The sequence below is a fragment of the Rufibacter hautae genome (assembly GCF_008271695.1).
GTDB classification, from domain to species: domain Bacteria; phylum Bacteroidota; class Bacteroidia; order Cytophagales; family Hymenobacteraceae; genus Nibribacter; species Nibribacter hautae.
The window spans coordinates 2,118,378-2,176,048 of record NZ_VKKY01000001.1; the positions used below are offsets into that span (position 1 = coordinate 2,118,378).

Consider the following 57,671-nt stretch of genomic DNA (forward strand, 5'->3'; position numbering starts at 1 on the left):
GATGGGGTTGGTAGATTACCAACAGGCCTGGGATTATCAGGAGCAGCTCCTGAAAGCGACCGTGGACATCAAGACGCAGAACAGATCTCTGCCCGAGGATGGGAAACTGACGACGCCTAACTACCTGCTGCTTTGCCAGCATCCGCATGTGTATACGTTGGGCAAAAGCGGCCACGAGGAGCATCTGCTTTTAAATGAACAGGGCCTGGCCGAGAAGCAGGCTACTTTCTATAAGATAAACCGGGGCGGTGATATTACGTACCATGGTCCCGGGCAGTTGGTGGCTTATCCTATCCTGGACATGGAGAATTTCTTCACCGATATTCACCAGTACTTGCGGTTGCTGGAAGAGGCAGTGATCCAGACCTTGGCTGAGTATGGGTTGAAGACAGGCCGAATTGCTGGCCTGACTGGCGTGTGGCTGGACTTTGAAGAGCAGCACAACCCTAGGAAGATCTGCGCCATGGGCGTGAAGTGCAGCCGCTGGGTGACCATGCACGGGCTGGCCCTGAACGTGAATACAGATTTGGGCTACTTTGGCAACATTGTGCCGTGTGGCATCTCAGATAAGGCGGTGACGTCTCTGGAGAAAGAAATCGGGCGGGCGGTGCCCCTGGAAGAGGTGGAAGAGAAGCTGCTTCGCCATTTTGAAAAACTATTTGAAGCCAAGATGTTGGCGCATCAGTATGAAGAAAGACATTGATTTTCATCAGGTAGAAGGCGTGGCCGTGGCCATTGCGCGGGAGGTGAATGAATTGGGCCAGGACGAGTGGAATGTTTACTTCATCAACAACAATGACTTTTACCTGGAGAATGTGCTCATTTCCTCTAAAGGATACGGCGAGCACGAGGGGCAGGAAGTGAAGACGTCGGTGCTTCGGCACATGTTTGACCAAATGGGGCCTAAAACGGCTTTGCAGGTAGAGCCCATTGATCCGGCTTTGTTCCATATCACCAATGAGTTCTGGGTAAGCTATTACATTGGCCGCAACATCCATGACAAACGGTTCCTGTTTGTGCCGGGCAGTATTTCAGAAGATCACCTTATCCATATCTCCATTCTGGAAAAAGAGGGCATCCTCCATTCCTGATAAAATACCCTTGAATCTCTGCCGGACGAGAGAATAGCCTGGCCCCCACGTATATTTTTACCTTTGACATGGCATGAAATTTTTTACATACCTACTTTCCTTTAGCTGGTCTTTCTTTATTACCCTGTTTGCTATCCCATCCATTGTGTATGTGGCGCATTTGAAAAATATTCTGGACCAGCCTAACAAGCGGACGGTGCACGTGTCTCTTACGCCCAGGTTGGGTGGCTTGGGGGTGTTTGCCGGTTTCATGTCGGCGCTGACCATCTTCGGGGATCTGTCTAACGGGGTGCAGCAGGTGCTGGCCGGTTGTATTATTCTCTTCTTCGGAGGACTGAAAGACGACCTGGTCTCCATCTCGGCCTTTAAAAAGTTCTTTATGCAGGTATTGGCCACTGGAGTGGTCATGTTCATTGCTAATATCCGGATTACCAGTTTCCAGGGCATTTTCAACATCCATGAACTGCCCGAGGGGCTGAGCTACGGGTTCACCTTCTTCACCATTGTGGGGATTACCAACGCCATTAACCTGATTGATGGCTTGGACGGTCTGGCCGGAACCATTGTGACCATTGTGGTTTCCACTTTTGGGTTCTTTTTCTGGTACGCGCACATAGACACATATTCCAACTATGCTGGGGTGGCAGTTTGCCTGATTGGGGGTTTGTTGGGCTTCTTGCGGTATAACTTCTACAAGGCCCGTATTTTCATGGGTGACACGGGTTCGCTGCTCTGTGGATTTGTGGTGTCCATCATGGCTATTCAGTTCATTGAGATGCGGGCGGTGCCTTCTGCCCCTACGGTGGCTTTGGGCGTACTCTTTGTGCCTTTGTTTGATACCGTTAGGGTTTCCCTTATCAGGATTCTGAAAGGCGTATCTCCTTTTGCGCCTGACAAAAACCACATTCACCACCGTATTCTAGCCATGGGATTCAGCCAGGTTTCTACCGTGCTGATTCTGGCGCTCCTGAACGTGCTGGTGATTCTATTTGACTTCAACTTCTCTCATTGGGGTAACCTGATCCTGTTGCTTTGCCTGCTGGGTTTCTCCTTGGTGTTGAGTCTTGTTTTAGGGCAGTATTCTACAAAAAGAACGTCAAGCGTCTGACACATGCGATTTTGGGGGGCGGTTCTTGGGCTTTGTTTATGGTGTGGGGTTGCCTGGGGGCAATCTGAGACCTTAAAGCCCCTGTTGTCCTCGGATTGGCTTATTTTCAAAGCCAAGCAGAATAAATTGGTGCCCTATCTGCCTGAGTTCCATGAGGAGCGACAGGCGCTGTACCAATGGGTCACGCTGGATAAGTTCACCAACCCCAAGATTGAATTTGCCGCCCGGCAGGAACTATGCCTTTTTTTGGACAACCGGCTGGTTTTTGTGGCAGACTCCACTGCCCGCTATACCATAGACCTATCGCCGTTTATGAAGCCCGGCAAGAAATACCTGTTGTCTGTTTGGCACCCAGACCAACAGCCCAATTACCCTTCATTTAAGGTGCCCCAGCAGTCCGTAACGTCTATCAACTCCAAGGCAGTGGCAGCGTTTAGGCCCATTCCCAAACAGCCAGATTCTCACCGCAGTGCCCTGATTTTCTTTATGGTGGTGGTGGGGCTTATATACGGGGCCTTGCGGATGACCTTCTATTCAGACTTCGCCAGTATTTTCAGGTGGAGCAGTTTTACCAAACTTTCCACCCTGGAAGAAGGACTCTTAGCCAAGCCCATCGGGAACTGGTCCAGTATCTTGTTTGTGCTGGCCTTTGCGCTGTCCTTTGCGTTGCTGATCGTGGCCATTCATACCAACTTGGAAGATTTAGCCCTGTTGAACCAACTATTCACCGCCACGCAGGCAGATCTTATCTCCAAGATTCTGCTGTATTCGCTCATGATTTTTCTGTTTGTGCTGTTCAAATACCTGTTTCTGCGGCTCATGGGTTTTATCTTCGGGGTGGGCGAGATGGTGTTATCACAGTACCGCGAATTCTTGAGAACTTTGTTAGGAATGGGGCTGTTCTTGCCCTTTGTCTTGCTCCTTTATCTGGGGCTTTGGTCCTCCACACCGCAGGTGGTTTACTGGATTGCGAATGTGAGCATTACAGCGCTTCTGGTATTTACCGTAGTAAGGACTTTTCAAACGGTGAGTAAAAAATATTCCCTTAAAAATCTACATTTATTTTCCTACCTTTGCGCCACTGAGGTGATTCCACTGATGATTTTGCTAAAACTCATTGTTTTCGTGTAAATTTCTGACAAACTGGGATTATTGTAGATTTTAGATAAAAAGTTGTTAAACTACCTTCTAAACATGGCTGACGGTAAAGAAGAGCTGGGTGCTGATAGACATTCAAAGAAAATTTCTAGTATTCTGGTCACACAGCCAAAGCCGGCAAATGATAATTCTCCGTATTTGAGCATTGCCGAAAAATACGGGATCAAGGTTGATTTTAGGGCCTTTATTGAAATTGAGCCTGTTTCCTACAAGGACTTCAGGAAAGATAAAGTCTCTATACTAGATCATACTGCGGTTATTTTCACCAGCCGGAATGCAGTGGACCACTTCTTCAGAATCTGTGCTGAAGGGAAGATAGAGGTGCCAGCAGAGATGAAGTATTTCTGCATCTCTGACCAGACTGCGTATTATCTGCAGAAATACATCGTTTTACGTAAGCGTAAGTTGTTTATCGGGGGCAAGACTGCTTCTGACCTGTTTGATGTCCTGAAAAAGCATAAGGGCGAGAAGTTCTTGTATCCTTGTTCCAATATCAGGAAGGAAGACATTCCGGAGTTCATGCGTGCCAACGGGTTCATCTTTACCGAAGCAACCATGTACAAGACCGTGGCCTCAGACTTGTCTGACCTGGCCGAAGTGAAATACGACTGCATCGCTTTCTTCAGCCCCTCAGGCGTACACTCCTTGTTTACCAACTTCCCAGACTTTGTGCAGGATGGTACACGTATTGCCGCCTTTGGTCCTACAACTGCCCAGGCGGTAAGAGATGCCGGTCTTGAGTTGGATATTGAAGCCCCAATGCCAAATGCACCTTCTATGACGGGTGCCATTGAGGTTTATATCCAACAACATTCTAAGAAAAAGTAAATCCCCTGTTACTTTTCTTTGATTTGTGCGTAGCATGGCTAGAGCTTCAAAATTAAGATTAACTTTGGTAGTTAATATATAATTTGGTAGCTTTTGCCAACCGACTCTTGGTGCCCGAGGGTATTTCAATGCTTTACATGATGCGCAAATCTGGTTTTCTGATTTTTCTGGTAGGACTCCTGTCTTCTTTTCTGGTGCAGGCTCAACAGTTGCCGCAGTTTAGCCATTATGGCTTTAACGGGCAGTTCATAAGCCCAGGGTACGCAGGGGTGAAAGGCCAGACAGAATTGAATGTGCTGTACAGGTATCAGTGGTTAGGTTACAACGGCTCCTTTGATGCCGGCGGCTCTCCAAAAACCGCTTTGTTCACCGTCTCTGCGCCGCTTACTTCTTTGAAAAGCGGGGTTGGGTTGGTAGTAATGAAGGATGAAATTGGGGCGGTGGATATTTTCCATGCTCAGCTAGCTTATTCGTATCACCTGTCTCTAGGCGGAGGTGTGTTGGGTATAGGCGTGCAGGGAGGTCTTACCAATATGAGCAAAGGAGGTTACCGAGCCAACGATCTGGGCGATGTGCGGGTGCCTTATAATAGTTCTGACCGGAAATTTGATATGGGCGCTGGTTTGTGGTTTCAGCATGAGAACTGGTACGCCGGAGGCGGTATTACTAACCTTTTGGGAGCAGAATATCAGTTTGAGAATCAGGCGGGAGATGGAAATTTTGGTTCTGTAACGGGTGAGAAACACCTTATGGTTACCGGTGGCTACGAATTGGAACTTTCAAGCGCTATAGACGTTACACCTACAGTCTTGCTTAAGCGGGATATGAATGCCGGCATTAACTCTCTGGAGGCTGGTGCAAGAGCAACTTTCAATGATAAATTCTGGGGTGGCGCAGGCTACAGATTTGGTGAAGCCATCACCGGAATGTTAGGGGTTTATCTGTTAAAGGACAACGCGCTTAGCTTTGGATATGCTTTTGATTATACCGCCGTAGGTACAGACGCGAAGAGTGCCACCTCGCATGAGGTAATGCTGGGGTACAAACTTCCAAAGCCTAAGAATAATACAAAGCCCCCTATTAGAACCCCCCGCTACTTCTTTTAAATACCTACTTTTAGGTAATGGGTATATCGCTAACGATAAGGGAATTGTTAACGGAATAAAATATTATTTTCTTTGCCTCGTTAGCTTATTGATCTTCAAGAAAAAACACTAGTTTTGTTTTTTAAATCAGGACATATAGTTGCTATCTTAAAAATTATAACTGCTTAGCGGAAACGCTTCTTTTTTCAAGTCCAAGAATATGATTAAGTTTTTACAGTTTTCTGCCATTGCTCTGAGCGTAGTCTTGATGGCAGGTTGTGGTATGGGTAGAGATTCACAGGGAGATGTGATCGGGGCTGAAGATCGCCCTGAGTTTAATCCTCAGGAGATTCCTTACGGAATGATTGCCTGCCCGGGTGGTACTTTTCATATGGGACAGACCGACCAAGACATTGCTGCCAGTATGTCTAACATGAACAAGCAGGTAACTATTGGTGGTTTCTACATGGATGAGACCGAGATTACCAATAACGAGTACCGTCAGTTCGTGGATGCTATTCGCCAGGACTCATTGGACATTTTGGGCGAAGAGTTTGTGATGACCCAGCTTTATCCAGATACTACGGTTTGGGTGAAGGACTTTACTTACCACATGGGTGATCCATTGATGGAGTATTACTTCTCTCACCCAGCATTTGATGATTTCCCGGTAGTAGGGGTAGACTGGTTTGCCGCCAAGTACTTCAACAACTGGAGAACCAAGCACAAAAACAATTATAACGTAGAGAGCGGCATGGCGCCAATGCCTAGCTTCCGTTTGCCATCAGAGGCTGAGTGGGAGTACGCTGCCCGCGGTGGCCGTGATCTGGCAACTTATCCTTGGGGTGGACCTTACCTGCGTAACGCCAAAGGCTGTATGCTGGCTAACTTCAAACCAGGCCGTGGTGACTACTACAGCGATGGCTTTACATATACTGCGCCAGTAGGACAATATTATCCTAACGATTTTGGTTTATATGATATGTCAGGTAACGTGGCTGAGTGGTGCGAAGATGCTTACTCTGAGGCTACTGTGCCAGTGGTTTGGGACTTGAACCCAACGTACTATGATGACAATGAGCCACGCAAAATTGTACGTGGTGGTTCTTGGAAAGACATCGCGCACTTCCTGGAGACAGGCGTTCGTAACTTTGAATACCAAGATTCAGCCCGTTCTTTCATCGGGTTCCGCAGTGCGATGATCTACATCGGCCGTTCCTCAGATTTCGATCTGGGAAGGTAGTCTTCAGGAACTATCTATTAAGTGCTATATTTTATAATTTTTGAACCCAAATACGTTACAATCTAAATCCTTCAAAAAATGAGTAAAGCTAGAGGCAACTTCTTCTTCGATAAGGTGATGCCAAAAATCTATGGTATTGGTGCAGCAGTAGTAATTGTTGGAGCATTATTCAAAATCCTCCACTTAGATGGAGCGAATGAAATGCTTATAGTTGGTTTGGGTACCGAAGCCATCATTTTCTTTCTGAGTGCCTTTCAACCAAACCCACCGCATGAGCCAGAGTGGGAGCGTGTATATCCTCAGTTGCGCGATGACTATGATGGTCCGCTTCCAACTGTGCCAACTGCTGCTGCTGGTCCGTCAATCACCGGTGATTTAGATAAAATGCTGCGTGATGCCAATGTAACACCAGCTACTATCAGTTCTTTAGGCCAAGGCCTGAACCGTTTAAGCGAAACCACTGCTCAAATTTCTGACATGACAGACGCTACGGTGGCTACGAAAGAGTATGCTGCCCGCGTGAGAACAGCTACCGGTTCATTAGACAAAATCAACGAAGCTTACGGTACTACCTTGCAAGTGGTGTCTCAAATGGCAACTGCTACCGCTGATACCCAAGCTTACCATGCGCAGGTTCAGCAGGTGACTAAAAACTTGGGTGCCTTGAACGCTGTGTATGAAATGGAGCTTCAGGATGCCAACAACCACCTGAAATCTATCAACAAGTTCTACGGCAGCATTACTAATGCTATGGAGAACCTGACTCAGGCTAGCCGTGAGACAGAGCAATTTAAAGATGAGGTAACCAACTTGACCAAAAACCTGCATTCTTTGAACAACGTGTATGGCAACATGCTAAATGCCATGAGAGGATAATCTCTGCCATTCCTCTATAAATTATAAGATTATATAAAAGGTAAACACTACAGGATACTATGGCTGGAGGAAAAGAGACGCCACGGCAAAAGATGATCGGGATGATGTATCTCGTTTTGACGGCGCTGTTGGCATTGAACGTTAGCTCTGCAATACTTTTAAAGTTCCAATTCATTGATGCCAGTTTGATGGAAGTGAACCGTAAGACGGTGAGCGACAACAAAGGTGCCGTAAAGGGTATCCAGGCAGCAGTGGCTGAAGGAGCTAGTACAGCAAAAGACAAGCAGGTAGTGGAGCAAGCCCAAGAAGTAAGCACGAAGAGCGCTGAAATGGTAGCTTATATCCGCAGTCTGCGTGACCAATTAGAAAAAGAAACCGGGGGGAAAGATGCAGAAGGAAACTACATCAATCCAGAAGCCAATGAGGTGGTGAATGAAGTGATGATTGGCGGTTTGAAAAAAGGAAGAGGATATGAACTGGAGCAGCAGCTGAACAATTATGCAGCTTTCCTGCGCAAGTACAATCCAGGCGTTCCAGCCAAGCTTGCCATGAACGGTTCAGAAGATCCACGGGTAGCCCAAAACAAAGACCAGCGTAAGAAGAACTTTGCGCAGTTGAATTTTGAAGAAACCCCAATGGTAGCTGCGTTGGCTACCCTCGCTCAGAAAGAATCTGAGGTTCTGAAATACGAAGCAGAAACCTTGTCTAAACTTGCCCAACAGGTAGGTGCAGACATCATCAAGTTTGAGAACATCTTTGCAATGGCCAGTGCTGAGTCTAAGACAGTAGCGGCTGGTACCAAATACAAAGCCGAAATGTTCTTGGCAGCTTCTTCAGATGCCGTAACTCCAACTATGTCTGTTGACGGAAGATCTATTCCGGTACAAGGCGGAAAAGGTAAAATTGAATTCACCGCTACCGCTGGTAACTACGATGCGGAAGGTAATGCCAAAAAGCAATGGAGAGGCCAAGTGCGTTTCCGTCAGGCCAGCGGACGTGATACCACGTTCACTGTAACCCAGGACTACGTAGTGGCTAAGCCGGTAATGCAAATCCAGTCAGCCTCTATCAACTCATTGTACTTCAACTGCGGAAACGAACTGAGTGTACAGGTACCTGCTTTGGGTGCTACGTATGATCCTTCTTTCTCTGCTTCTGGAGCTACGGTGGTAAGAGGTGCTAAGAAAGGATTCTTGACCATTATCCCAACCTCAAGACAAGTGAAACTGAACGTGAGCAGCGGTGGAAACGCCATCGGTTCACAGGACTTCACCGTGAAACTGGTACCAAGACCTAGAGTTGTTGCTTCAGCCAACGGCCGTCCGGTTGACCCAGTAAGAGGTATGCCAGCTCCGGGACCACGTACTTTATCAGTACAGGCTATTCCAGATGAAAGCTTCAAGAACCAGTTACCTAAAGACGCTCGTTACAGAGTAACCCAATACACCGTTTATCTGGTGCGTGGTAGCCGTCCGGTTGGTCAGGTACAAGGAAATGGCCCAACTGTAAGCTTGGGTAACCTGGCTGCGCAGGCCCGTCCGGGTGACCGTATCGCCATCGACGTAAAAGAAATCCGTCGAATGAACTATCGTGATCAGCAGGAAGTTGTTCCTTCTGATAACTCAAGTATCACCTTTCAGCTTAACTAGTAGTTAATTTAAGTACCATGAAGAAGTTAATTGTGTTGGGTTTAGCGGGTTTGCTTAGCATGCCGGTTGTTAGTATGGCGCAAAAGCGTACTACTAAGAAGTCAACTACTTCTGCGCAGAGAGCCCAGCAAAATGCAGCCGCTGCGGCTGCGGCTGAGAAGGCGCGTCAGGAAGACTTAGCTCGCCAGCAGGAGATGCAAAAGCAAGCGGAGATGATGCAGGCCAGAATGGACAGCTCTTTGGCTGCTCCTGCCTCGGCCAGGCCAATTCCTCCGTCTGATGTAATGTTCAAGAAAACGGTTTGGAGAGCGGTTGACTTACGCGAGAAGCAAAACAACCCAATGTTCTCCAACGGCAAACAGATCACCAAACTGATCATGGAAGCCGTTAAAAGAGGTGAGTTACAGGCTTACCGCTCAGACACCTTGAACACCCCCATCGCGGCTCAGGAAATGTTTACCAACATGACTCCTACAGAAACCTCCGGAGGTTTGACCGAAGCTGAAAAAGCGGCTGGTTTTGATGCTCCGACTGCTGCAGAGGATGATGGTTGGGGAACGCCTGCTCCTGCTAAAAAGAAAACTACTACTCCTGCCAAGGGGAAAGCCGGTGCTACGCCAGCGCCAGCGGTTGCCGTAACTACTGGTAATGAGCTACTTCCGAATGAGCTTTACAAACTGGAGATCAAGGAAGACGTGATATTTGATAAAAAGCGTTCAAGACTTTATCATGATATCCAGGCCATCACTTTGGTGATGCCAGCCAAATACAACAGCCTTGGCTTTGAGAAACCAATTGCTTCTTTCAAGTACAGTGACCTGGCAAGAGTGTTCAGAGCGCACCCAGACGAAGCCCTCTGGTTCAACGCCCAGAACGATGCCCAGCATAAGAACCTGGCCGATGCCTTTGACTTATGGCTGTTCAGCTCTTACATCACCAAGGTATCTAACGTAAACGATGCCCGTTTGGAAGAGCAATACGGAGCTGGTAAGAAAGGTTTATTAGCCGCCCAACAAGCCATGGAAGAACTCATTGAGTTTGAATACAGTTTGTGGAGCTACTAATCGCTTTAAGCATAAAATAAAAAAGGAGGCCCTAAATGGTCTCCTTTTTTATGCCCTTTAATTGATAAGCTGTGTTGAAATACAAACAGAGGCTATTACAATCAATTCAAAATAGAGCCTTGAGTTCCAACCATACAGATCCATTACATAGGACAACTCTAGATAATTAACTTCTCCAAAGTCTTCGTTTTATTGCACCATGAAGAGGCGCATTCCCTTGATTCTTGCCTATTAGTTTTGGTTACCATAGAGAAGTTCCTGCAATTCTTATGAAAGGTGGACGAAGTACTTCGGTAAGATTTACAGCTTTGGGAGGCATTTAGTAAAAGTAGCCTCAAAACATAATGGAGTTAGGGAGGCTTCGGTTAACTCAGAAGCAACAGGTGCATAAGTTGTCTGTTTAGAAGCCATTTTCAGGAAAACACCTCCTAAACGACTTACTTGTTCTGGGTCTGTGCGAAGTAATCGAGTAAGAGGCGGGCTTTGCTTTTGCCCACTTCACTTTCCAATTCCTGTTGCGAGAGCTCGGCAATCTTCTTTACAGATTTGAACTTAGTCAGCAATTTTTCAGCAGTAGCAGGGCCTAAGCCTTTGATCTTGGTAAGCTCGGTCTGTAAGGTGCCGGCATCGCGTAGCGAGCGGTGAAAAGTGATCCCGAAGCGGTGGGCCTCGTTCCGGAGGCGCTGGATAAGCTTGAGTGTCTCAGATTTCTTATCAATGTACAACGGCAATGTGTCTCCCGGATAGAAAATCTCCTCCAGCCGCTTCGCAATACTCACAATGGCCACCTGGCCGTAGATACCAAGATCTTTCAAGGCTTTCACGGCCATGCCAAGTTGCCCCTTGCCTCCGTCAATGATGATGAGTTGCGGCAGGGAGGTACCTTCATCTATCAAGCGGCGGTAACGACGGGTCACTACCTCGTACATAGAGGCGAAATCGTCTGGGCCTACTACAGTCTTGATGTGGAAGTGGCGGTAGTCTTTCTTAGATGGCTTCGCGTTCCGGAAGCAGACCATGGAAGCCACCGGGTTATCGCCCTGGAAGTTGGAGTTATCGAAACACTCAATGTGCTTGGGCAACTCGGTTAGGCGCAGGTCACGTTTCATAGTTTCCATGATGCGGACCTCGTTGCTGTCTTTGGACTTGTCCTGCATGCTTTCTTTTTCCTTGCGCAGGTACAAAGCATTTTTCAAGGATAGGTTCAGCAATTTCCGCTTATCGCCAATCTGGGGAACGTTCACGGAGATACCTTCCAAAGGCAAGACCAAATCTTCAATGTTGACCAGAATCTCCTTGGAGGTACTTTCAAAATCAGAACGCAACTGCATGATCATGGAAGCCAGGATATCCTGATCGGTTTCCTCCAGTTTCTTCTGCAATTCCAAGGATTGGGTACCAATGATAGAGCCGTTCATCACCCTCAGGTAATTGATGAACGCGCATTTCTCATTGGAGGTAATGGTAAAGACATCTATGTTGGAGAGGGTGTGGCTTACCACCGTGGATTTGGCTTGGAAATCATCCAGCATGTCCAGCTTCTGTTTGTACTGATGAGCCAGCTCGTACTGGTAGTCGGCGGCGGCGGCAGACATGGCTTCCTTGAAGTAGTTCTTGGCTACCGTAAGGTTCCCCGAGAGAATGTTCCTGATCTGCTGAATGTGCTGGTTGTACTCCTCTTCTCCGTACAGGCCTTCACAGGGACCTTTGCAGTTGCCGATGTGGTACTCCAGACACACCTTGAACTTGCCGGCTTCAATGTTAGCAGGGCTTAGGTTATAGCTGCAGGTGCGCAGGGGGTACAAGGTCCTGATGAGCTCCAGTACCACGTACATGCTCGTTACGCTAGGGTACGGGCCAAAGTAGCGTGAACCATCGTTCAGCTTGTTACGGGTGCTCAGAACCCTGGGAAATCGCTCATTGGTGATGCAGAGATACGGGTAAGACTTGCCGTCTTTGAGCAGGATGTTGTATTTAGGCTGATGCTGCTTGATGAGGTTGTTCTCCAGCAAAAAAGCATCGGCCTCACTGTCTACAATGGTGAACTCAATCCGCTTGATCTGCGAAATGAGCTTAAGGGTTTTCTTGTTGTGCTGGGTAGACCGATTAAAATAAGAACTTACCCGCTTGCGGATATCTATCGCCTTGCCCACATAAATTATGCCCTTGTCATCATAATACTTGTAGATGCCCGGGCGATGCGGCAAGTGTTTTAGTTGCTCTTTTAATGATTCCTCCACAGTCCTTCTGGTCTAAAACTTAAAACCTATCCTCCTCTACCTTCTGCGGCAAAGTGAGGGTTTGCTCTTGTTTTACGGAATCTTGCACAACAGGTACAAAAGTGCTGCCACCACAGTTGATATTGGTGGAAAGTGGCTGCGCTGGCTTAGGGAAAGCACCTTTAGAGACATTCAAGGATTTATCGGCGTACACTTTCTGCATGAAGAGGGCATAGATTGGCATGGCCAATTTATTTCCCTGCCCGTAAGCGGCACTCCGGAAGTGAATACTGCGGTCTTCGCCGCCTACCCAAACTCCGGCAGCCAGGTCTGGGGTAATTCCCATAAACCAGGCATCTGAGTAGTTGGAGGTTGTTCCGGTTTTAGCCCCGATTTCATTTTTAAGCCCATAACGGTGACGTAAGCCATAGTAAGCCGTACCGCCACGGGTCTCAGTGGAGCCTTTCAGCATATGCACCATGAGATAGGCCGTTTCCTCGCTAAGCGCTTCCAGGGTCTTTGGCGCAAATTCGTGCAAAACCGTTCCGTTCTTGTCTTCAATGCGCACCAAGTACTGAGGCTGGGTCCAAGTGCCTTTGTTCACAAAGGTACCGTATGCGCCTACCATGTCATACAAGGTGACATCACTTGAGCCGAGGGCCAGGGAAGGTACCGGGTCAAGCGACGTGGTGATGCCCAGACGCTTCGCAGTAGACACAACTTCCTCCGGACCTATTTTCTTCATGAGGTACGTAGTGATACTGTTCACAGAAAGAGCCAGCGCCGTACGCAAGGTCATACTGCGACCAGAGTACGTGCCCTCACTATTTTTAGGCGTCCAGGGCTTGCCATCGGGGTTAATGATGGTCACAGGGGCATCTACTACGGTATAGCACGGCGAGTAGCCTCTCTCTAAAGCGGTGGTGTACACAAAAGGCTTGAAGGTGGAGCCTGGCTGGCGGGCGCCTTGTTTTACGTGGTCGTATTTGAAGTACTTGAAGTTGGTTCCTCCAACCCAGGCTTTCACTTTACCAGTAAGTGGGTCCATGGCCATAAATCCGGCCTGCAGGTAGTGCTTGTAGTAACGCAGCGAGTCCATTGGGCTCATGATGGTGTCCCGTTCCCCTTTCCAGGAAAAGATGCGCATCGGGATCTTGTGGTTCAGGTGGTATTTGATGGAGTCCTCATTACTGCCATACTGTTCCACCAGGCTCTTGTATCGAGCGGTACCCTTCATCCGCTCCATCAGGAAGCCTTTGATTTCTTTCCCTTGATCATTCACCCACGGATTACGGCCTTTCCATTGCTGGAAAAATTCCCGCTGCATGGTTTTCATGTGCTGCTCTAGGGCCGCCTCGGCGTGCTTCTGCATGCGCGAGTCAATGGTGGTGTAAATCTTCAAGCCGTCTGAATACAGGTCATAGCCATTGTCGCGGCACCATTGGGCCAGCCACTTCCCTATCTCCGTCCGGAAGTACGGTGCCAGGCCTTTGTTCTGGTTCTCCACGTTGAAGTCCAGCTTGATAGGTTTGGCAGTAGTCTTAGCGTAGGTAGGCTCGTCAATGTAGTTGTACTTGAGCATCTGGTCCAGCACCGTATTACGACGGCTAAGAGAGCGCTCAGGACGCAGAACAGGGCTGTAGAAGGACGGCCCTTTCAAAACGCCCACCAAGGTGGCGCTTTCCTCTAGGGTAAGCTGCTGTGGGTCTTTGTTGAAGAAAGTCTTGGCGGCTACCTTAATTCCGTACGCGTTGCTCCCGAAGTCAACGGTGTTCAGGTACATCATCAAGATCTCTTTCTTGGTGTAAGAGCGCTCCAGTTTGATGGACATGATCCATTCCTTGGTTTTAATGATGAGCATGCGCAGGCCGGGCACATCAGAAAGCAAACCGTTGTTCAGGTCATCGCGGGTACGGAAGAGGTTACGGGCTAGCTGCTGCGTGAGCGTACTGGAGCCACGGTCCTGTTTGCCGGTGAGTTTGTAGTAAGGAACGGCCAGCGTGCCTTTGAAATCTATGCCGGAGTGTTCCTCAAACCGGATGTCCTCTGTGGCTACCAAGGCGTCTACCAGGGTTTTAGGCAGTTGCTCATAGGTAACAGGAGAGCGGTTCTCGCGGAAATACTTGCCTAGAAGCTGGCCGTCCTCTGAGTAGACTTCAGAAGCCAGTTCGCTTTTGGGGTTTTCCAGGGTTTTCAGGTCTGGTAAATCGCCAAAGAGATTCAGGAAATTGATGCTAACGGCAAAAACGTACAGCAGGAAGAACACAAATCCTCCGGCAAAAAACAGCCAAAGCGCCGAAATGGTTTTCCGGTACTTCTTATCAGGCGTTGACGACATTTTATTGGTAATTTTTTTCAAAGAAAGCTACATACTCCGCGATATTCCCCAACTCTCTCAGTAAGGCTAGGTTCTCTTCGGTTATCACAAAGGTAGCAAATTTCGAGCCTTTTAAGTTGGCTAACGGAGAATTGCGTGTGGCCTGCAATTTAGAGTACTGCTGGGCGGCTTTAAAGTCAGGCAGGGTCCGGATAACGAGTAGCGTGGTGCTGTCGCTAAAGGGCACAGGCTCCACTTGGAGTTGCTTTTTAGGGTGAAAACGAGAGTTGTAAGTATCGTACGCTTTCATGAGCTGGCGCACGGCTGTAGTATCTACACCGGTATGCACTATCACGAAGGAATGCGGCAGGCTACGCTCTGTTTTGTAAGTGGGCGCTTCCTCTTTGGGCACTACCGGGGTGTTAACGACCGGAGCCTTGGCCAACTCACCGGTCTCATAGCGCAGGTAGAGGTTCATGAAGTCACGGGCCTTCGCCTGTAATGCACTCTCGGGGTACTTAATAATGAACTGCTCCATGGCCGCCCGGAAGGTAGCGGCTGGCTGCGTACGGCCTGCTACCAAAGCCTGCAGAAACGCGCTTTGGTCCTGTACATCGTTTTGAGGGTATTTCTGCGAAAGGGAGGCTAAAACGGCCAAGGACTGCGGGTACTTCTCTTTCTCGTACAGCGCGTAAGCAGAGTCATACAGGGCGTGCGCGGCCAAGTTCTCAGCAGAATAAGTCCTGAGAAAATCAGGCTGGTCAATGAGCTTGCTGTATTTGGAGTTAGGGAAACGGTCTTTTAGGGTCTTCGCGTATCCGGCGGCTTTATCAGGTTGCTGTTGGCCCTGCGCAATCACGTAGAGGCTGTAGTAGACCTCGGCGCCATGGTTAGAGGCTGGGTAGCGCTCCAGCAATTTCTGAAACGTTTGGGCAGCTTTCTCCGGCTCTCTTAGACGCTGCTGGTAGATGTTGCCCAAGGTGAACAAAGCCTCTTCCACGCGCTTGTCGGCGGCTTGGCGCTGCTCTGCTGTCACCGGGATGGCAGCCAAATAAGTTTCCTGTTTCTGAGCAGCCGCGGCTGCCAGTGCGGCACTATCCACGGCAATGCCGGTGGTTATCCCAGCCGTAATAGGAGTGGCACCTGAAATAGCGGTGATACGGCGCCAGTTGTCTTGCAAAGGCCGGTCTCCCCAGGTCCGCAAGAAATCATTACGCGCGCTACCGCGGGCCACCGGGTTGTCAAAGTACCAGGTACTGCCCTGCGTTCCGGCTCCGCCGATGGGCAAGGTAGCCGTTTGCTGGGTTGGGCCGGGGGTGGTGGCGTTTGCGGCGGCTAAAGAGGCGGCTGCCTCCTGGTCACGTTCACGGGTGATCTGCTCGGCTACCCTCTGGGCCCGCTCCGTCGCATTCAGTTGGCCTAGGGCTAATAGACTGTCATTGCTCCTGATAATCTCCAACTGTTGGGTGAAGGCGGTGAGCACGGTTTTCCTGTCGGAGAGTTCTTCGTAGCCCATGGTAGTGGGCGGCAGAAGCTGAAGGGTACTGTCATAGTACGCTTGGGCCAGACCGTACTGCTGCAGGTTCTCATAATAGATCTGCCCGGCTAAGAGGTAAGAGTATGCTTTCTGTACTTTGTTTGTGGTGGAAGCCGCCGTAGACTGCTGCAGCAGTTTCAAAGCATCTGGGTACTGTTTCTGCCGAAGCTCCAGCTTGGCCAGGTCGTAGTAGATTTTATCGGTGTACTCTTTGTTCTTCTGGTCATCAGCGAGTTTGCGCAAGAAGTTTTTTACTTTATCCTGATCAGAGTTGTCCTTCAGTTCCGTTACTTGAGCTAGGCCCAGATTGGCGTAGAAGCCCAATTCATAAGGAGGACGTTTCTTCAGGACCTTCGCAAACTGCTCGTAAGCTTTGGCGTCCTGGGCAGTAGCTTGGTACAACTGGCCGAGGATAAATCTCAAGCGCGCTTCCTGATCTCTTTTGTGCGCCAGCGGAATAGCCAGTTCCATGTTCTCAATGACCTGCGGCAGGTTGTTCTGGATGCTGGCCAACTGGGCTCTGGTTAAAAGCAACTCACGGCCGTTGTTCTCGTTCATGCGCTCTTTGCGGAACTGCTCAGAGATAGAGAAGGCCTGGTCATAATCTTTCTGCCGCATGGCCAGCCGCATCATCCAGATCAAGGCCTCGTGGCGCGCGTGCCGGTCTGGGCTGGTGGTTTGCACAAACCGAAAGGTTTTGAGGGCCTCGGCATCCTCGCCCTGGTAAAAACGGGCCTTCCCAATGAGCACATAGCAATCATCTATCCACCGACTTTTGGGGTGGCGCGCAATAGGGAACGAGGCTCGCTTGATCACCTCATCCAGATCGGGCGCCAGGGTTTTCAGGATAGTGGTGTCGGCCGGCGGCAGGATGTCTAGGATGCGGTTATAGTCATTTACGTGGGCAGCCGCGAGTTTGGCTTCCACGGCTTCCATCTTCTGGAGGGCAAGGAAGTATCCATTGAAACGGGCGTTTATGTTTCGGTAGAGCCGGCCCAAAGGCTTATCAGAAGAGCAGCCGGCGGCAACTCCCAATAAAAGGAATAGTAGAAGAAAACGTGTCAGTTTCAACGTCAAGTCAAGGGTTGGAATACTAGTAGAACTGCGCAGAGCCTTTTTTATTTTATATCTGATTAAGCTAAAACGGACCAGAAACGTACTTGTACTTAGTTAGTAAGGTAGCCTTAAAATAGGGTCAAAAGCAAATTTACACTTTTTAGGCTCTTGTTACGCTACTACGCAAAAGCCGTCACCCGCGGTGAACGCATGAAAAGCAAATTTGGCTGAACGGGAACTGTTTTAAGCTTGTTTTCTTTAAAAGATGGCCAAAACAGCGAAAATCTTTTCTGCCCCAGTGAGCCAGGGATTAGTACCTTTGTGCAAATAGGACCCAACACGCATGGAACCAACCCAACACCCGTCTAACCCCAAAGAAAAACAAGGGGTGAAGCCTTACCTGAAGTACTCGGGTCTGGCTTTCCAGATGATTGTGGTGATGTCTGTTGCCGCTATCGGGGGGCGTAAGCTGGATGCCTATTTTCACAACAATACCCCCTGGTGGACACTGGGGCTGTTAATAGTAGCGGTGTTTGCTACCGTTTATTCTGTCATTGTATCACTTACCCGTAAGAACTAATCGCCTGTGAGTTTTATAAGAGGAATGATTTTGCTCACCGGTTTGCTGGTACTCCTGATTACGGTACTGCTGCTGTTCACCGGAGATGCCGTGATTCATTCCTATATATGGTACATGCTGTGCTTCTTTGTGTTTGTGACTGGGTTTGCCCATTATGTGGCTTTCCTGGGGCTAAAACACGATTCCAGTAACCTGCACGCCTATTACTTTGCCGCCATGGGCGTGCGCATGGTCTTCTCTATAATAGCAGTTTTTGTATATAGATATTTCCATGCAGAAGGGTTAGTGCAATTTGTGGCAAACTTTTTCGCCCTTTATTTTATCTATACCGGATTTGAAATCTACGCATTGTTGAGTAACTTGCGCCAAAATTCAAAAAAGCATGCATAGGGCAGTGCGGTTACGTAAAATCCATTGCTTTTAATTAGCTCTTAATGAAGAAGATACTCGTTTTCCTGCTTACTGTTCTTACTTTTTCAGCCCAGGCGGCAGAATCTGCCGAAGGTGGAGAATTTAACCCCGGGGAGATGATCTCCCATCACATTGGCGATGACTATACCTGGCACTTTGCCGACGGTGTGGTGCTGCCTTTGCCGGTTATATTATATGGGGAAAATGGCCTGGATGTGTTCTTGGCCTCTAAGTTCTACAACGAGCATCATGAAGTACAGCCTTATAATGGCTACGTGATGGAGCACGGGCATATCTACTATGCCAACGAAGAAGGCGAGCCCCGCACCAAAGTGAATGAGAAAGGCGAAGTGGAGCCTGTTGGTCCAATGGATTTCTCCATCACCAAAAACGTGGCGTCGCTTTTCCTTAGTGTGCTTCTGTTGTTCCTGGTGTTCTTCTCAATTGCCGGTGCTTACAGCAAAAACCGCGGCAAAGCCCCGCGTGGCATGCAGTCTTTCTTTGAGCCCATCATCGTTTTCATCCGCGACGATATTGCCAAGACCAACATCGGTCCTAAGTACGAGCGCTTTATGCCGTATCTGCTTACCGTGTTTTTCTTTATCTGGTTCAACAACCTGCTGGGCTTGCTGCCAGGCGGCGCTAACTTAACCGGTAATATTGCCGTTACCCTTGTGCTGGCACTCCTTACTTTGCTCCTGACGGTTTTCAATGGGAATAAATCTTACTGGGGGCACATTTTTGCCACGCCGGGTGTTCCCAAGTGGTTGGCTCCTATTATGATCCCGGTTGAGGTGATTGGTATTTTTACCAAGCCTTTCTCCTTGATGGTTCGGCTTTTTGCCAACATCACCGCAGGTCACATTATCATCCTGAGCTTGTTCAGTTTGATCTTTATTTTCCAGAGTATTGCCATTGGTCCGTTGAGCGTAGCGTTTGCCACCTTCATGAACTTCCTGGAGTTGTTCGTGGCACTGTTGCAGGCTTATATCTTCACGCTGTTGTCTGCCATGTACTTTGGCGGTGCGGTAGAAGAGCATGACCACCACGATGACATGGGCTTTGGCGATGGCCCACATGCTGCGCAAGCACACCATTAATCTGAATTCTTTTTTAACTATATATATCTACTTTTATGTTAGCATTATTGCTTGAATTGACCCTGGGTACTGGTTATGCTATTATGGGTGCTGGTATCGGCGCTGGATTAGTAGCTCTTGGTGCTGGCCTTGGTATTGGTAGAATCGGTGGCTCTGCCATGGAATCTATCGCTAGACAACCAGAGGCTGGTGGACAAATCCAGACTGCGATGATTATCGCTTCTGCCCTTATTGAAGGTGTTGCCCTGTTCGGGGTGGTAGTTTGCCTTCTGATTTCATTCATTCGCTAAGAATGCATTTGTTGCGTTTCCCTTCCTGACGATTGGTCAGGACAGGGAGGCGCAATAACAGTAGTAGAGTTTGTAGTTTTGAGAGAAGGAGAATCCTTCAGTCCCTAATAAAAGAAATACAATGCAATTAGTAACTCCTGGTATCGGATTGCTTTTCTGGCAGACCATCACCTTCTTGGTGGTTCTTTTCTTGTTGTCTAAGTTCGCCTGGAAGCCTATCATGAAGGCCCTGCGTGAGCGCGAAGACAACATTGACGCTGCCCTCACCATGGCTGAGAAAGCCAAATTGGAAATGCAGGCACTGAAAGCAGACAACGAGCGTCTTTTGACCGAAGCCCGTGCTGAGCGTGACCGCATTTTGAAAGATGCTACTGACGCCGCTACCACCCTAGTGGAAGGTGCCCGTACCAAAGCCAACGAAGAAGGCCAGCGCATGATTGAGCAAGCCCGTGTGTCTATCCAGAACGAGAAAAAGGCAGCCCTTACCGAGGTGAAGAACCTGGCGGCTACTTTGTCTATTGACATCGCGGAGAAATTGCTCAGACGCGAGCTGCAGGACGAGCAGGCCCAGCGTGCCCTGGTACAGAGCTACCTGCAAGACACGCACCTTAGCTAAGAACGGACGGCGAGCGGCTTCCCGCCCTAGAAAAGGAAGCGAATCGTTTTAAACACGCAAGAGAAATAATGTCAGACGAAAGAGTTGCCTCCCGGTACGCCAAGTCTCTGCTAGAGCTGTCTCAAGAGCAAGGATCACTGGAGAAAGTATACGCCGATATGCTTTCCTTCACCAAGACCTTGAACGGAAGCCGTGACCTTAGCCTTGTACTGCGCAACCCGATTATAAAGCATGATAAGAAACTCGCCATTCTGAACTCCGTTTTCGGGGGCAGCATGACCGAGTTGACCATGGCCTTTTTCCGGATCATCACCCAAAAAAACCGTGAGGCCATTTTGGAGTCAGTGGCTACTGAGTTTGTAAAACAGTACAACCTGATCAGCGGAATCCAGAAAGCAACGGTGACTACAGCCGTGCCGCTTACCCCAGAGCTACGGGCCACTTTCCAGCAAATGGTGGTGGAACGCACCGGAGGCATGAAGGTGGAGCTGCAAGAAGTGGTGAACCCAGCCGTAGTGGGCGGGTACGTACTGCGCATTGGCGATCAGCAGATTGATAACACGGTGAGAACCAGCGTGCAGAAATTGAAAAACAAGTTTAAAGAAAATCCATACATTACTAAACTATAATCATGGCAGAAGTTAGACCTGATGAAGTATCAGCGATTTTAAGAGAACAGCTGTCAAACTTCAGAACAGAAGCTGAACTAGAAGAAGTTGGTACGGTTCTGCAAGTTGGTGACGGTGTTGCTCGTATCTACGGCTTATCCAAGGCACAGTCTGGTGAGTTGTTAGAGTTCGAAAACGGTCTGCAAGCCCTTGTTCTTAACCTTGAAGAGGACAACGTGGGTGCGGTATTGTTGGGTGACTGGAGCGACGTTAAAGAAGGCGATACAGTTAAGAAAACAAATAAAATTGCCTCCGTTCGCGTAGGTGATGGCATGGTAGGCCGTGTGGTGAACACCCTTGGTCAGCCAATTGACGGCATGGGCCCATTGGTGGGTGAACTGTACGAAATGCCAATTGAAAGAAAAGCACCAGGCGTTATCTACCGTCAGCCGGTAAATGAGCCGATGCAAACTGGTATCAAAGCGATAGATTCCATGATTCCGATTGGCCGTGGCCAGCGGGAGTTGATCATCGGTGACCGTCAGACAGGTAAAACTGCCGTAGCTATTGATACCATCATCAACCAGGGTGAGTTCTTTGACCGTGGTGAGCCTGTATTCTGTATCTACGTAGCTATTGGCCAGAAAGCCTCTACCGTTGCGCAGATCGTGAACGCTCTGCAGGCTGGTGGCGCGATGCGTTACACCGTAGTTGTGGCTGCTCCTGCTGCTGACCCTGCTCCAATGCAATTCTACGCGCCGTTTACCGGTGCGGCTATCGGGGAGTTCTTCCGTGATACCGGACGTCCTGCCCTGGTAGTGTATGATGACTTGTCTAAGCAAGCGGTAGCTTACCGCGAGGTGTCTCTGCTGCTGCGTCGTCCTCCAGGACGTGAGGCGTATCCAGGTGACGTATTTTATCTGCACTCCCGTTTGTTGGAGCGTGCAGCTAAGATCAACGCTTCTGATAGCATCGCGCAAGACATGAACGACTTGCCAGAGTCTATCCGTCACTTAGTGAAAGGTGGTGGTTCTTTGACCGCTCTTCCAATCATTGAGACGCAGGCTGGAGACGTTTCTGCGTATATCCCAACCAACGTGATCTCTATCACCGATGGTCAGATCTTCTTGGAGACCAACTTGTTCAACTCTGGTATTCGTCCGGCGATCAACGTAGGTATCTCGGTATCTCGCGTGGGTGGTTCTGCCCAGATCAAGTCCATGAAGAAAGTGGCTGGTACCTTGAAACTGGACCAAGCGCAGTTCCGTGAATTGGAAGCCTTCGCTAAATTCGGTTCTGACCTGGATGCCGCTACTAAATTGACCATTGAGCGTGGCCGTAGAAACTTGGAAGTATTGAAGCAGCCTCAGTTTTCTCCGGTAGCGGTAGAAGACCAGGTAGCCATGATCTACTGCTGTACCAATGGTCTGATTGATGACGTGCCAGTAAACGAGGTGCGTGCCTTCGAGAAAGACTTTACCAGAACCTTGAATGCCCAGCACCGTCCGGTACTGGATTCTTTGAGAGCCGGTAAGATTGATGATAATGTGACCGATACGCTGAAGCAAGTAGCGCGTGACCTCACAGCCAGATATCGTAAATAATTAATCAACAGAAGAAGAGCATAGCGGTTACACGCGTGCTCTTTTTTCTCTGTTTATACGTGACGCAACTTAATGGCAAGTTTAAAAGAAGTACGTAACCGCATTGTATCTGTAGGATCTACGCAGCAAATCACCAAAGCCATGAAAATGGTGGCGGCGGCCAAACTGCGCCGGGCTCAGGATAACATCATTCGTATGCGCCCTTACGCGCAGCGTCTAAACAACATCTTGAGCAATCTTTCCAGTGTACAAGGAGAGGCTGGGCAGAATGTGTATGCGCAGAAGCGTGATGTGCAGCGGGTGTTGATTATTGCCGTTACCTCAGACCGCGGTTTGTGCGGTGCTTTCAACTCTAACGTGATGAAAGCGGTGAACAACCTGGTGAATGAGCGGTACAGCGCCCAGGCCGCGGCCGGTAATATTGAAGTGATGGCCATTGGGAAGAAAGGCCACGAGTACTTCAACAAGCGCAATATGCCCATGGCCGGTGATTTCACAGGCGTGTTCGGCAATCTGTCTTTTGAAACCGTACGCGTAGCCGCTGAGCAAGCCATGGAAGGTTTCCGGGCTGGTCGTTACGATCAGGTGGACATTGTGTACAACGAGTTCAAAAACGTGGCTACGCAAATCATCCGCACGGAGCAGTTCCTGCCTATCCAGGAGAACACCACTGAGCAGGCCAGCGCCAATGCTAACCTGGACTACATCTTTGAGCCCTCCAAAGAGGAGATCATTGAGCAATTGATTCCTAAATCTTTGAAGATTCAGGTGTACAAAGCGGTATTGGAATCTAATGCTTCTGAGCACGGTGCCCGGATGACGGCCATGGACAAAGCCACTGAAAACGCCGGTGAATTGCTGAAGCAATTGAAACTGACCTATAACCGGACTCGTCAGGCGGCCATCACTACCGAAATCCTGGAGATTGTAGGTGGTGCCGAAGCGCTTGCAGCCAGTAGATAGTTTTAACCGACCTTTATTTGCAGCGCCCATTGAAAAATGGGCGTTTTGCTTTTTAAGGGGGTTTGTTACCGCTAGATTAAATTTTCTCTGGCTTTGATGAATAGGATATGGAAAGTATCTTGGCTTGTATTTTTACGTTTTGAAGCCGTTTCTCAGGAAAGGGCGTAAAAACGGGTTTAGATTTTGAGAATGAACAAAAGCGTAAGTAGACTTGGCACCTTGCTGTTGGTAGTATTTATAGGGATTTCCCCGGCAATGGCGCAACGGAACAAGTCCAAAGTAAAAGGACCAGAGAAACCAAAACTGGTGATTGGGATAGTGGTAGACCAGATGCGCTACGATTACCTTTACCGTTATTGGGACAAATATTCAAAAGATGGCTTTAAACGGTTGATGGGCGAAGGCTTCAACTTCCGGAACAACCATTACAACTACGTTCCTACCTATACTGGACCGGGTCACGCCTCTATCTACACGGGCACCACGCCGGCCATGCACGGGATTGTGGGCAATGACTGGTACAACCGCGCCACAGGGCGCAACATTTACTGTGCTGAGGACAAGTCCGTGCAGACGGTGGGCAGCACCACAGCCGCAGGGCAGATGTCGCCGGTGAACATGATTTCCTCCACCATCACCGATGAGCTGAAACTGGCCACAAACCAGAAAAGCAAAGTCATTGGCCTGAGTCTGAAAGACCGCGGTTCTATCTTACCGGCCGGGCACGCCGCCAACGCCGCCTATTGGTTTGATGGCTCCAACGGCAACATGATCTCCAGCACCTATTACATGCAGGAACTGCCGGCCTGGGTGCAGGCCTTCAACAACCGGAAACTGCCTGAGCAGTACACAAGCCAACCCTGGACCACGCTGCTCCCCGTTGCGCAGTACACCGAGAGCACCTCTGATGACCAAGCCTTTGAGGGCACTTTCACCGGAGAGGAGAAACCGGTGTTCCCGCACAACATCCCCGCGCTTAGAGGCAAAACGTTTGATATCCTGCGCTCCATTCCGGCCGGCAATACCTTCACCAAAGAATTTGCGATAGAAGCCATCAAAGCCGAGAACCTGGGCAAGAACACCGTTCCAGATTTCCTGGCCATGAGCTTCTCCACACCGGACTACGTAGGTCACCAGTTCGGGCCTAATTCCATTGAGGTAGAAGACACGTACCTGCGCCTAGACCAGGATCTGGCAGATTTCCTTAAGTTCCTGGACAAGCAGTTAGGCAAGGAAAATGTGCTTATCTTCCTGACTGCTGACCACGGTGCCGCCCATAACCCAACTTATATGCAGCAACTGCGTATTCCGGCGGGGAACACCAACAACGGTTTAATGGCCGATTCCCTGAAAAAGCACCTGAACCGTACCTTCGGGGCTGCAGACTGGGTAAGCGCTTTTGTAAACCAGCAGGTGTATTTCAACCATGCGGTGGTGGAAAGCAAGAAAGCCAACCTGGTAGCTTTGCAGGAAGAGACGGTCCGTTTCATGCAGCGTTTCCCAGGGGTGTTGCGCTCTTTCTCCGCCGATGCCCTGATGAAATCACATTGGAGCAAGGGCGTAGGCATGCTGGTGGAGAACGGGTATATGCCCTACCGGTCAGGTGACGTGATGGTGGCGTTCCAGCCAGGTTGGTATGAGAACTACGGGCGGGGCTTGCCCAAAGGCACCACGCATGGCAGTCCCTGGGCCTACGACACGCACATCCCGCTGTTGTGGTACGGCTGGCAGATTCCGGCCGGAGAGTCAACCGTGCACACAGAGATCATTGACATTGCGCCCAGTATTGCGGCGTGGCTGCGTATTCAGGAACCAAACGGATCCACAGGACGCGCTTTATTAGAGTACGTGCGGTAGAAGCCGCTGAGAGATAAAATTGTTACAGAAATCAAGATGTTAGAAACTACGAAAAACGCCAGCAATCCTTGGCACGATGTAAACTTCGGCGAAGACGCCCCCAAAGTAGTAACCGGAATCATTGAGATCCCCAAAGGGTCTAAAGCGAAATATGAACTAGACAAGGACAGCGGTTTGCTTAAACTGGACCGCGTTCTCTTCTCAGCGGTGCATTACCCGGCCAACTACGGTTTCATTCCGCAGACGTACTGCGATGACAAAGACCCATTGGACATCCTGGTGCTTTGCTCTATTGACGTGGCTCCTATGTGCCTCATTGATGCCAAGGTAATTGGCGTGATGCAGATGATTGACAACAACGAGGAAGATGATAAGATCATTGCCGTGGCTGCCAACGATATGTCTGTAAAGCACATCAATGACATTTCTGAGTTGCCGCCGCACACCTTGCTGGAGATCCAGCGGTTCTTTGAAGACTATAAGAAACTGGAGAACAAAGAAGTGGTGGTAGAGAACTTCCTGGGCCGCGAAGATGCCTACAGAATCATTGAGCAAAGCATTGAGTTGTACAACACCACGTTCAGAACCAACAGCTAAGCCGTTTAAAAATCATTTAGTACAAAAGCGCCGCTTTCCGTATAGGAGAGCGGCGCTTTTGTTTTCCACTCCGGGTTTTAAGCCCGCCCAGAAACCGAAGAATAGTGTTGCACCTATGTTCTCCTCGGGCGTACTTTGCCGGAGATATGGTGAGACCAGCCATTGACTTAAAAGTAGCATGAACATCCCCCGCAAGATCCTGGATTTTATTCTGTACAGCAACATGTTCATCTCCCTGTGTGCCGCAGCGCTGGTCTGGGAAACCTATTTGCTGAGCGGAATTCCCATTTCCCTGCGCTTAAGCGGGATGGTGTTCTTCGCTACCCTCTTCGTCTACAATGCAGACGGACTGGTGCCGTATAAATTCAACCAGAACGTACCCCTGAGCACCCGCACCAAATGGGTCCGGAAGAACCGGCTGGAGCTCATCTTTATCTCGGTGGCCAGTGCCTTGTGCGTTGTTTACCTTTACTGGACGGCTATTTTCGAGCTGAATTTCTGGTTTATGCTGCATTTGTTTGTGGTGGCTGGCCTATATTCTGTACCGGTGGTTCCCGAAGGCGATGGGTATATTCCGCTCCGCGACATTCCTTTCCTCAAGGTTTTCCTGATTGCCTATGTCTGGTCCGCGATTACGGTGCAGTTGCCTTTAATGGAGATGGGCCGCGATCTTTTCTCTGGCAACAGCTTCATTCTTTTCCTGCGGCGTTTCCTGTTCCTTTTCTCCCTTACCCTGGTGTTTGACATCAGGGATGTGCACAAAGACAAACTCACCCAGACCGTTACCTTTCCTACCAAATGGGGCGTGCAGAACACCAAGAAGCTGGCGCTGTTCATGCTGCTGCTTTTCGCGGTATTGGTGCCGGCCGGAACTGCCCCTTTCATGCGGGTGGCTCTGGGGTTGGCGGGCGTGGGTGCCGGCCTGGTGGTATGGTACGCGCACGAGTACCGTTCACAGTATTATTTTATGGTCTTAGCCGATGGCATGATGCTGGTGCAGTTCCTGCTGGTGTGGCTCCTGGCCTGACGGTAGGTTTCTAATTAATTGGCACCCTATTGATCTCAATATATCACGCTGCTTTAAGCCTGTTTTTAGCAAACTAGCCCTAAACGGACAAGGACAGATTTTCTCGTTAACGCGAGGATAGGCGCTGGAAAGCGGCTCCCAGGTATTTGTAGAGATCAGACGCGATGAGCGAGGTTTCGCCCTCTGCTTCAGCGGCGATGTCACCCGCCAAGCCGTGGAGGTAAACGCCCAGGAAACAGGTCTCCAAAGCTGGACAGCCCTGGGCACGTAGGCTGGTCAAGATACCGGTGAGGACATCGCCGGTGCCGCCGGTGGCCATGCCGGGGTTACCAGTCGTGTTGAAATAGAACTCCCCACTTGGTGTGCCGATGCAGGTGTGGGCTCCCTTCAAAATGACGTAGCAGGCGTGTTCAGCGCAGAAGCTTTGCAGCAGTTGCAACCGGTGGAAATCATCTATGGCGGGACCGGTGAGCCGTTCAAATTCCTTGGGATGCGGGGTGAGGATGGTGTCTGGGGGCAACTGCTGGCGCAGCAATCGGTCAGAAGCCAACAGGTTCAAGGCATCGGCGTCCAGCACCAGGGGCGGCAACTTCTGCCGGAACAAACTTTCCAAAGCCAACCGGGAATCCTCGGCCTGCCCCAAGCCCGGGCCAATCCCGATGCATTGGTATTTGTTGAGCTCATCAGGGAACTGGGACAAGTGCAGGTCGTGGTCATCAGTGAGCACCATCGCCTCGGGCACCGCAGTCTGTAGAATATTGTACCCTGTTTTCGGCACCTGTACTGTTAGCAGCCCTACGCCGGCCCGTAAGGCCGCATGCGCGCTCATGGTAATAGCACCCATTTTTCCATAACTTCCGCCTACCAGTAGAGCATGGCCAAAGGTGCCTTTGTGGGAAAACTTGCTACGCTTCCGTAGAAGGGTTTTCACGGTGTCTAGCAAAATAACCTGGTAGGGAGACTCCACCTGCGCCAAAAATTCCGGGTGCAAGCCAATGGGCAGCACGTGCCACACGCCCACGTACTTGCCCGAGGCGGGCAGCAGAAATGCCAACTTAGGCCGTTCAAAGGTGAGCGTGACATCGGCTTGGACAACGGCACTTTCTGAGGGCGTAGGCGCATCGGCGTATAAACCCGAGGGAATGTCAATGGCAATCACGGTGGCCTCCTGTTGGTTCAGGTAAGTGACCACCTCGGCATACAGACCTTCCAACGCCCGCGAAATCCCCGAGCCGAATAGTCCGTCTAGGATTACTGCCTGCACGGGAAGAGCAGACAGTAAATCGGCAGAGGTCTGGATTCTAGTCACGGGTATTGCCTGCGGCAAACGGTCCAAGTTCTGGGTGAAATCTGCGGAGGGATTCTGGGAGACCTCTGGTAGGAAGACCTGAACGTTATAGCCATCGTTATGGAGCAGGCGGGCCGCCGCCAATCCATCGCCCCCGTTGTTGCCGGGCCCGCAAAAGATGTAAAGCGGAGTCTCCGGCGTGTACTTTTGCTTTAGCCACTGCACCAGGGCACCGGCGGCCCGTTCCATCAAATCCAGGGAAGAGATAGGTTCCTGCGCAATGGTATATGCATCGGCAGCACGGGTCTGGGCGGCGGTGAGTATCTTCATGGGTTGATTGTTAATTGTTCATTGCTGGTTGTTCCCAAATTAGATGAAAGTGTACTCCTTCTTTTAATACGCTGTTTTCACGTTGTTTTATCAAAAACAATTAACAATCAACAATCCTTAAAACTGCAAGCCCATGCCCAAGCCAAGTTGCCCGTTGGGTAAGACGGTTGGCATCACCGAGGCATTCAGGCCCTTGTTACGCATGATGCGATCATGCACAAAGTATACGGTGTTCACCGACAGAATGCCAATACCGGCCCCGGCCAGGACATCGGCCATCCAGTGTTCATTGTTGAGGACCCGCATCACGCCCGTAGCCGTGGCAATGGTGTAACTCCCGATGCTGATCCATTTGCTTTTGCCCCTGAACTCTTTGTCCACGATGGTGGCGATGGTGAAGGCGTAGGCGGTGTGCCCCGAGGGAAAGGCGCGTGGCAAGCCATTGGGGCGCTCCTGTCCGGTCCAGATCTTGGTAGGGTAGACCACCAGGGTGGTCAATGCCCCAGAGGCCAGCAGCAAGCCTGTTTGCCTTCTGATATCATGCTTGTTCTCTTCAGAGAACGCCGTGAACCCGTACAAGCCCACAATAGGCACAAAGAAGAGGTAGTCATCAATCTTGGTACTGAAGTGGGGAAAAGCCCGGCGCGCATCTCTGCTGGCGTCATAGCTGCTGTAAAAGCCATTGTCTTTGATGGTGGAGATGCCGGCCGCAATCAAAACCACGGAGGGAAGTACCGCCCGGGTCAGGTACTGTTTGGTTTTGGGCTTTTCATGAGCGGGTGCTTGCTGCAGTGACGCAGTTGCCGCGGTGGTATCAGGGACTTGCGTCTGGGCTACAACTCCAACGGACAGGGAAATCCACAGGAGGGAGGTGGTCAGGAAATGTTTGAGGTTCAAGTGGCGTAGAGTTAGGTTATAGAAAGCAGGTTAAGATGGTACATGCGGTAAAAGCCTTCAGGAGCAGACCTGTTCAAGCGCAATGGTCTGTTTCAAGGCTGTTTTGGAGAAACTAGGATAAAAACGGAAGTTCCGCGGAGAGGTTATGCCCAACAACGCGGCAGATTGCCTTGTCTAAGTGCAACGCAGATGAAGCGGCTACTCACCTGTTGGGTTTATCTGCACCACTTGCACCAGATCGTCTTTGGTGTGAAGTTGCCGGTCTCTGCCGCCGGAACGGATCTTAAAAGTCCTTCTGGCCTGATTAGGCCCATAAAGGATGGGCAAACCCCAACTATCCCGCGTCAAATCTCGGAGTAAGGGGTTGTTCATGGTTACTTCGTGCAAGCTGCCAGGTAGCCGCCCGTGGGCTTGTTCATGCTTCACGATGACAACCGCCAGCTGATCTAGTTTCTTTTGGGTGTTCTTTTCCTTGAAGTAGGAGTCGGTGAGCAGGCTAATCAAAATGAACAAGGCGGTGCCGCAGACCAGAAGGAGCAGCGCCCACTTGAAGGGAACTATCAAAACCTTCAGCCAGCGCAAGGGCCGCCGCTGAGACCCTTCGGTATTATTCGCCGTCCGGATACCGAATAGGAGAGCCAGAAAATCTACTACTTTGTTCATGTAAGGGCTTTGCCGCTGCATGTTTAAAATTGTTTTATTTTCTGCCAGACCGTCCTTGTTGGAGGTTACAACCTCGCCGCAAAAGTACAGCTTACGGCTGGTGAATTGTGTGGCTGGCAGATAAAGGTACTATAATTAGAAACATCCACTGTAAAGCATAAAGCAGATGCGGGAAGCCGGAAGTCTGGCTGGCAAATTTGTTGGAAGTGGATGGTTCTGCTTTACACCTTGTTTGGAGAAAATGAGCCGAAAACTATCAGGTAAAAATCAAGTGTGAAGAGAGCAAAGCCTGATGTATGAATAGGAACAGAGGGTTCGTCATATGTTATTGGGCACAAACGAATACAGCGGTGTTAAGAACTGCGCAGAAAGAATAGAGGTTTATTGAGTTTTTGGTAAGTATTCAACTATATGCCTTTGAAAATGAGAAAGATATATGGAGGTTGAGGTTGTTTTCTTCATTTTGTTTGCCTAAACTTATTCAGCAAATTACTTCTCCCCGCTCCTGCTTTGTTCTCAAGGCATGGGCTGCAAGAATGAGTTACAGGCTTTCCAACAGCTCTCCTCGTGCGGTTCTCAGCAAATAAATTCCAGAGAAACGGTTCTCCCCTGATTTTTGAAAACCAACCCTAAAACGACGGCATCACCAAGCAAGGAATTCACACCATGATGGGTCAGTCACCTCTTTTAAATGGCAAAAACGGCTTCCCGCCCCGTGTCTGGCGAGACCGCAGCGGGTGGTTCTCCACTCCGGTTGTTTTCCACAAACAATCCCTGAGCACAACACCGTGCCTAAACTGCTTCTCCCCGTTCTACCGTTTCTATGGTTTGTTTCTGCCTTTTACCTTCAGGCCTAAACCAACCATGGGCCACTCCGTCTGGCGGAATAACAGAAAGCAGAACCTGTCCAGGTAAATAGAAATCATTCGTTCGTACAGATCAAAGTCTTGGGGCCTGAGCCTCAGGACTTTCTCGTTTAAGGGGCATATTTATGAAAACAGGCGCTAAACATCCTTCGTAGACGCTTCTCTTATAAGCCCCTCAGCCTTGAACCGCCTCTGATTTGGCATAGAAACCGGTAAAGAAAAGAGTTGTGCTCTTTGCGCAGCGTCAAAATATTTTCTGATGCAATGTTCTATTTATAGTCGTTGGTAATCAGTGGTTTGGGTTATAGAACGTATATAAAAGGGGCGCTTTCCTGTACTATCTAAAGTAAACTGAATCAATAAAAATATAGGAAAAGTAATTTTCATACAAAGTTAAATCCTATATTACCTTAGTGTTATACCAAAATAAACGCCTATGCTCACCGGACGTGTCAACGCACCAGAGATAAACACCCGCCACGGTTGGCTGAACACTAACCGCTCCTACACCCTCCGTGATTTCCGAGGAAAGATTGTTCTTCTGGATTTCTGGACCTTCGGGTGTATCAACTGTCAGCACATCCTGCCAGACCTGAAACGGCTGGAAAAGGAATACGCCAATGAACTGGTGGTCATTGGCGTGCACTCCGCTAAGTTCGATGCCGAGAAGCGGCAGAACGCCATCCGGCAGGCCATTCTCAAGTTCGGGATTGAGCACCCTGTGGTGAACGATGCCGATTTTGAGGTCTGGAAACAATACGCTGTGAATGCCTGGCCTACGGTGGCCCTCATTGACCCAGACGGCAAGGTGGTGGGTCAACGGTCCGGAGAAGGCATCTATGACATCATCAAACCGCACCTAGACGACCTGATAGAGACGTTCTCTGACCGCCTGAACCGCGAGCCTTACGTGTTCAAGCCCGAGGTGTTGGAGCCGTCTTCCCTGAAGTTTCCTTCCAAGTTGATCGCGGATGAGGAAGGCCACCTGTACCTGTCAGACAGCGGCAACAACCGCATCCTGAAACTGGATACCACCGGCAAGGTGCTGGAGATCATCGGCAGCGGCCAGGAAGGCTTCACCGATGGCTCCTCTGAAGAAGCCTCTTTCCATGAGCCCCACGGTTTGGCCCTGCACGGCCAGTTTCTTTATGTTGCCGATGCCAGGAACAATGCCCTCCGGAAAGTGGATCTCGTCCACCGGCAGGTGAAAACCATCGCCGGAACGGGGGAACTGAGCTACTACTTTTTCCATGAAGACCAGGGCGTGCCCGTCAACCCTAACAGCCCTTGGGACCTAGCCATTGACGGAAACCATCTCTACATTGCCAGTGCCGGAAACCACCAGATCCTGCGCATGGATCTGCCATCAGAGCAGGTGCACCGCTTCGCCGGTACCGGTCGTGAAGCCCTCGCCGACGGGAACATTCATGAGGCAGCCTTCAACCAGCCCAGTGGCCTGACCCTGCAAGGGCGCATGCTCTACGTCGCCGACCCCGAGGCCAGCGCAGTACGCGTCGTGAACCTAGACAAAGGCTCCGTGAAGACGCTCATCGGCCGTGGGCTCTTTGAGTTCGGGGATGAGGACGGCGACTTTGATGAGGCCTATCTGCAGCACTGCATGGGCATCACCGCCCACAACAGAACCCTTTACCTGGCGGATAGCTATAACGGAAAAGTCAAAGAAATTGACCTGGATAAAGCGCGCATCAAGACAATTGTAGCGGGCCTGGAAGAACCCAACGATGTGCTCTTCCACCAAGGCTTCCTCTGGATTACCAACACCAACGCCCACGAGCTCTGGAAAGTGAACCTGAGTACCGGTGAACGGGAGATTGTGCTGGTAAACGGCTATCTTCCAGTAGAGAGATAAACGTTAGCCCTGGCCAACATCAGCAGTCAGGCACCCACTCAAACCACCAAACTGAGCGGTTGAAGCGACGGCGCTTGTACGCGCTGGGCCTGTTGGATGTGGCGTTGCTGGTGCAAAATCAGAAACTCAAAGGCTTCACCCAAACGCATCTTGAGCAATTTGAAGAACTCCACCGGAATGGCTTTCCGGTTCAGGTCGGCTTTGTGGGCGGCAGACAACAGGTGCAGCAACTTTTCCTGATGCTGTAAAAACTCCGTCAGGACCGCTGTGGTGAGCTGGCTGTTGTGCGGGTTCATGTGCTTCAGGGTCTTGTGCTTCTTCGCATTGACGGGGTTCACCAGGTCCAGTGACTTCTTCCCCATCCAAGAGTAACGCACGGGCTGTGGGGGTACCGGCGTAGCAGTAGCGGTGAGGGCACGTTCCAGGTGCGGCAAATAGAAGCGGCTGTAGCGGTTCAGATGCTCCAGGCACTCCAGAATGCTCCAACCCGTGGCATGCGGCTTGAAGTTGAGGGTAGCGTCATCTAAAGGCAGGAACTCAGACTGAAGAATGGTCTTCTGGGCTTGGGCCTGCTGTTGCAAGGTTGAGAGGAAAGTGGCTGTGTCCATGGTCTTTGTCTTTTGGTTTACTCAAAGGTAGAAGCCGCTTCCCCGCCAAACCTTGATTCAAATCAAGAATTACATAATGCGGCTCAAAGTCTCTGGGGTCATGCGCAAATAAGAGGCAATGTACTTCTTGGGCACCAGCTGGAAGATATGCGGGCTTCGGCGCAGCAGCCGCTCCAAGCGCTGGGCGGGGTCGGGGAGCTGCAGGTCCACCTCGCGCTCAATCTTGCCCACCAACGCCTTCTCCAACTCCATCCGCCAGAACTTCCCAAATACCGGCCGTTTTTCCTGAATCAGGTCAAAATCGGTTTTGCTGATCGCCAGCAACTCACTCCGGCGCAGGGCCTGAATGCAGTACAAAGAAGGCGTCTGCGTCACCAAAGAGGGAAAGGAGGTAATCAGGGTGTTGGGGTACGCGAAACCCACGCAGATGTCCTCGTCTGGGGTAGGCAGGTACAGCCGTAGCGCCCCGCTCTCCACAAAATACAGGTGTTGCTCCACCTGCCCTTCCCGGATAAGGAAATCGCCGCGGTTTACGGTGTAGCGCTTCTTCCAGAGGGGCAGAAACGCCTCTACGTCATCGGGGGTGAAAAGCGGAACCTGGTTGAGCAGAGAAGCCAGCATGGGCAGCGGGTTTTAGGGCTGTTTTCTTAAAAACAAGCGAAAAAGGTACAGGAACTAATGTTAGGTTTTTTTAGCTTGCCTAGTAGGGAAGATACGTATTATCTGTATTCTTTCACGTAATTTTAAAGGCTCAACCTTCTGGAAAAAGCCCTTGGCCCGGAGAAAACAAGAACTCTCACGCGGCAGGTTAGCTCATTTTCAGACCAGATGATATAGATAAGCTATGGCGTTACTTTTTAATGATTTCGCGAGTTGGGGACAGCATTGCCAGACCACGGGAGAACCGTTGTACAAGGCAGTGTTGGCCTATGAGATAGAGCAGAAGGGCCGCACCGAGGAACAGATCTGGGACGGGCTGCAGCGGGCGTACGATGTCATGAAAGATGCCGTGAAAACCGGATTGACCCAAGACATGACCTCCCGCTCGGGCATGGTGAACAACGGGGCCAAGAAAGTGGCCGCCGCACCCGTAACGGTGTTGTCGCCGGAGTTTCAGCAGCTCATTAGTCGGGCGCTGGGCGCCAAGGAAGTGAACTCGTGCATGGGTCGGGTAGTGGCGGCGCCTACTGCCGGGGCTTCGGGCATCTTACCGGGCATCCTGACTACCATCCAGGACCTGCACGGACTGGATGACCGTAAAATCCACGAAGGTTTGCTGGTGGCCGCCGGTATTGCGCTTATTATAGAAACGAATGCCTCTTTGGCCGGGGCCGTAGGCGGTTGCCAGGCCGAGACCGGAAGCGCCGCGGCCATGGGCGCCGGCGCCATCGTGTATTGCCTGGGCGGCACCGTAGAGCAGGCCTTCGCGGCCGTGGCCATTACCATCCAGTGCATGCTGGGTTTGATCTGTGACCCCGTCGCTGGCCTGGTGGAGGTGCCTTGCATTGTGCGCAACGCTAGTGCGGCCGCCATCGCGTTTTCCAGTGCTCAGATTGCTATTGCCGGTGTGAACCCGGTCATCCCTGTAGACCAGTGCGTCATGGCCTTGGGCGAGGTAGGCCAGAGCATGGAAACCAAGTACAAGGAAACCGCCCTGGGCGGATTAGCCAACACCCCCAAAGGCCGAGAGATTGAAAACCTGGTGCTGGTGCAAGACGTGGAAATCCTGCCGGATGAAGACAGCGTGTAATTGATTGATTGATTGACCGATCCCCGTTTATGGCAGGTTTTCTGAAAAACAAGCCTAAAACGGGGATTTTTTGTTTTTGCCTTGTAGGGGCAATCCCTTGTGGTTGCCCTTTTGCCATTGTGAGCAAAGTTTAGGGCAACCACAAGGGATTGCCCCTACAATTTATAATTGGGCCTCCTGCACGGTCACGATGTTCAGGAACTGCTCATTCTCATCCCAGCTAAGGCGGTAGAGGCTGATCTTATCCTGCGTCATGACATCAATTTTGATGATCCTTTTGACATCGGCCAGAAACCGGCTCCGGTTGAGGGGCTGTTTGTTCAGGAGGATACGCAGATGGCGCTGTTCCTGCGGCACCTGGAAGTAGTCCAGCACATCCTCCAGTTTCAGGAGCGTTTTCTTATTTTTAAGCTTGATCAGGTACACCCCGCTGCTGGCCGCCGGACCCATGGATGCCAGAATGGCTGAGTCACGGTACGCCTTCACAATGACAATCTCCTTGGGGTCTACCACCAAAGAAGCATAGTCGGTTTCCTGGGAGCCCAGCAGCAACAGTGGTTCATGCATCTGCACCGATGCCAGTCTGGGCATCGGCCTTGCCGGAATAGGCTCTAAAGAAGGCAATGCCTGGGCATAAAGAGACTGGCCCCACCCACCAGCGGAGAAAATAACCCCAAACAAGAGAATGGCCAGTGTTTTTCCCATGAGGCTAAGCTACAGCTTTTTATGAAAGAACGACAGCGGCTGGCCCTTTCGTCTGCGCAAAGCGCAGCAATTAAGATCCTTAATAGTTGGGGATGTTGCTCACGCTGTTTCTGGTCAGCAGCAAGCCCAGCATCATAAGCAGGCTGGAGAGCAACACCACGAAGAACAGCACACTTTCGTTCATGCCCACAATGTCATACTGCGCGGGAATGCTGAAGAAAAGCAGGATGGTAATCAGGCCGCGGGGCGCGATGAAAAGCTCCGGAATAAGCGGCACCCGCGCAATGTACTGCAGGTAGGCAAAGCGCACCAACAGGATGATGGAGAAAATGGTGAAGCCCATGACCCAGACATCCAGTTGGAAGAGTTCCTGCAGGTTAATGGAAAACCCGAAGAGCAGGAAAAAGAAGGTCCTGATCACGAAGGCACTCTCCCCGTTAATCTGTTTGAGCTGAATGATCTCGGCTTGCAGCGACGTCAGGCTGATGTACTTGCCCAGGCGGTCTTTGATAAAAAGCGCGGCATTGTTCAGCATCAGGCCAAAGCACAGCACCATGAGCAGCGAAGACAGGTGAAATTTCTTTCCGATGGAGTACAGCAGAATCAGGATGGCAATGATCAAAAAGAACTTGATATGGCTTTTGATCTTGTCCACGAAGAACAGCAGAAGAAGACAGCACACCACGGAAATCAGCAGGATGCTGCCCAGGTCCACGGCCAGGGAAACAAAGGAACCTACCCCCACCTGCTCGTTCTGGATGGCAAAATTGAAGGCCACAATCCCGATGATGTCTGAAAAGGTAGCCTCATACACGATAAACTCTTTTTTCTGGGCGGTGAGGTTGCTCACGCTGGGGATGGCAATCGCGCTGCTGATTACCGCCAGCGGAATGGCGTTGACAATGGCCACCTGGTAGGGTACTTCTAGCCAGAAATTGATAAACCAGGCAATAAGCGCCGCCGTGATGAGCAGAGTAAGGGTAGCCGTGAGCAAGGTTTTCCGGATGAGGGGAAGCTTGTCGCGGCTTAGCTCCAGGTCCAACGCGCCTTCCAGCACAATGAGAATCAAGCCAATAATGCCAAACAACTCCAGAATGTTGCGCAGACCCGGTAGAGTGACGTTGAAAGAAGAGGCAAGTACCTGAAGGAGAATGCCGGTGAAGAGCAGCAGAATAACGGAGGGTATCTTAGATCTTTTCGCCAGCAGGTCAAAGACATAGGATAGAATGATGAGGCTGCTAAGGATGATCAGAAAGGTATAGGCGTCTAATGTCATGCCGTCTGATTAAGTGGAAAAATAATACGAAGGCCTGCTTCTACAGAAGGCAAAACGCACCCAGTATTTGAAAAGTATTGAAATAAGTAAGCCGCCCGTAGGGGTAAATGTTTCCTGGGCGGTCTTCTTTGGGCTACTAAGGGACACAACCCTTCTTACGGGAAAGCTTATTTTCTGGCGAAGGTTTGGTTTTATAGCTAGGGTAGCGCTTCATTGATCTTCTCCATTCACGTGAATAAAGTTTTATCTGATTCTATGAAATTGACGGTTGACTCCAAAAAACTTTTCCTCTCCGCGGCAGCCTGCGTTCTGCTGGGCTTCTCCAGTTGCTCTGTCCCTGATATGAAAGTAAGCGAGAGCTTTCAGCAGGAGGCCACGGCCATGCCTGTGGAGGGGCGCTCTCCTTTCAGGGTGTCACTGGGCAAAGAGAAGGGGTTTGGGTTTGGCGCGTACCGCCTGGAGGACATCACCCGCGGTTGGACCCGCCGCACAGATCTGGGCAACCTCATCCAGGTAACGGAGGGCTACCAGAAGTACAGTTTCGGGCTGCGCGATACGGTGCAGGGGAAAACGGTGGAGGTGCAGGCCGCGGCCATGCTTAACGCCGTCACTGCCCAGGCCAGCGGCTGGTCTGCAGACCTGAACAAGCAGCGCGAGTTCCTGCAGGTGGCCTTCCGGTCTGCGGAGAGCGGCGACTGGCGCCTGGCCCTGGCAGACCCCGGGAACTACATGGAGCGGCGCAATTTCACCGGCAAGCTCACCAACGGCACCTATGAGATAGAAGTCCTGCCGCTGTACAAATGGGAGGGGAAATCCTTGCCCTCCGGCACAGCCCTGGGATACGAGTTCTCCCGCGACGGGCACGTGCTGGCCAGTGTACAGACGGTGAACAGCGGCAAAGTATGGTTTCGGAACACCCTCAGCCCAGATCTGCGGCTGGTGCTGGCCAGTGCCTGCGGCTCGCTGCTCCTCTACAACAACCTTGACGAAAACAATCAATAAGGCCCCGGAACCAATCTAAGGCCCAGGAAGTTACCGCCACAGATGCGTTTTAGAAGCACCTGTGGCGGTTTTTGCTTTTTCATGATTTATTTAGACCCCGCAGTATCAAAAATCCTTTCGCATCTTCGTTTAACAGTTATCCAATTCTAACCTGAGGGGCACTTCCGTGCTTCTATCTTATATGAGAGATTTCTTTTGGTGGTGTGCCGGGGCCGATGACCACATTCTGTCCCAATGCCCTAAGTCTGAGCACATCAAATTCGGGAGCATAGGCGCTACGGTCTTGTTCACCGGCATTTTGGCGGCCCTCTCGGGTGGCTATGCGCTCTACACGGTCTTTGACTCCGTGGTGGCTGCGGCGGCTTTCGGATTGCTGTGGGGCGCCGTGATCTTCAACCTGGACCGTTTCATTGTCTCCACCATCCGGAAGGAAGGCAAGTTTGGCAAGGAGTTCCTGCAGATTCTGCCGCGTCTGGTGTTGGCCTTGGTGCTGGCCATCGTGATCTCCAAGCCGCTGGAGCTGCGTATTTTCCAGAAAGAAATTGACAGCGTGCTGGAGGAGAAGAAAGCCCAGTTGGCTCTGGAGCACCAGAAACTGATCAACCAGCAGTTCACCGAGGCCGATTCTGTGCGCAAGGACATTGACCGCATTAAAGCCGAGATAGGAACCAAGTCTGCCCAGCGCGACACGCTCTACACGCAGATGAGCTCCGAAAGCGACGGAACCGGCGGTACGAAGAAAATAGGTCGGGGACCCATCTTTCAGGAGAAAAAGGCCCAGTATGACAAAATAGACACTGAACTGAAAGTGCTGCAGGAGCAGGCTTCCTTGTTAATAGCCCAGCGCCAGAAACGCATTGACACTCTTGCTGCCCAGCGCGACAAAGCCATTGCCCAGGGGAAAGCCCGCTTTGAGGACTACGGCGGCATCATGGCCCGTATGGAGGCCCTGGACAAACTGCCGTTCATGCCCAGCTTCTTCATCATGCTGCTGTTCATCTGCCTAGAGACCGCGCCTATCTTTACCAAGCTCATCTCCAAACGCGGCCCCTATGACGATCTGCTGCGCGATGTAGAGTCAACCACTGAGTTAGACAGCCTGGAGAAACTGGAGCACCGCCGCCGCGAGTACGACACCCGCAAAGTCATTGATGAGGCCGGCAAAGAATCCCGCATGGAGCACTACAGCCATAACCGCCGCGAGACCGTGAAAGCAGACGCCGACACTGATCTGGAACTGGCCCGCACCAACGCCCACGCCCGCCTCAAAACCGGCAAAGAGAAAATCCGCCGCGAAACCGATAGCTACATGGACGCTCTCTAGCCCTGCCTAAACCCCAAGATACAGTTCAAATAAAACATCAGCGCCGCTCCTAGAAATAGAAGCGGCGCTGCTGTTTTAGGGGTGTTTTTAGAAAATCGGTTCTAAAAGGTCATTAACTGAAAAAGTGTTTAAGGCTCGTTTTAACAAAAAAAGGCTAAAAACGGCTTACTGTCTTTTGATCAGCTCCGGGTGGTTTGTCATCACGCCATCAGCGCCCATCTGGAAAAGCTTCTGGATGTTTTTGGGGTCGTCCTCGGTCCAGATAAAGGTTTTGAAGCCCTGGTTGTGGAGCGAAGTGATAAACGCCTTGGAGGCGAAATGGCGGTGCACGTTAATGGCCGTGGCTTCTGAGTAGCGGTCAAACCCCCCGAACTTGAGCTCATGGTCAATGAAGACGGGCAGGAACGGAATTTTGCCGACGATTAGCTTCTGCGTGGGAATCACGAAATCGGCTTTCCAGATGCGGTCCAGGATGGGGTCATAGAAAGACTGCAGCACGCACCACTCCTCGGCACGGTTCTCCCGGATAAGCTGAATGGTCTTTTCCTCCAGGCCGGGGTAATAGTCCTCCTCGCCCTTCTTCAGTTCAATGAGCAGTTTCTTTTTGCCTTTCACCGCGCGCAGAACCTGTGCCAGGGTAGGAATGCGCTCGCCCGCAAAGGCAGAGTCCAGCTTAATGCCGGCATCCAGTTTCTTCAGCTCCGCCAGGGTAAGGTCGGCCACGCGGCCGGTACCGTTGGTGGTGCGGTCCACGGTGGGGTCATGAATCACCACAACCTCGCCGTCTTTGCTTTGGTGCACGTCTATCTCTATGAAATCGGCTTGGGTTTCCAGGCCTTTCTTCACGGCAGCCAGGGTGTTCTCGGGCGCCAGGCCGGCCGCACCACGGTGCGCGATCACCTGTACCCGGCGGGCATTTTTCTTCAGTGTGATGCCCGGTTCAGCGTTGCCAGAATCGCCGCAGGCCCCGAGGAAAAACAGCAGGAAAGGCAGGATTGCCTGCCTTTTCCACCATTGTCTCTTACGGGTACGGGATCTTTCGCTCATAGAAGCGCTGGCCTATCTGTAGACTTCAGCGTTGAAAGATAATACAGTTTTCCAATTCAGCCAACGGCCGCAAAAAGCAATTGCCTAATTACAGGATGTCTACCTGGCGGGTGATGCTTTCTTCCAAAGAAATGAAAGTTTCGGTGCGTTCCACGCCTTCAATAGCCTGTATTTTCTCGTTCAACACCTCGCGCAGGTGCAGGGTGTCACGGCAAATGATTTTGGCAAACATGCTCCACTGGCCAGTGGTGTAGTGCATCTCAACAATCTCGGGTACTTGCCGCATAGAGGTAACCGCCGTCTGGTACGCTGAGCCTTTCTCCAGGTAGATACCAATAAAGGCGCAGATGTCATAACCTACCGCGTTGGGGTTGATGAAGAGGTGCGATCCTTTGATCACCCCTAAATCCTCCAACTTCTTCATGCGCACGTGTACGGTACCCCCAGAAACTTGTAATTCTTTGGCAATGTCTGTGTAGGCTCTGGTAGCATCTAGCATCAGCATGGAAAGAATTCTTCTGTCAAGATTGTCAATTTCTGAAACTTGGGCCATTTTATAGATCTATTTTTAACAATTCTACAACGAACAATAATCCTTTTTAGGGATGTGCTAAGATACGAAAAATAGTTTTACGGATTTATCAATTTAATCAATAAAATCATATATTTGTTTTAATGAAATAAAAGAAAGTTTAACATATTTATAAATTTTCTATGGAAGGTGATTTGATTGAAGAGCTAGATGTGAGCCTGGAGGCAACTTTGGCCCAATTGCGAGGCGAAGCTACCATTGATGTGCTCAAAGTCCAGCAGGCCATCATTAGGGCTACGCACCAGTTCATGTTTGAGCGTGGCTTGGTGCAGGTCATGCCCCTCATGCTCTCGCCTATCACAGACCCCTTGAACCATGGGGTGGTAGATGCGGCCATCTCCTATGCCGGATGCCGCTGGAGCCTCACCAAGTCCATGATTTTTCATAAACAGTTGGCGCTCTTGAACCCAGACCTGGAGGCTTTGTATATTGTGTCACCTAATGTTCGTTTGGAGTTTGCCGACCGTGCGTTTACGGGCCGTCACCTGTTTGAGTTCACCCAAGTGGACTTTGAGTTCCGTGACAAAGAAGGGGCCTTTGTGCGTTCGTTCATGGAAGACCTGCTCCGCTACCTGTTTGCGGCCGTGCAGCGCGACCTACCCGAGGTGCTGGCCAAATACCGCCCCCAAGGGCTGTGCCAGATAGGCGAACTAGAGATTTTCCGCACCGAGGACCTGGAGGCGCAGTACGGCCCGGAGTATGAGCATGTCAAGTCCAAGGAAGCTTTGCTGCCTTTCTGGCTCCTGAACCACCGCCGCGAGTTCTATGACAAAGAAGACCCCACCAAGCCGGGCACGTACCTGAACTATGACCTCATCTGGCCCGAGGGGTTCGGGGAGGGGTTGTCCGGGGCCGAGCGCGAGAACGAGTACCACCAGATCCGGAAACGGATGGAGGAGACCGGCGCGAATCAGGAGGCGTTCAAGCATTACTTGGAAGTGGCTAAAAAAGGATTGCCGCATTCCGCCGGGGCGGGCTTTGGCGTAGAGCGCATGGCCCGGTTCATTTGCCGCGTCAAAGACATCAATGACGTGGCTTTGTTTCAGCGTAGGCCCGGAATGCCAGCACTTTTCTAACAAAATCAGGTAATTGCTAGTAAAAAGCAGCGTTTTTAGGCGGTTTTTTAGAAAACTCCCTAAAAACGCTTTTCATTTCACCGTAACCTCTCCGATATTGGGGCGCCATTCCTGTTGGGGCGGCAGTACGGAAACCAGAGGCATAAGCCATCATCCAATGAGCTTTCCCTCGTTAACTCCATCTCCATGAGTACGCACAAGCATTTCATCATTGACTTTGACAGTACCTTCACCAAGGTAGAGGCCCTGGACGAACTTTGCGCCATCTGCATCCCAGACCCGGCCCGCCGGCAGAAAGTACTCACCGAGATCCAGCGCATCACCGATCTGGGCATGGAAGGCGAGATTCCCCTAGTGGACTCCCTGGACCAGCGCCTGGCCCTGCTCAGCGCCAACCGTGACCACCTAGACACCCTCATTGAGCACCTGCGCGGCCAAATCTCTGAGTCGTTTAAGCATAACAAGGCCTTTTTTGAGGCGTTCAAAGACGATATCTACATCATCTCCAATGGGTTCAGGGAATTTATTGTGCCCATTGTGCGGGAGTTGGGCGTGAAGCCCGAGAACGTGTTCGCCAACAGCTTCACGTATGACGAGAACGGCAACATCACCGGGTTTGACCGCGACAACGTGCTCACCCAGAACCAGGGCAAAGCCAAACAGATCAAGAGCCTGAACCTGCCCGGCGAGGTCTACGTCATCGGGGACGGATACACTGACTACGAGATCAAAGAAGCCGGCATCGCCGATAAATTCTACGCGTTCACCGAGAACGTGAGCCGCGACAGCGTAGTAGGCAAAGCCGACCACGTGACACCCAGCCTGGACGAGTTCCTGTACGTGAACAAACTGCCCAGCGCACTTTCCTACCCTAAGAACCGCATCAAAGTGCTGGTGTTGGAGGGCATCCATGAGCGAGCCATCAACATGTTCCGGCAGGAAGGGTACCAGGTGGAGATAATCGCAGGGGCGCTGGAAGAAGACGAATTGTGCGAGCAACTGCACGATGTATCCATCCTCTGTATCCGGTCCAAGACGCAATTAACCGCCAAAGCCCTGGCGCACGCGCCGCGTCTGATGGCGGTAGGCGCCTTCTGCATCGGGACAAACCAGATAGATCTGCAGACCTGCACCGATCGCGGCATCATCGTGTTTAACGCGCCTTATAGCAATACCCGCAGCGTAGTGGAGATGGCCATCGGGGAGATCATCATGCTTTCCCGCGGACTGGTGGAGAAAAGCAACCGCCTGCACGAGGGTGAATGGGATAAATCGGCCAAAGGCTCTAACGAGATTCGGGGCAAGAAACTGGGCATCATCGGGTACGGCAATATCGGGTCGCAGCTTTCGGTCTTGGCCGAGAGCCTGGGCATGGAGGTTTACTTCTATGACGTGGTAGACAAGCTAGCCTTGGGCAATGCCAAAGTCTGCCATTCCCTGGCCGAACTGTTGGCCCTGGCGGATATTGTGACGCTGCACGTAGACGGCCGTGCCGCCAACAAGAACATCATCGGGACGAAGGAGTTTGAGCTTATGAAGCCGGGTGTGCTGTTCCTGAACCTGGCCCGTGGCCACGTGGTGGACATCGAGGCCTTGGCCGAGAACATCAAAAGCGGCAAGATCAGGGGCTGTGCTGTGGATGTGTTCCCGTATGAGCCCAAGAACAACCAGGAACGCTTTGCATCGGCGCTCCGCGGCTTGCCCAATACGCTGTTGTCGCCGCACGTGGGCGGCAGCACCGAGGAAGCCCAGGAAAACATCGCGCAGTACGTGCCGTCCAAGATGATCGATTACATCAACACCGGCGGTTCTTACAACAGCGTGAACTTCCCTAACCTGCAGTTGCCGGCGCTGCGTAACGCGCACCGCCTCATCCATATTCACCGCAACGTACCGGGTATCCTGGCCAAGATCAACAACGCTCTAGCCGATAACCAGATCAACATCCTGGGTCAGTACCTGAAAACGAACGAGACCATCGGATACGTGATCACAGACGTGGACACCAAGTATGACCGCTCCGTGATTCAACAGCTGAAGCAAATCCCGGATACCATCAAGTCCCGGACGCTCTACTAAGGAGTAGCAAGGTTCTCTGGTGTTTTGGGGCTGTTTTCATGAAAGTAGACTCAAAGCGTCAGAGGAAAAATTAAAAGCAAGAGCCGTTTTAAGGCTGTTTTCCAGGAAACGGCGGCAAAACGGCTCTTGCTTTTAAGCCTTTCTTCCTGCTTTAAGCTACATTTCCTTTTCATTCACTCAATCTCTCCACCATCCATACACTCATTCAAAAATGGCTTCTGTTTATTTCACTCCCGGCCCGGCGCAACTGTACCCCACGGTGGCAGGGCATTTGCAAAACGCTTTGGACCAGCAGGTGTTCTCCCAATCGCACCGCAGCCAAGCGTTCAAAGACCTGTACCGCCGCGCCGACGAAGGCTTGCGGGCGCTGTTCGGGTTGCCCCAGGATTATGCCATCTATTTCACCGGATCGGCCACCGAAATCTGGGAACGCAGCCTGCAGAGTCTGACTTCTGAGCGCACCTATCACCTGGTGAACGGCTCCTTTTCCAAAAAATACCTGGACCACGCCAAGTGGCTGGGTCGCGATGCGCAGGTTTTGCAGGTTCCGTTTGGGCAGGGGTTTGCCATTGACCAGGTGCAGGTGCCCGCCGGGACCGAGTTGCTGGCCATCACGCAGAACGAGACCAGCTCCGGCGTCTGTGTACCCGTAGCCGACATCCACCTGCTGCGGGAAAGAAATCCTGAGCCATTGATCTCCGTGGACATTGTGTCTGGGGCACCCTATGCACCGCTGGATTTCTCCCAAATAGACATGGCTTTCCTGTCGGTGCAGAAGGGGTTTGGCTTGCCGGCCGGTTTGGGGGTTTGGTTTGTGAACGAGCGCTGCCGCACCAAAGCTGCCCAACTGGAAGGGAAGCAGTATACTGGCGGTCACCACAGCATCGCCTCTCTGCAGGACCAGTACCAGGGCTTCCAGACGCCCAGCACGCCCAACGTACTGGATATTTACCTGCTGGCCCACGTGGTGGAAGACATGCTGGCCAAAGGCCTGGACGTAATCAGGCAAGAAACCGAAGCCAAGGCCCAGCAGCTCTATGGTTTTCTGGAAGAGAGCGCCTTGTTCTCTCCCTTCGTGCAGGAGAAAGCGCACCGCTCCCCCACGGTGATAGTCGCCGATGTGCTGGAAAGGCCAGCCGCCGAAATTATTTCTATATTAAAAAAACAAGGGAATATAGTAGGAAGCGGATATGGAGCATTCAAAGACAAACAGATCAGAATAGCCAATTTTCCGGCTATTTCAGGGCAGGAAGTAGAGGGTTTAATCCAACTGCTGAAACGGCTATAATTGTATGTAAAAAGGAATATGTTGTTTTGAGTATATTTATACTTGGTATAATGAAACTTTACTTCTAGTTTTGGGTATATGAAGTATTAAATATAACTAAAACAACACCATAACGATGAAGAAATTTTTACTTACGCTTTTGGTTTTCGCTTTCGCAGTTTCTGTTTCTCCATTGGCCAATGCGGCCGCTGATGCTACTCTGGCAACAGAGTCACTTCCTTTCTTCGGGAAGAAAAAAGGTTCTATGGCAAGATATAAGCAGATCAAGCGCAGCAACGGCAGCTACGTGAAAAAACGCACGAGCGCGAACCGCAAAAAGAAATCTTTCTTCCAGCAAATCGCCTCCCGCTAATAGCCGGCCGTTTGCCTAATACTTCAGAAAAGGCGGGAAACCTGCTCGTCTTTGAAGAAATGAAAAATGCCTTCTGGTTCTCAGAAGGCATTTTCTTGTTTAGAGGTTTTTGCGTTGTTTTCGCCACATCTCATTGAAAGAAAGCGGAGCGGCCACCAGCGGTTCGCGCCGTTTGCTCCAGGTTTCTTTCTGCACGTGGCCCAGCACAAAGTTCTTCACTGAGGCCGGGGCCAAATTCAGGAGCCGGCGGCTCTGCATGCCCTTCGCCCAGAAACGGAACGCCAGCTTCTCGTTCTTGTCCACCAGTCCTTCGTCTACGCTTTGTTTGCGGTTGAGCAGCAGAAGGTTGTGCAGGTTGATCTTTACCGGGCACACGCTGGTGCAGGCGCCGCACAAAGAACTGGCGTAGCTCAGGTGCTTGTGCTCCTCCATGCCCGCCAGGTGCGGCGTGATCACTGAGCCAATAGGGCCGCTGTACGTGGTCTCGTAGGTATGGCCCCCGATGTTCTTGTATACCGGGCACACGTTGAGGCAAGCTCCGCACCGGATGCAGTTTAAGGCCTCGCGCTGGTCTGGCTGGGCCAAGAGGTTCGTGCGGCCATTGTCCAGCAGCACCACGTACATCTCCTCAGGTCCGTCTTTCTCGGTGGGTTGGCGCGGTCCGGTGAGAATGGTGTTGTAGATGGTAATGTTCTGCCCCGTGCCGCTGGTGCTGAGCAAAGGCCAGAACAGGTCCAAATCCAGCATGGACGGAATCAGCTTCTCAATGCCCACAATGGCGATGTGCGTCTTCGGGAAGGTGGTAGAAAGGCGGGCGTTGCCTTCGTTCTCGGTCACGGCAATGCCGCCTATGTCCGCGATCAGGAAATTGGCCCCACTGATACCTACCTCAGCCTGGGTGTATTTTTCGCGCAGCAGTTTGCGGGCCGTGAGGACCAGCTGCTGGGCGTCATCGGTGGGTGGAATGCCCAGTTTCTTGGTGAACAGCTGCGAGATGTCTTTCTTAGACATGTGCATGGCTGGCGTCACAATGTGATACGGGCGCTGCCCGGCCAACTGCACAATGTATTCGCCCAGGTCGGTCTCCACGGTCTCCACACCGTTCTTCTCCAGGAAATCGTTCAGGTGGATTTCCTCGGTGCTCATGGACTTGGACTTCACCACCGATTTGGCGCGCTTGCGCTTCATGATAGCCCCAATCTCGCGCAGAGCTTCCTCGGCGTTCTGGGCCCAGATCACTTTCCCGCCCCGTTTGGTGAAATTGTTCTCAAACTCCACCAGGTACTTGTCCAGGTTGTTGATGGTCTGGGTTTTGAGGAAGGATGCCCGTTCGCGCGCCAGCTCATGGTGCTCGTAGGCCATCATGCCGTTCTGCACAGCGGCGTTGTACTTACCTATGTTGAAGCGGATCTTCTGCCGATGCTCCAGGTCAAACGCCTTGTTCTCTGAATCCTGCAGAAACTGCTTTAATTTTATGCTCAAGTTATTTTCTCCTGTAATTACTTTTCGGCGCCAGCGTCTGCCGGGGCTATCATCAACTATACTTCTCCATTTTAAGCCTGGTTTTTAGAAAACAGGCCCAAAGCAGGGCACTCATTGCTGCAATGTCCTGTAAAAGAAGGGGTCAAGCTACAAAAATAACGGCGAAAGGGCCAATAAGATATATGTAAACAGAAAAAGGAGGGCAGTTGCCCTCCTTTTTCTGTTTACATATGAGTTCTGAGTCTTGAGTTCTGAGTTCAGAGTCATTTTCAACTCAGGACTCAGAACTCAGAACTCAGGACTGAAATAAGCTCCGCTTATTTCTTATTGCTGTCCACTTTGATGCGCTCGGTGCGGTTGGCCAAGTCCCAGGCGGTGTAAAACACCAGGCGGGCTACTTTCTCGGCGGACTGGAAGTTGATCTTGTCCACGTCATCAGTTGGCTGGTGGTAATCTTCGTGCACCCCGTTAAAGTAGAAGGCAATCGGAATGTTGTGCTTCGCGAAGTTGTAGTGGTCTGAACGGTAGTAGAACCGGTTTGGGTCGTTCGGGTCGTTGAAGGTATAGTCCAGATCGATGTTGGAATACGTTTTATTGGCGTTTTCTGAAATCGCGTGCAATTCTGAGGAAAGCTTGTCTGAGCCGATCACGTAGATGTAATCGCCTTTGCCTTCGTGCTCTTTATCGGTGCGCCCGATCATGTCGATGTTCAGGTCCGCCACGGTGTTTTCCAGCGGGAACACGGGATGGTCGGTGTAGTACTCAGAACCCAGCAGACCTTTCTCCTCGGCGGTTACGGTCAGGAACAGGATGCTGCGGCGTGGACCATGGCCGTTTTTCTTCGCCTGAGCGAACGCCTGGGCCAGTTCCATCACCGCCATGGTGCCGGAGCCATCGTCGTTGGCGCCGTTGTACACCACGCCGTTCTTGATGCCTTCGTGGTCATAGTGTGAGCTGATCACGATGAGTTCGTTTTTCAAATCAGAGCCTTCCAGGTAACCCAACACGTTCTCAGTGGGCAGCGGCTGGCGGTTACGGGCGGTTTTGATTTTTACGTTGGTAGCCGCTTTGTAAGGAGAGGCTACTGCTTTTCCGGCTTTGCCTACGGAGGCACCATACGTAGCCAGTTGCTCAGGCTTGGTGTTCAACAAAGCGGCAGCCATAGATGGAGATACGTAGATGTTGGCGGCGCGGGGCTGCGTGGCGGATGCTGCAAACCCGATTGAAAAGCGGTTCAACATACCGGCATAACGAGCTGTCTGCTGCTGGAACTCGGCATCAGTGGTACCCATCACTACCAGCACACTTTTAGCGCCCTTTTTAGTGGCGGCGGTAGCTTTGGTGCGGGCATCCTGGGTCCAGGTGCTCATTTTATCGGTACCGCTGAGGAGGTATTTGCCATCGGCTTTCTTAGGCTCACCGGCCAAAACCACCACGGCTTTACCAGTTACGTCCAGGTTAGTGTAGTCTGAGTAGGCAGGGTCATCAATGCCGTAACCGGCAAACACCACTTGCGCAGTCTCCTCATTCTGGTATGGTGAGGCGCCCAGCACGAAGAAGTCTTTGCCCATGGCGAATTTCTTGGAACCAACGGTCACGTAGCCTTCGCCCCAGCTGCTTTTCTCCAGGTCAAAGGTTTGGTAATAGGGGTTAGAACCCGTTTTTACCGGACCCACCAGGCCGTTTGCCTTGAAGTGGTTAGAGATATATTCGGCGGCCATTTTCTGTCCGCGCTCGCCGGTCTCACGGCCTTCCAGGGAATCAGAGGCCAGCACGCGCAGGTATTTCTCCAGGTCGGCGGCGGTGATGGTCTTGGCGTAATCGGTGGGGTTCGCCGCGATGGCGCCCGCTGCCGCCGCTCCATTGGCGCCCGAGGCGGTACTGCCCGCGGTAGAAGCAGAAGGGGTTTGGGACGAGGAGCAAGCCGACAGGAAAGCGGCGGCCATGCCCAACGTGTACAAATGCTTTTTCATTGATTTGTTTGTTGTTCTGGTATAAGACCTTAATGCTACTGATTTTTTGCCTAACGAACAAACGATAGGCGTTTTAGGCCGTTTTTTGCCAAACTAAGGCAAAAACGATGCCGCACTGTGGCCGGGTTATTTATGGATCAGCACCGTGGCGTAAGCGGCCACACCTTCTTTCTTGCCCACAAACCCCAGCTGCTCCGTGGTAGTGGCTTTGATGGAGATATCGTCCTCCGGAATGCCCATCACCTCGGCCAGGCAGGTTTTCATGCCCGGGATGTGCGGGTTCACCTTAGGCTCCTGCAAACAAACGGTAGAATCAATGTTGCCCACCTCGTAGCCTTTCTCCCGAATGAGTTTCATGACTTCGCGCAGCAGGATCTTGCTGTCGATGCCTTTGTATTGTGGGTCTCTGTCTGAGAAATGGTAACCGATGTCCCGCAGGTTGGCGGCACCCAGCAGGGCATCGCAGATCACGTGGATCAAGACATCAGCGTCTGAGTGGCCCAAAGCGCCATGGGTATGCGGTATTTTAATGCCGCCCAGCCAGAAGTCCAATCCTTCTTGCAACTGGTGCACGTCATAGCCGAAGCCGGTTCTTATGTTAAAGCTCATGTAAGGAGTATTGATTGCTCGATTGTGGGTTGTTAGATGAGTAAGGCCGGCCCCTTGTTGGTGTTCTCACCAACAAGCAGTTGAACGCTGGCCTTGCCAATAACTGCTGCTACAGTTTGTTGGTGAGAACACCACTAAAGGCAGGCTAATAAATTTTGACATCTTGGAAAGATCTTGTGGCGAACTAGACAAGCTTTTCTTAATAGTTATTGCCGGTCGCGCACAAGATCCTTTCAGGATGACAAAAAAAGAGAAAGATAAATGAGTTTGATTTAGGGGCTGATTTCCAAAAAACCAGCCCTGAAATGACTATTCCTCTTCCAGGGCTTCTTCCAACTCCTCTTGCGCCTCACTGCCGGGGGCGGCTTTGTAGATGAGCGTGGAGCAGTTCTCAGGTCTCAGGATTTCCTGGGCTTGTTGGTAGATGGCTTGTGAGGTGACGGCCTGTACCAGCGCGCCTTCCTCGTTGATGAAGTTGGGATTGCCCATTAGTTTGCCCACGGCCAGGTTCAGGGCACGGTTCAGAAGCTCAATCTCCGAGAAGACAATGGAGGTCTCGGCTTTGTTTTTCACCTTCTGCAGTTCCTCCTCACTCACGTGCTCAGCCCTGATCCTGGCCACGATGGTTTCTATGGCGGCGTTGGCAGCCTGCGGGTCTATGCCCACGTTCAGTTTGCCTTGGATCACGAGCAAGCCCGGGTCCATGGAACCCGTCACAAACGAGGAGATGGAGTTGAACAGCTTCTGCTCTTTCACCAGCTCCTGGTACAGGCGGGAAGAATCACCGTGGCCCAGCACATCGCTCAACAGATCGGCGGCGTAATAGTCTGGGCTGGTGCGGGCGGGCATGTGGTAGGCTTTGTAGAGCGCGGTCAACGGCACTTCGGCCTCCACTTCCAGATAACGGGCCTCGGTCTGGCGGGGCTCCTGGGGCAAGTTGCGCTCGTATTTCACGCCGCCGGAGATCGGCCCGAACCATTTTTCGGTGAGTTCTTTGGCGCGTTCAAAAGTGATGTTGCCGGCCAGTACCAGAATGGCGTTGGCCGGGGAGTAATGTTTCTTGAAAAAGCCCCGCACATCGTCCATGACGGCGTTTTCAATGTGACTGATCTCTTTCCCGATGGTTGCCCATTTATAAGGATGGTGCTGGTAGGCCAGCGGCCGAAGCTTGAGCCAGACATCGCCATAGGGCTGGTTCAGGTAGTTCTGCTTGAATTCCTCTACCACCACTTTGCGCTGCACTTCCAGGCCATTCTCGCTGAACGCCAGATCCAGCATGCGGTCAGACTCCAGCCAAAAGCCGGTTTCAATGTTCTGGGCAGGCACGGTGAGGTAATAATTTGTAATATCCGGCGAGGTGAAGGCGTTATTTTCTCCGCCGGCCTGCTGCAAAGGCTCGTCGTAGTTGGGCACGTTCACTGATCCGCTGAACATCAGGTGCTCAAACAGGTGGGCGAAACCGGTGTGGGTCTCGTCCTCATCGCGGGAGCCCACGTTGTAGAGCACGTTGAGAACCGCCAGCGGCGTGGTGGTATCTTCGTGCACAAGGCAGCGCAGGCCGTTATCTAAGGTGAATTCTTTGAATTGAATCATAATCTGTCTCTAAAGATGCTCCTGTAAAAGGTATCATTCTAACGAGGAGTGGCTTGTGGTGTTGCCCGCGCGTTCCTCGTTTCCGATTAGGGCTCTGTTTTGGTAAAACGGCCTCTAAACGACAAAAGTAAAAATAACTAGGCTACTATTTCGCCCCGTCAGGGATTGCCGTAAATTTACGCCTCGCAGAAAACGCGAAAACCATGAAATTCAACAGAAAAGACTATACAGACGACGAGTTGCTGCATTTGTACCGCGGCATTCTCAAGCCTCGCATGATTGAGGAGAAAATGCTGATTCTGCTGCGCCAGGGCAAAGTGAGCAAGTGGTTCTCGGGTATCGGGCAAGAGGCCATCTCGGTGGGCTCCACGCTGGCCCTGGACCCAGATGAGTATATTCTGCCCCTGCACCGCAACCTGGGCGTTTTCACCTGCCGCGACATTCCGTTAGACCGCCTGTTTGCCCAGTTCCAGGGCAAAAGAACCGGTTTCACCAAAGGCCGTGACCGTTCCTTCCACTTCGGGACGAACGAGCACCACATTGTGGGCATGATCTCGCACCTGGGTCCACAGTTGGCCGTGGCCGATGGAATAGCCCTGGCCGAGATGCTGGACAAGCGCGAGAAAGTGACCCTGGTGTACAGCGGTGACGGCGGCGCGAGCGAAGGCGATTTCCACGAGGCGCTCAACGTAGCGGCAGTCTGGGGATTGCCCGTCATTTTCATGATCGAGAACAACGGTTACGGCTTGTCTACGCCCAGCAACGAGCAGTTCAAGTGCCAGTACTTCATTGACAAAGGCCCGGCCTACGGCATTGATGCGTTGCAGATAGACGGCAACAACGTGCTGGAAGTCTATGACACCGTGCGCCAGGCCGCCTACAGCATCAGGAAGAACCCGCGCCCCATGTTGATTGAGGCGATGACGTTCAGGATGCGCGGGCACGAAGAAGCTTCCGGGACCAAGTACGTGCCGCAGGAACTGTTTGAGCGCTGGAGCAAGAAAGACCCGGTGGAGAACTTTGAGAAATACCTCCTGGACGAGAAGGTGCTCACGCCTAAATCCCTGGCAGCCATCCGTGAGGAGTTCCGCGAGGAGATTGAGCGCGGGCTGGAAGTAGCACACAACACGCCCATGCCTACCCCGGATGTGAAGGAAGAGCTCGCCGATATGTACCAGCCATTCATCCAGGACGTGATCAAGCCCAAAGACAGTGCCCGCTCAGAGCGCCGTTTCGTGGATGCCATCTCAGATTCCCTGCGCCAAAGCCTGGAGCGTTACCCCGATCTGGTGATCATGGGCCAAGACATTGCGGAGTACGGCGGGGTCTTCAAAGTGACCGAGGGCTTCGTGGATAAGTTCGGGAAAGAGCGTATCCGCAACACACCGCTGTGCGAATCGGCTATCTTGGGCATCGGACTGGGCATGTCCATCAAGAAAAAGAAATCGGTGATTGAGATGCAGTTCGCCGATTTTGTGAGTGCCGGTTTCAGCCAGATTGTGAATAACCTGGCCAAAAGCCACTACCGCTGGGGCCAGAACGCCGATGTGGTGGTACGCATGCCAACGGGCGCGGGGGCAGCGGCCGGTCCGTTCCACTCGCAGAGCAACGAGGCTTGGTTTTTCCACACGCCGGGGCTAAAGATTGTGTACCCGTCCACGCCGTATGACGCCAAAGGCCTGTTGAACGCGGCCATCGAAGACCCTAACCCGGTCATGTTCTTTGAGCATAAACTACTGTACCGCGCCTTGTCAGAAGCCATCCCCGATGATTACTACACCGTGGAAATCGGGCGGGCCCGCTTGGCGCAGGAAGGAAGCGACTTTTCCATCATCACCTATGGCATGGGTGTGCACTGGGCCAAGCAGCTCCTGAACACCATGCCAGACGTATCCGCCGATATCCTGGATTTGCGTTCGTTGCTGCCTTGGGACAAAGAGGCCGTGCGCCAGACCGTGACCAAAACCGGCCGCGTGATTGTGCTGCATGAAGACACTATTACCGGAGGAATTGGGGCAGAGATCGCCGCCTGGATCTCGGAGAACTGCTTTACCCAGTTAGACGGGCCGGTGGTGCGTGTGGGTGGCCTGGATACCGCTATCCCGTTTGCGCCGCCGCTGGAGCAGGAGTTCCTGCCGGTGAAGCGCCTGCGCGAAAAAGTAGAGGCCTTGCTGAGTTTCTAAGGAATCTGCCTCTGTTTTTGGGCTGTTTTTTGCAAAGCGGCCTTAAAACAGGAACAGATATAGCCAACACAAGTTGGTACACGTATACCATAAGTTGAATATAGGTATGATAAAGATGCGCTTTGCCGTAGGGCTTGTGGTGTTGTCCATGGGCCTGACTTTGGGAGCTTGTAACTCCAGCAGGATCGCTTGCCCGGACGTTTCCGGGAAGAAGAAGGGTTCTATGTTTGGCATGTTCAAAAAGAAAGAAATTACCCAGGAAGACCAGGCGAACGAAGGCCGTGATTACGGCGGACGGGACATGGAGTATGACAAACAGGGGTTGCTCAAGAAGAAGAAAACCAAGATCCCCACCCCTAAACGCAAGCAAAGCCTCTTGGAAAAAGTAGGACTAGGATGAAACACAAGCTACCCCTTATTTTCTTGTGCGCTGTAGTGGCGCTGGTTTTTGGCATAGCGCCCTCGGTGCAGGCTCAGACCGCTTACCTAACCCCCAAACAGCAGAAGCGGCAGTTGAAGACCAGCCTCAGAGAAGCCAAACGGGTGGAAACCGATTACAGTGAATCACATCTGGATGTGGATGCGTACAACCACCGGAAAGGCGAAAGTGGCCGTAAACTGAAGAAGGGCAACAAAAGAGACCTTATGCCCATCAATGAAGACGGAACGGCGGTCACCAAACCAAAAGTATTCACCAAAAAGAACGCGGCAACGCGGGCCAGGAAAAGCTGAGCCGTTCAATTTTAAGATTTTACAGATCAGAATTATGCAGTGGAACCCTATCAACAGCATTGAGCAGATTGAGCAGATCAAAGAAGAGTCAAAGGAACAACCAGTAGTTATTTTCAAGCACAGCACCACGTGCTCTATCAGCGCCACGGCCAAAAGCCGGCTGGAGCGCCAGTGGGCCGATGCGGACCTGGGCAACGTGAAACCCTATTACCTGGATCTTCTGAACTATCGGCCGGTGTCTGCCGAGATTGCCCAATCCTTCGCGGTAAAGCATGAATCTCCCCAACTCCTGCTCATCAAAGACGGGCAGTGCCAGTACCATGGCTCTCACTTAGGGATAAGCCTGCAGGAAGTAAAAAAACGGGCTTCCTGAGGTGACGCATATACCGGGGAAAGTATCTTTTTTGAAAATACTTTCCCCGGTATTTTTATTATATCATATAGGTAAGATATTTCGTTCTAATCCAAGGCTAAGTCCATTGGAACGCAACAGATTAGCTGGTGCAAGGGAAACGGAACCAGGCTAGGGTGGAGTTTTCAAACATTGTCTTCGTGCTGCCTGTTAAACCAGAGCCGGAAACTTGCCCAAACCTCTGCTGGTACTTCGATGTTTTCGCCTGAAGTTCCCTCCAAACAATAGGCGCATTCCTCCCGAAGGAGCAGCAGGTGCAGGAAGCAGAGTTGTTGGGTGCGGAGTGAGCCTGGGCTATTAGTGCCTTAGAACGGATTGTCTTACTATTTAAGATTTGCAGGTGCCTGTAAAGTTATTTACATTTAAACAAACCTTAGCCTTCTTTCCTGTGCGCAGAATTCTACTTGTGCTTGTCCTCATATCCTTTCTTCCGGTTAGTCTGGCCATGGCTCAGGCCGTTGAGGAAGAAGAAGGCTATTCCAGGGAGTTTACCTATGGGCTGAACTTCAACTCCAATGGTGGCCTTTTAGGCGGAGCCATGATCAAGCAGGTCTACCATTTAGAGGGAAACTGGTACCATTTCTGGGCCTTGGAAGGAGTGGAGGTAAAGCACCCGAAAGAAAGGCCGGTCCAGAACCTGCAGAACGGGGCCTCCTTTGTGCGGGGCAAAAGCAATTACCTGTTTGTGCTCAGACCGCAGTACGGCCGGGAGTACACCTTCTTTAGAAAGGCCGCCGAGTCTGGCGTGCAGGTGAACGGGGTAGTGGCCGCCGGCCCCTCCATCGGGATCATGGCGCCCTACTTTATTGAGTATGACCGCAGCAATTACGTCTTAGACCCCAGAACCCAGCAATACTATCTGGTAGGTCCGGTCATGATCAGCACCGAGCAGTATGACCCCAACACCCACACAAACGAAGGTCTGATTGTGGGAGCCCCAGGGGTGTTCAAAGGCTTGAGCGAACCTAGTTTCAGGGTTGGGGCCCATGCCAAGGCGGGTGTCTCCTTTGAGTATGGCCGGTACATGGAAAGCGTGACTGGGATAGAGGTAGGTATGCTGGTAGAGGCTTTTGCCGGCGATATGACCATGATTCCCGGTGCCCCCAAGCGCAACACCTTCATGTCTGTGTACCTGACCTTGTATTACGGGCGTCGCCGTTGAACGATCCATCCCTTTTGGCTGTTTTTTGCCTATCCGCTCCTCACTTAGTACCTTTGCTACATGGATCAATTGATTGCGTTGCCGGTTATTCAACCAGCAGAAGCTCAAACTAAAACCCGTAAGCCAGACTGGCTGCGCGTGAAACTGCCGGTGGGCAAAGAATACGCCAAAGTCAGACAACTGGTAGATACCTATAAACTACATACTATCTGCGAAAGCGGAAACTGCCCGAACATGGGAGAGTGCTGGGGAGCCGGCACGGCTACCTTCATGATCTTGGGCAACGTATGTACCCGCTCCTGTTCTTTCTGCGCCGTGGCCACTGGCCGCCCCAACGAGTATGACCTGGATGAGCCTCGCCGTGTGGCCGAAGCCATTCAACTCATGGGCGTGAAGCATGCCGTGATCACCTCGGTGAACCGCGACGAACTGAAAGACCGTGGCGCCAGTGTGTGGCACGAAACTGTTGTGCAGATCAAGAACCTTTCACCGGAAACCACTATTGAAACGCTTATCCCAGACGTGAAAGCTAACTGGGAAGCCTTGGAGGTGATGATTTCTGCCGGACAGGAAGTGGTATCGCACAACATGGAAACCGTTCGGAACCTGTACCGTCAGGTGCGTCCGCAGGCCAAGTATGACCGCAGCCTGGAGCAGATCAATCGTACCAAGGCCTACGGCAAACGCACCAAGAGTGGTATCATGCTAGGTCTGGGCGAAACCAAAGAGCAAGTGTACGAAGCCATGGATGACTTAGCCGCCAACGGCTTGGATATCCTTACTTTAGGCCAGTACCTGCAACCTACTAAAATGCACATTGAGGTAGCCGAGTTCATCCACCCTGATCTGTTTGCCCACTACCGTGAGGAAGGCCTGAATCGCGGCCTCAAGTACGTGGAGTCTGGTCCGTTGGTGCGTTCTTCTTACCATGCAGAGCGCCACGTGCATGTTTAGTTTCTGAGCCATTTCTTGAAAAACACCAATAAAAAAGCCCTGCCGACCAGCAGGGCTTTTTTATTGGTTCTACTTGGACTATTTGTAGTGGTTTTCTTCTGATTATAAAAAATCAAGGAGAGGAAGCCGAGGCTTGTAAATGGGAAAAAAATAATAAAATCGTATTTACACCAATGAGTGCGGTTTTCCGCAGCTACCCTAAATTAAAAGACTCTGCTCTTTTATTTATTTCTACCTTGCAGCGATATCTACTTATCTGCGCTGTAAAAAAGCATTTTCTCAACCTGAGATTCTTAAAAAGCACCAAGTAGCCAAGCTTGTTGTTAGAACACCTTGTTTCTTCCCTTCTAGCTCATATTGCATCTTTCCAACAAGTCAAAACTTTTGCCTGAAAGCAAAGTACATGCAGGGGCTCTATTCCTATATAGGAATATCCGAGATTAACTATTATCCCTATTTCCTTTATCCCTTCATATGAAGAAACTTTTACTCTTGTTGACAGCATGGCTCGCTGTTTTTTCCTCTTCAAATGCGCAAACCCTAACAACTCCTTCACTGGGAGCGGCCCGCGAGTATGCGGTGTTGGGGAGTAGTACGGTTACCAGTACCGGTAGCAGCATTCTGTACGGTGACCTTGGAGTATCGCCGGGTGCTGCTGTAGTGGGTTTCCCGCC

At 51.3% G+C, this 57,671-nt stretch carries 52 protein-coding genes (2 of these 52 cut by a window edge); 36 read left to right on the forward strand and 16 right to left on the reverse strand.

Going from position 1 to position 57,671, the window contains the following annotated elements; all coding sequences use genetic code 11:
- The 10 genes from lipB to porN all read left to right on the forward strand — a co-directional run.
- Positions 1-703, forward strand: the 3' portion of a protein-coding gene (gene lipB / locus FOA19_RS08270; protein ID WP_149090263.1) for a lipoyl(octanoyl) transferase LipB. 32 nt of this gene lie to the left of the window's left edge; 703 of the gene's 735 nt are visible here — the last part of the coding sequence; the start codon falls outside the window, past its left edge; the stop codon is at positions 701-703.
- Positions 687-1,091: a hypothetical protein gene (locus FOA19_RS08275; protein WP_149090264.1), complete on the forward strand. Its 405-nt coding sequence runs from the start codon at positions 687-689 to the stop codon at positions 1,089-1,091. The genes lipB and FOA19_RS08275 overlap by 17 nt, the downstream gene beginning before the upstream one ends.
- A gap of 73 nt (positions 1,092-1,164) precedes the next feature.
- Positions 1,165-2,199: an MraY family glycosyltransferase gene (locus FOA19_RS08280; protein ID WP_223808781.1), complete on the forward strand. Its 1,035-nt coding sequence runs from the start codon at positions 1,165-1,167 to the stop codon at positions 2,197-2,199.
- A gap of 84 nt (positions 2,200-2,283) precedes the next feature.
- The gene (locus FOA19_RS08285; protein WP_223808782.1) at positions 2,284-3,330 is read left to right on the forward strand and encodes a DUF4271 domain-containing protein; all 1,047 of its coding nucleotides are present in this window, start codon (positions 2,284-2,286) and stop codon (positions 3,328-3,330) included.
- Positions 3,331-3,393: 63 nt separating this feature from the next.
- Positions 3,394-4,185 (forward strand): uroporphyrinogen-III synthase, encoded by a 792-nt coding sequence (locus FOA19_RS08290; protein WP_149090266.1) that lies wholly within the window; start codon positions 3,394-3,396, stop codon positions 4,183-4,185.
- Positions 4,186-4,325: 140 nt separating this feature from the next.
- Complete coding sequence (locus tag FOA19_RS08295) at positions 4,326-5,291, forward strand: PorP/SprF family type IX secretion system membrane protein (protein ID WP_149090532.1); 966 nt, start codon at positions 4,326-4,328, stop codon at positions 5,289-5,291.
- Between the two features lie 199 nt (positions 5,292-5,490).
- Positions 5,491-6,513 carry a T9SS ring complex lipoprotein PorK/GldK gene (porK, locus tag FOA19_RS08300; RefSeq protein ID WP_149090267.1) on the forward strand — a complete coding sequence of 341 codons (1,023 nt, stop codon included), beginning with the start codon at positions 5,491-5,493 and terminating at the stop codon, positions 6,511-6,513.
- A gap of 78 nt (positions 6,514-6,591) precedes the next feature.
- Entirely contained in the window at positions 6,592-7,389 is a 798-nt protein-coding gene (gene porL / locus FOA19_RS08305) for a type IX secretion system motor protein PorL/GldL (RefSeq protein ID WP_149090268.1), read from the forward strand.
- Positions 7,390-7,448: 59 nt separating this feature from the next.
- The gene (gene porM, locus FOA19_RS08310) at positions 7,449-9,038 is read left to right on the forward strand and encodes a type IX secretion system motor protein PorM/GldM (RefSeq protein ID WP_149090269.1); all 1,590 of its coding nucleotides are present in this window, start codon (positions 7,449-7,451) and stop codon (positions 9,036-9,038) included.
- Positions 9,039-9,055: 17 nt separating this feature from the next.
- Positions 9,056-10,102: a type IX secretion system ring subunit PorN/GldN gene (porN, locus tag FOA19_RS08315; protein WP_223808783.1), complete on the forward strand. Its 1,047-nt coding sequence runs from the start codon at positions 9,056-9,058 to the stop codon at positions 10,100-10,102.
- A 437-nt stretch (positions 10,103-10,539) separates the two neighbouring features.
- Here the strand turns inward: porN and uvrC are convergent, their stop codons facing one another.
- Genes uvrC through porW form a run of 3 tightly spaced genes read right to left on the reverse strand, consistent with a single transcriptional unit; the run spans position 10,540 to position 17,252 of the window.
- Positions 10,540-12,342 carry an excinuclease ABC subunit UvrC gene (gene uvrC / locus FOA19_RS08320; protein ID WP_149090270.1) on the reverse strand — a complete coding sequence of 601 codons (1,803 nt, stop codon included), beginning with the start codon at positions 12,340-12,342 and terminating at the stop codon, positions 10,540-10,542.
- 19 nt (positions 12,343-12,361) lie between these two features.
- The gene (locus tag FOA19_RS08325) at positions 12,362-14,659 is read right to left on the reverse strand and encodes a penicillin-binding protein 1A (RefSeq protein WP_149090271.1); all 2,298 of its coding nucleotides are present in this window, start codon (positions 14,657-14,659) and stop codon (positions 12,362-12,364) included.
- Position 14,660: 1 nt separating this feature from the next.
- Complete coding sequence (porW, locus tag FOA19_RS08330) at positions 14,661-17,252, reverse strand: type IX secretion system periplasmic lipoprotein PorW/SprE (protein WP_449421247.1); 2,592 nt, start codon at positions 17,250-17,252, stop codon at positions 14,661-14,663.
- A 322-nt stretch (positions 17,253-17,574) separates the two neighbouring features.
- On the opposite strand from porW, the gene FOA19_RS08335 reads away from it, so the two are divergent.
- The 11 genes from FOA19_RS08335 (at position 17,575) to FOA19_RS08385 (ending at position 26,884) form a co-directional block, all read left to right on the forward strand.
- Positions 17,575-17,811 (forward strand): AtpZ/AtpI family protein, encoded by a 237-nt coding sequence (locus tag FOA19_RS08335; RefSeq protein ID WP_149090273.1) that lies wholly within the window; start codon positions 17,575-17,577, stop codon positions 17,809-17,811.
- A 24-nt stretch (positions 17,812-17,835) separates the two neighbouring features.
- A complete protein-coding gene (locus FOA19_RS08340; RefSeq protein WP_223808784.1) occupies positions 17,836-18,201 on the forward strand; it encodes a hypothetical protein in 366 nt (121 codons plus the stop codon).
- Positions 18,202-18,245: 44 nt separating this feature from the next.
- Positions 18,246-19,322, forward strand: a complete 1,077-nt coding sequence (atpB, locus tag FOA19_RS08345) for a F0F1 ATP synthase subunit A (RefSeq protein WP_149090275.1) — start codon at positions 18,246-18,248, stop codon at positions 19,320-19,322.
- Between the two features lie 35 nt (positions 19,323-19,357).
- The gene (gene atpE / locus FOA19_RS08350; RefSeq protein WP_149090276.1) at positions 19,358-19,612 is read left to right on the forward strand and encodes an ATP synthase F0 subunit C; all 255 of its coding nucleotides are present in this window, start codon (positions 19,358-19,360) and stop codon (positions 19,610-19,612) included.
- Positions 19,613-19,733: 121 nt separating this feature from the next.
- On the forward strand, positions 19,734-20,228 hold the full coding sequence (locus FOA19_RS08355) for a F0F1 ATP synthase subunit B (protein ID WP_149090277.1): 495 nt from the start codon (positions 19,734-19,736) through the stop codon (positions 20,226-20,228).
- Positions 20,229-20,296: 68 nt separating this feature from the next.
- Entirely contained in the window at positions 20,297-20,857 is a 561-nt protein-coding gene (gene atpH / locus FOA19_RS08360) for an ATP synthase F1 subunit delta (RefSeq protein WP_149090278.1), read from the forward strand.
- 2 nt (positions 20,858-20,859) lie between these two features.
- Complete coding sequence (gene atpA, locus FOA19_RS08365; protein WP_149090279.1) at positions 20,860-22,440, forward strand: F0F1 ATP synthase subunit alpha; 1,581 nt, start codon at positions 20,860-20,862, stop codon at positions 22,438-22,440.
- A 72-nt stretch (positions 22,441-22,512) separates the two neighbouring features.
- The gene (gene atpG, locus FOA19_RS08370) at positions 22,513-23,403 is read left to right on the forward strand and encodes an ATP synthase F1 subunit gamma (RefSeq protein WP_149090280.1); all 891 of its coding nucleotides are present in this window, start codon (positions 22,513-22,515) and stop codon (positions 23,401-23,403) included.
- 189 nt (positions 23,404-23,592) lie between these two features.
- On the forward strand, positions 23,593-25,260 hold the full coding sequence (gene pafA / locus FOA19_RS08375) for an alkaline phosphatase PafA (protein WP_149090281.1): 1,668 nt from the start codon (positions 23,593-23,595) through the stop codon (positions 25,258-25,260).
- Positions 25,261-25,296: 36 nt separating this feature from the next.
- Positions 25,297-25,857, forward strand: coding sequence for an inorganic diphosphatase (locus FOA19_RS08380; RefSeq protein WP_149090282.1), 561 nt, complete (start codon positions 25,297-25,299; stop codon positions 25,855-25,857).
- Positions 25,858-26,035: 178 nt separating this feature from the next.
- Positions 26,036-26,884, forward strand: a complete 849-nt coding sequence (locus tag FOA19_RS08385; RefSeq protein ID WP_149090283.1) for a UbiA prenyltransferase family protein — start codon at positions 26,036-26,038, stop codon at positions 26,882-26,884.
- 106 nt (positions 26,885-26,990) lie between these two features.
- On the opposite strand, the gene FOA19_RS08390 is transcribed toward FOA19_RS08385, so the two are convergent.
- The 3 genes from FOA19_RS08390 to FOA19_RS08400 all read right to left on the reverse strand — a co-directional run bounded on the left by FOA19_RS08390 (position 26,991) and on the right by FOA19_RS08400 (position 30,062).
- Positions 26,991-28,502 carry an NAD(P)H-hydrate dehydratase gene (locus tag FOA19_RS08390; protein ID WP_149090284.1) on the reverse strand — a complete coding sequence of 504 codons (1,512 nt, stop codon included), beginning with the start codon at positions 28,500-28,502 and terminating at the stop codon, positions 26,991-26,993.
- 117 nt (positions 28,503-28,619) lie between these two features.
- A complete protein-coding gene (locus FOA19_RS08395; protein ID WP_149090285.1) occupies positions 28,620-29,399 on the reverse strand; it encodes a phosphatase PAP2 family protein in 780 nt (259 codons plus the stop codon).
- A gap of 198 nt (positions 29,400-29,597) precedes the next feature.
- Positions 29,598-30,062 carry a hypothetical protein gene (locus FOA19_RS08400; RefSeq protein ID WP_149090286.1) on the reverse strand — a complete coding sequence of 155 codons (465 nt, stop codon included), beginning with the start codon at positions 30,060-30,062 and terminating at the stop codon, positions 29,598-29,600.
- A gap of 1,302 nt (positions 30,063-31,364) precedes the next feature.
- Here FOA19_RS08400 and FOA19_RS08405 point away from each other — a divergent pair.
- Complete coding sequence (locus FOA19_RS08405; protein WP_149090287.1) at positions 31,365-32,798, forward strand: thioredoxin-like domain-containing protein; 1,434 nt, start codon at positions 31,365-31,367, stop codon at positions 32,796-32,798.
- A 38-nt stretch (positions 32,799-32,836) separates the two neighbouring features.
- On the opposite strand, the gene FOA19_RS08410 is transcribed toward FOA19_RS08405, so the two are convergent.
- Positions 32,837-33,406: a DinB family protein gene (locus tag FOA19_RS08410; protein ID WP_149090288.1), complete on the reverse strand. Its 570-nt coding sequence runs from the start codon at positions 33,404-33,406 to the stop codon at positions 32,837-32,839.
- Between the two features lie 69 nt (positions 33,407-33,475).
- Complete coding sequence (locus FOA19_RS08415) at positions 33,476-34,027, reverse strand: Crp/Fnr family transcriptional regulator (RefSeq protein WP_149090289.1); 552 nt, start codon at positions 34,025-34,027, stop codon at positions 33,476-33,478.
- Between the two features lie 223 nt (positions 34,028-34,250).
- Between FOA19_RS08415 and sdaAA the strand changes: the two genes are divergently transcribed.
- Complete coding sequence (sdaAA, locus tag FOA19_RS08420; protein ID WP_149090290.1) at positions 34,251-35,156, forward strand: L-serine ammonia-lyase, iron-sulfur-dependent, subunit alpha; 906 nt, start codon at positions 34,251-34,253, stop codon at positions 35,154-35,156.
- Between the two features lie 162 nt (positions 35,157-35,318).
- Here sdaAA and FOA19_RS08425 read toward each other — a convergent pair whose 3' ends face one another.
- Positions 35,319-35,861, reverse strand: coding sequence for a hypothetical protein (locus FOA19_RS08425; protein WP_149090291.1), 543 nt, complete (start codon positions 35,859-35,861; stop codon positions 35,319-35,321).
- 79 nt (positions 35,862-35,940) lie between these two features.
- The gene (locus FOA19_RS08430; protein WP_149090292.1) at positions 35,941-37,137 is read right to left on the reverse strand and encodes a cation:proton antiporter domain-containing protein; all 1,197 of its coding nucleotides are present in this window, start codon (positions 37,135-37,137) and stop codon (positions 35,941-35,943) included.
- Positions 37,138-37,392: 255 nt separating this feature from the next.
- On the opposite strand from FOA19_RS08430, the gene FOA19_RS08435 reads away from it, so the two are divergent.
- Together FOA19_RS08435 and FOA19_RS08440 are read left to right on the forward strand one after the other, a co-directional pair.
- Complete coding sequence (locus FOA19_RS08435; RefSeq protein ID WP_149090293.1) at positions 37,393-38,139, forward strand: hypothetical protein; 747 nt, start codon at positions 37,393-37,395, stop codon at positions 38,137-38,139.
- Positions 38,140-38,320: 181 nt separating this feature from the next.
- Positions 38,321-39,463: a DUF4407 domain-containing protein gene (locus FOA19_RS08440; RefSeq protein ID WP_149090294.1), complete on the forward strand. Its 1,143-nt coding sequence runs from the start codon at positions 38,321-38,323 to the stop codon at positions 39,461-39,463.
- Between the two features lie 165 nt (positions 39,464-39,628).
- On the opposite strand, the gene FOA19_RS08445 is transcribed toward FOA19_RS08440, so the two are convergent.
- Both FOA19_RS08445 and FOA19_RS08450 read right to left on the reverse strand, forming a co-directional pair.
- Positions 39,629-40,510 (reverse strand): glycerophosphodiester phosphodiesterase, encoded by an 882-nt coding sequence (locus FOA19_RS08445; protein WP_149090295.1) that lies wholly within the window; start codon positions 40,508-40,510, stop codon positions 39,629-39,631.
- Between the two features lie 88 nt (positions 40,511-40,598).
- Positions 40,599-41,063, reverse strand: a complete 465-nt coding sequence (locus FOA19_RS08450) for an Lrp/AsnC ligand binding domain-containing protein (RefSeq protein ID WP_123128412.1) — start codon at positions 41,061-41,063, stop codon at positions 40,599-40,601.
- A gap of 161 nt (positions 41,064-41,224) precedes the next feature.
- Here FOA19_RS08450 and FOA19_RS08455 point away from each other — a divergent pair, with 161 nt between their 5' ends.
- From FOA19_RS08455 to FOA19_RS08470, 4 genes are all read left to right on the forward strand, one after another.
- A complete protein-coding gene (locus FOA19_RS08455) occupies positions 41,225-42,178 on the forward strand; it encodes an asparagine synthetase A (RefSeq protein WP_149090296.1) in 954 nt (317 codons plus the stop codon).
- 186 nt (positions 42,179-42,364) lie between these two features.
- The gene (serA, locus tag FOA19_RS08460; RefSeq protein WP_149090297.1) at positions 42,365-44,257 is read left to right on the forward strand and encodes a phosphoglycerate dehydrogenase; all 1,893 of its coding nucleotides are present in this window, start codon (positions 42,365-42,367) and stop codon (positions 44,255-44,257) included.
- A gap of 211 nt (positions 44,258-44,468) precedes the next feature.
- Complete coding sequence (locus FOA19_RS08465; RefSeq protein ID WP_149090298.1) at positions 44,469-45,545, forward strand: aminotransferase class V-fold PLP-dependent enzyme; 1,077 nt, start codon at positions 44,469-44,471, stop codon at positions 45,543-45,545.
- Positions 45,546-45,660: 115 nt separating this feature from the next.
- Positions 45,661-45,897: a hypothetical protein gene (locus FOA19_RS08470; protein WP_149090299.1), complete on the forward strand. Its 237-nt coding sequence runs from the start codon at positions 45,661-45,663 to the stop codon at positions 45,895-45,897.
- Between the two features lie 99 nt (positions 45,898-45,996).
- Here the strand turns inward: FOA19_RS08470 and FOA19_RS08475 are convergent, their stop codons facing one another.
- From FOA19_RS08475 to FOA19_RS08490, 4 genes are all read right to left on the reverse strand, one after another.
- A complete protein-coding gene (locus FOA19_RS08475) occupies positions 45,997-47,379 on the reverse strand; it encodes a LutB/LldF family L-lactate oxidation iron-sulfur protein (protein WP_149090300.1) in 1,383 nt (460 codons plus the stop codon).
- A gap of 317 nt (positions 47,380-47,696) precedes the next feature.
- Positions 47,697-49,352 (reverse strand): M28 family peptidase, encoded by a 1,656-nt coding sequence (locus FOA19_RS08480; RefSeq protein WP_223808785.1) that lies wholly within the window; start codon positions 49,350-49,352, stop codon positions 47,697-47,699.
- Between the two features lie 126 nt (positions 49,353-49,478).
- A complete protein-coding gene (gene ispF, locus FOA19_RS08485) occupies positions 49,479-49,961 on the reverse strand; it encodes a 2-C-methyl-D-erythritol 2,4-cyclodiphosphate synthase (protein ID WP_149090301.1) in 483 nt (160 codons plus the stop codon).
- A gap of 309 nt (positions 49,962-50,270) precedes the next feature.
- The gene (locus tag FOA19_RS08490) at positions 50,271-51,554 is read right to left on the reverse strand and encodes a M16 family metallopeptidase (protein ID WP_149090302.1); all 1,284 of its coding nucleotides are present in this window, start codon (positions 51,552-51,554) and stop codon (positions 50,271-50,273) included.
- Positions 51,555-51,757: 203 nt separating this feature from the next.
- On the opposite strand from FOA19_RS08490, the gene FOA19_RS08495 reads away from it, so the two are divergent.
- From FOA19_RS08495 to FOA19_RS08525, 7 genes are all read left to right on the forward strand, one after another.
- Positions 51,758-53,737 (forward strand): alpha-ketoacid dehydrogenase subunit alpha/beta, encoded by a 1,980-nt coding sequence (locus FOA19_RS08495; RefSeq protein ID WP_149090303.1) that lies wholly within the window; start codon positions 51,758-51,760, stop codon positions 53,735-53,737.
- Positions 53,738-53,843: 106 nt separating this feature from the next.
- The gene (locus FOA19_RS08500; RefSeq protein WP_149090304.1) at positions 53,844-54,137 is read left to right on the forward strand and encodes a hypothetical protein; all 294 of its coding nucleotides are present in this window, start codon (positions 53,844-53,846) and stop codon (positions 54,135-54,137) included.
- Complete coding sequence (locus tag FOA19_RS08505) at positions 54,134-54,469, forward strand: hypothetical protein (protein ID WP_149090305.1); 336 nt, start codon at positions 54,134-54,136, stop codon at positions 54,467-54,469. The genes FOA19_RS08500 and FOA19_RS08505 overlap by 4 nt, the downstream gene beginning before the upstream one ends.
- A gap of 34 nt (positions 54,470-54,503) precedes the next feature.
- Positions 54,504-54,842 (forward strand): bacillithiol system redox-active protein YtxJ, encoded by a 339-nt coding sequence (gene ytxJ, locus FOA19_RS08510; protein WP_149090306.1) that lies wholly within the window; start codon positions 54,504-54,506, stop codon positions 54,840-54,842.
- 484 nt (positions 54,843-55,326) lie between these two features.
- Positions 55,327-56,043 (forward strand): hypothetical protein, encoded by a 717-nt coding sequence (locus FOA19_RS08515; RefSeq protein WP_149090307.1) that lies wholly within the window; start codon positions 55,327-55,329, stop codon positions 56,041-56,043.
- Between the two features lie 69 nt (positions 56,044-56,112).
- On the forward strand, positions 56,113-56,997 hold the full coding sequence (gene lipA / locus FOA19_RS08520) for a lipoyl synthase (protein ID WP_149090535.1): 885 nt from the start codon (positions 56,113-56,115) through the stop codon (positions 56,995-56,997).
- 474 nt (positions 56,998-57,471) lie between these two features.
- Positions 57,472-57,671, forward strand: the 5' end (the start) of a protein-coding gene (locus FOA19_RS08525; protein ID WP_149090308.1) for an ice-binding family protein. It continues 2,041 nt past the right edge of the window; only the first 200 of its 2,241 coding nucleotides appear in the window; its start codon is at positions 57,472-57,474; its stop codon lies beyond the right edge, outside the window.

Coding starts and splice junctions, on each gene's coding strand:
- FOA19_RS08275 (WP_149090264.1), top strand. CDS start 687: ATGAAGAAAGACATTGATTTTCATCAGGTAGAAGGCGTGGCCGTGGCC.
- FOA19_RS08280 (WP_223808781.1), top strand. CDS start 1,165: ATGAAATTTTTTACATACCTACTTTCCTTTAGCTGGTCTTTCTTTATT.
- FOA19_RS08290 (WP_149090266.1), top strand. CDS start 3,394: ATGGCTGACGGTAAAGAAGAGCTGGGTGCTGATAGACATTCAAAGAAA.
- FOA19_RS08295 (WP_149090532.1), top strand. CDS start 4,326: ATGCGCAAATCTGGTTTTCTGATTTTTCTGGTAGGACTCCTGTCTTCT.
- porK (WP_149090267.1), top strand. CDS start 5,491: ATGATTAAGTTTTTACAGTTTTCTGCCATTGCTCTGAGCGTAGTCTTG.
- porL (WP_149090268.1), top strand. CDS start 6,592: ATGAGTAAAGCTAGAGGCAACTTCTTCTTCGATAAGGTGATGCCAAAA.
- porM (WP_149090269.1), top strand. CDS start 7,449: ATGGCTGGAGGAAAAGAGACGCCACGGCAAAAGATGATCGGGATGATG.
- porN (WP_223808783.1), top strand. CDS start 9,056: ATGAAGAAGTTAATTGTGTTGGGTTTAGCGGGTTTGCTTAGCATGCCG.
- FOA19_RS08325 (WP_149090271.1), bottom strand. CDS start 14,659: ATGTCGTCAACGCCTGATAAGAAGTACCGGAAAACCATTTCGGCGCTT.
- FOA19_RS08335 (WP_149090273.1), top strand. CDS start 17,575: ATGGAACCAACCCAACACCCGTCTAACCCCAAAGAAAAACAAGGGGTG.
- FOA19_RS08340 (WP_223808784.1), top strand. CDS start 17,836: ATGATTTTGCTCACCGGTTTGCTGGTACTCCTGATTACGGTACTGCTG.
- atpB (WP_149090275.1), top strand. CDS start 18,246: ATGAAGAAGATACTCGTTTTCCTGCTTACTGTTCTTACTTTTTCAGCC.
- atpE (WP_149090276.1), top strand. CDS start 19,358: ATGTTAGCATTATTGCTTGAATTGACCCTGGGTACTGGTTATGCTATT.
- FOA19_RS08355 (WP_149090277.1), top strand. CDS start 19,734: ATGCAATTAGTAACTCCTGGTATCGGATTGCTTTTCTGGCAGACCATC.
- atpH (WP_149090278.1), top strand. CDS start 20,297: ATGTCAGACGAAAGAGTTGCCTCCCGGTACGCCAAGTCTCTGCTAGAG.
- atpA (WP_149090279.1), top strand. CDS start 20,860: ATGGCAGAAGTTAGACCTGATGAAGTATCAGCGATTTTAAGAGAACAG.
- atpG (WP_149090280.1), top strand. CDS start 22,513: ATGGCAAGTTTAAAAGAAGTACGTAACCGCATTGTATCTGTAGGATCT.
- pafA (WP_149090281.1), top strand. CDS start 23,593: ATGAACAAAAGCGTAAGTAGACTTGGCACCTTGCTGTTGGTAGTATTT.
- FOA19_RS08380 (WP_149090282.1), top strand. CDS start 25,297: ATGTTAGAAACTACGAAAAACGCCAGCAATCCTTGGCACGATGTAAAC.
- FOA19_RS08385 (WP_149090283.1), top strand. CDS start 26,036: ATGAACATCCCCCGCAAGATCCTGGATTTTATTCTGTACAGCAACATG.
- FOA19_RS08390 (WP_149090284.1), bottom strand. CDS start 28,502: ATGAAGATACTCACCGCCGCCCAGACCCGTGCTGCCGATGCATATACC.
- FOA19_RS08400 (WP_149090286.1), bottom strand. CDS start 30,062: ATGAACAAAGTAGTAGATTTTCTGGCTCTCCTATTCGGTATCCGGACG.
- FOA19_RS08405 (WP_149090287.1), top strand. CDS start 31,365: ATGCTCACCGGACGTGTCAACGCACCAGAGATAAACACCCGCCACGGT.
- FOA19_RS08410 (WP_149090288.1), bottom strand. CDS start 33,406: ATGGACACAGCCACTTTCCTCTCAACCTTGCAACAGCAGGCCCAAGCC.
- FOA19_RS08415 (WP_149090289.1), bottom strand. CDS start 34,027: ATGCTGGCTTCTCTGCTCAACCAGGTTCCGCTTTTCACCCCCGATGAC.
- sdaAA (WP_149090290.1), top strand. CDS start 34,251: ATGGCGTTACTTTTTAATGATTTCGCGAGTTGGGGACAGCATTGCCAG.
- FOA19_RS08425 (WP_149090291.1), bottom strand. CDS start 35,861: ATGGGAAAAACACTGGCCATTCTCTTGTTTGGGGTTATTTTCTCCGCT.
- FOA19_RS08430 (WP_149090292.1), bottom strand. CDS start 37,137: ATGACATTAGACGCCTATACCTTTCTGATCATCCTTAGCAGCCTCATC.
- FOA19_RS08435 (WP_149090293.1), top strand. CDS start 37,393: ATGAAATTGACGGTTGACTCCAAAAAACTTTTCCTCTCCGCGGCAGCC.
- FOA19_RS08440 (WP_149090294.1), top strand. CDS start 38,321: ATGAGAGATTTCTTTTGGTGGTGTGCCGGGGCCGATGACCACATTCTG.
- FOA19_RS08445 (WP_149090295.1), bottom strand. CDS start 40,510: ATGAGCGAAAGATCCCGTACCCGTAAGAGACAATGGTGGAAAAGGCAG.
- FOA19_RS08450 (WP_123128412.1), bottom strand. CDS start 41,063: ATGGCCCAAGTTTCAGAAATTGACAATCTTGACAGAAGAATTCTTTCC.
- FOA19_RS08455 (WP_149090296.1), top strand. CDS start 41,225: ATGGAAGGTGATTTGATTGAAGAGCTAGATGTGAGCCTGGAGGCAACT.
- serA (WP_149090297.1), top strand. CDS start 42,365: ATGAGTACGCACAAGCATTTCATCATTGACTTTGACAGTACCTTCACC.
- FOA19_RS08465 (WP_149090298.1), top strand. CDS start 44,469: ATGGCTTCTGTTTATTTCACTCCCGGCCCGGCGCAACTGTACCCCACG.
- FOA19_RS08470 (WP_149090299.1), top strand. CDS start 45,661: ATGAAGAAATTTTTACTTACGCTTTTGGTTTTCGCTTTCGCAGTTTCT.
- FOA19_RS08480 (WP_223808785.1), bottom strand. CDS start 49,352: ATGAAAAAGCATTTGTACACGTTGGGCATGGCCGCCGCTTTCCTGTCG.
- ispF (WP_149090301.1), bottom strand. CDS start 49,961: ATGAGCTTTAACATAAGAACCGGCTTCGGCTATGACGTGCACCAGTTG.
- FOA19_RS08490 (WP_149090302.1), bottom strand. CDS start 51,554: ATGATTCAATTCAAAGAATTCACCTTAGATAACGGCCTGCGCTGCCTT.
- FOA19_RS08495 (WP_149090303.1), top strand. CDS start 51,758: ATGAAATTCAACAGAAAAGACTATACAGACGACGAGTTGCTGCATTTG.
- FOA19_RS08500 (WP_149090304.1), top strand. CDS start 53,844: ATGATAAAGATGCGCTTTGCCGTAGGGCTTGTGGTGTTGTCCATGGGC.
- FOA19_RS08505 (WP_149090305.1), top strand. CDS start 54,134: ATGAAACACAAGCTACCCCTTATTTTCTTGTGCGCTGTAGTGGCGCTG.
- ytxJ (WP_149090306.1), top strand. CDS start 54,504: ATGCAGTGGAACCCTATCAACAGCATTGAGCAGATTGAGCAGATCAAA.
- FOA19_RS08515 (WP_149090307.1), top strand. CDS start 55,327: ATGGCTCAGGCCGTTGAGGAAGAAGAAGGCTATTCCAGGGAGTTTACC.